This window comes from Streptomyces sp. NPDC007907, assembly GCF_042959365.1.
GTDB classification, from domain to species: domain Bacteria; phylum Actinomycetota; class Actinomycetes; order Streptomycetales; family Streptomycetaceae; genus Streptomyces; species Streptomyces indiaensis.
This window is the reverse complement of record NZ_JBIBKR010000008.1, coordinates 389,396-447,066: the sequence shown is the minus strand read 5'-3', so window position 1 is coordinate 447,066 and position 57,671 is coordinate 389,396. Positions and strand designations below refer to the sequence as shown.

The window sequence follows — 57,671 nt, the reverse complement described above, 5'->3', positions numbered from 1 at the left end:
CGCACTCGACGGCATCGAGTTCCACGAGCCGGCCATCAGCCTGATCTCCAACGTGACCGGGCGGCTCGCCCGGTACCGCGACATCGCCACCCCCGACTACTGGGTGCGGCACATCGGCGAACCCGTGCGTTTCCTGGACGGCATCCGCGCGGTGGTCCGGCGCGGCCGGCACGCCATGATCGAGATAGGCCCGCAGGCCGCGCTGACCGCGCTCGCCCGGCGCGGCGTCGCCGCCGACGACCACCTGTGGCTGGCCAGCCTGCGCCGCCGCGACCGGACGGCCACCACCACCCTGACGGCACTCGCCGAGTACTACGCCGCCGGACTCACCGTCTCCTGGCCCGGCTACCACGCCGGGCACGCCGTACCGGCCAAGGCGGACCTGCCCACCTACGCCTTCCAGCGCAAGCGCTACTGGCTGCCGGCCGCCGGACCCCGCCGCGCCGCCGCGGGCGGCACCGCCCGCCACCCGCTGCTCGGCACCGAGGAGCGCTTCGCCTCGGGGGTACGGGAATTCACCGCTGAGTTCACCGCCGAGGACCTCGGCCCGCTCGCCGACCTGGCCGACGGCGGACGCACCACCCTGCCCGCCGGCGCCTACGTCGACCTGCTGTTCGCGGTCCAGGACGCGGTCCGGGGCCACGCCCGGTCCGCCGTGCGCGACCTCCGGCTGCTCGCGCCGCTCGACGTTCCCGCCGAGACCAGGACCGCCCTGACCACCCGCTGGCGGCCGCTGCCGGGCGGGGGCGCCGAGGTGGCGGTGTTCACGGTCGTCGGCGGGGAGGAGGACGTGCACGCCACCGCGGTGATCGCCGCCGACCCCGAACCGGTGGTCCCCGTCTCCGAACTGGCCGAACTGGACGCGGGCCTCGCCCCCGCCGGAACGCAGATCGACGACGAGGACATCTACACCGACCTCGCCTCCGTCGGCCGCCCGCACGGCCCCCGGATGCGGCTGCTGCTGCGCGCCGCCCGGCACGCCGACGGCCTGGTCACCGGAGAGCTGACCGGCCGGAACGCCTCCGCCGTCGAACACGTGCCGGCGGAGCTCGTGGAGGCCGCCGTCCAGGCGTGCGTCGTCCTCGACCCCGAGGGCCCGGTGTTCGTGCCCCGCGGCGTCGCCTCGGTCCGCCACTTCCGCAAGCCTCGCGGGGAGGAGCTGCGCGTCCTCGCCCGGGTGCACGGCGACCAGGACCGCCGCACCGCCGACGTGCTGCTCCTGGAGAACGGCGACCCGGTCGCCGAACTGCTCGGCGTCCGGCTGGCCCGCCCCGAGGGCAGCACCGGCCGCCGCCGGTTCCTGCACCGCCCCGAATGGGTGCGCCGCGCCCTGCCCGCACCGCAGACCACCGCCCCCGCCCGGCACGTCGTGCTGCTCGACCCGTCGCCCGCCCGCGCCGCCGACCTCGCCGGACGGCCCGGCCTGAAGGTCACCCGGGGCGCCGGCCTCACCGAACTCAAGGCAGCCCTGGAGGACCCCACCGTCACCGACGTCTGCCGCGTCTGGCGGCAGCTCCCGCAGGCCATGTCCGCCGACCGGCTGCGCGCCGAGTGCGAGGAGAACTACCGCGAACTGCTCGCCCTGGTCACCGCGCTGGACGCTACGGGCACCCCCCGGCCGCCCCGCCTGTGGCTGGTGACCGAGGGGGCACAGTGGCTGCCCGGCGACCCGGCCGGCGACGGCGGGCACCTGGCCGCCGCCACGCTCTGGGGCTTCGGCCGGGTGCTGCTCACCGAGTACCCCCAGTACCGGGCCACCCTGGTCGACGTCGCCCCCGGCAGCGGCCTGACCCCGCTGCTGGAGGAGTGGCACGCCGAACCGCCCGGCGAGTACCAGGTCGCCCACCGTCCGGGCCGCCGCTACGTCCGCCGGCTCCTCTCCGGCGACGCCCCGCTCACCTGGTCCGGCGGCTTCGAACTGCGCGCCCCCGACTCGGGCGACCTGTCCGACCTCGCGCTGGTCGCCGCCACGGACGTGCCCCCGGGGGCCGACGAGGTCCAGATCCGCGTCCGGTCGGTCGGCCTGACCGCCGGCGACGCCCGCACCGCCCTGGACACCGGCCGCGCGGAGCGCGAGGAACTGCTCGGCGCGGAGGAGGAACCCCCGCCGCTGCTCGGCACCGCGGCCACCGGCACGGTCCTCGCCGCAGCCGAGGGGACCGGGTTCGCGCCGGGCGACGACGTCCTCGTACGCCACGACGGCACGTTCCGCTCCACGCTCACCGTCCCCGCGGCGGCCGTGGTGCACGCCCCGTCCGCCGAAGAGGACGACGGCTCCCGGCACTTCCGCCTCGACGAGACCGGCGAGGCGCTGCGGACGGCCCTGTCGGACCCGTCGGGACAGTCCTGGGTGACCCTCCCGGACGCCCCCGAGACGGAGCCCGCCGCACCCGGCGAGGAGGTCCCGGCCGCCCTGCGCGAGGACCGCACCTACCTCGTCACCGGCGGTCTGGGCGGCCTCGGCCTGGTCACCGCCCGGAAGCTGATCGCCCTCGGCGCCCGCCACCTGACGCTGGTCAGCCGCAGCGGACGGCCCACCGAGGAGGCCGCCCCCGTCCTCGCCGACCTCGCCGAGCACGCCGAACTCGACCTGGTCCGGGCCGACATCGGCCGCGCCGAGGACGTGCGGCGGCTGGTGCGGCACCTCGCGGCCGGTCCGCACCCGGTGGGCGGGATCGTGCACGCCGCAGGCGCCTACGACAAGAAGCTCATCGCCGAGCTGACCTGGGAGGCCATCGACGCCCAGCTGGAGGCCAAGGCGTACGGCGGCTGGCTGCTGCACGAGGCCGCCCGGTCCTCCTTCCCGGAGCTGGACTTCTTCGTCACCTACTCCTCGATCGCCTCGGTCCTCGGCGGCGCCACTCAGGGCCACTACGCCGCGGCCAGCGCCGCCCTCGACGCCCTCGCCGAGTGGCGCGGCCGGCAGGGCGTGCCCGGCCTGTCGGTGAACTGGGGCGCCTGGGCACGGGTCGGCATGTCGGCCCGCCTGGAGGAGCACCTCAGCCAGGAGATCGAACGCAGCGGCGTGCGCTTCTTCTCCCCGACCCGCGCCCTGGACACCCTGGCCAGGCTCTGGGGACGCCCCCGCACCCAGCGGGTGGTAGGCGAGTTCGACTGGGACCGCTACGTCGCGGGCAGCGTCACCGGCGACCTGTTCTACGACCGGCTCGCCCGCAACGCCTCCGACGACGACACCGGCCTCGACCTCACCGCGCTCGCCGCCCTCCCACCGGCCGAGCGGAGCGCCGCCGTGACCGGGGTCGTCCGCGAGAAGGTCGCCGCCGTCCTGCACCTGGAGGAGGGCGACGAACTGAACCCGAACACCGAGTTCGTCTCCCTGGGTCTGGACTCGCTGATGGCCCAGCAGGTCAAGGCCGCCCTGGAGCAGGCGTTCCGGCTGCCCCTGCCGGCCTCGCTCACCCACGACCACCCGACCGTGCGGCAGCTGGCCCAGTTCCTGAGCGGGCAGCTCGAGCCGGTGCCGGCCGCCTGACGCACACAAGGACGGATCATGACTGACACACCCAGCGGCACACCGAGGGAGCGCTGGACGCTCACCCACTCCTCACGGGCCCACGCCGGCAGCCGGCCGGACCACCCGGCCATCATCTGCGAGGGCCGCGTCACCACCTACGACAAGCTGCACCGCGACAGCAGCCGTGCCGCGCACGCCCTGCGCGCCGGCGGTGTGCGGCGCGGCGACCGGGTCGCCTACCTGGGGCGCGAGTCGGAGAACTACTACGTGGTGATGCTCGCCTGCGCCAAGGCGGGCGCGGTCCTGGTGCCGGTCAACTGGCGGCTCACCCCGACCGAGGTGGACCACATCCTGCGCGACTCCGGTGCCGCCCTGATCTTCGTCGACGACGAGTTCTGGGACACCGTCGCCGCGGTGCGCCACCAACTGCCCGGTCTGCGGCGGGTGGTCCGGGTCGACGGCACCGACGCCGACGGCGAACCCGCCCGCGGCGCGGGCCTGCCCGCCTGGGCCGCCGACCAGCCCGACTCCGAGCCGGTGCCGGGCACCGGCCCCGACGACGCCGTGGTGCAGATCTACACCAGCGGTACCACCGGACTGCCCAAGGGTGCCGTCCTCGCCCACCGCAGCTTCTTCACCCTGCCGCACGCGATGCGCGAGCACGGCGTCGCCTGGATCGACTGGCTGCCCGACGACGTCAGCCTCATATCGCTGCCGGGTTTCGGCGTCGCGGGCATCGGCTGGTTCCTGCACACCTTCAACGCGGGCGGCACCAACGTGATCATGCCGCAGTTCGACCCGCAGGAAGCGGTCCGGCTGATCCGCACCCACAAGGTGACCACCACCTTCGCGGCCCCCGCCATGCTCCAGATGATGGCCGCCGAACGCGGCGCGGGGCCGGAGGCGTTCACCTCCCTGCGCAAGATCGCCTACGGTGCGGCGCCCATGTCCGAGACCCTGCTCAAGCAGTGCCTGGAGACCTTCGGCTGCGAGTTCGCGCAGATCTACGCCAGTACCGAGACCGGCAGTGTGGCGGTGTGCCTGCCGCCCGACGCGCACCACCCGGGCAGCCCGGTGCTGGACTCGGTCGGCAGGCCGTGCCCCGGCAACGAGGTCAAGGTGATCGGCCCCGACGGCGACCCCCTCCCGCCCGGGGAGATCGGCCAGATCTGCGTGCGCGCCCCGTCCCGGATGCTCGGCTACTGGAACCTGCCCGAGGCCACCGCGCGCACCCTGGTGGGGGAGTGGCTGCACATGGGGGACGCCGGCTACCTCGACGAGGACGGCTACCTCCACCTGTGCGACCGCATCAACGACACGATCATCGTCGCCGGGCAGAACATCTACCCGGCCGAGGTCGAGAAGGCGATCGCCGCGCACCCGGCCGTGGCGGACGCCGCCGTCGTCGGACTGCCCGACGAGCACTGGGGCGAGAGCGTGCACGCGGTCGTCGTCCTGCGCCCCGGTGCCGAGGCGCACCCGCGCGAACTGCTGCTCTCCCTGCGCGGCCGCCTCGCCGACTACAAGATCCCCACCGCCTACCACTTCACCGACTCCCTGCCCCGCAACCCCTCCGGCAAGATCCTGCGCCGCGCGGTGCGGGAGCGGCTGACGGCACCGGCCCGGGACCCGCTGGCCGGCACGGTCGCATGACACCGCGTCAGCCACCACGGACAGAAAGGTCGTCGCCCATGAACGGGCCCCTGCACGTCGGCATCCTGCTGCCCACCCGGGAACAGGCCATCAACGGCACCTACGCGGCGGCCCCGCTGCTGGACTTCGCCCGGCAGGCCGAGGCACTGGGATTCGACTCCCTCTGGGCGGGCGACTCGCTCACCGCCCGCCCCCGCCTGGACCCGCTCGTCGTCCTGGCCGCCGCTGCCGCCGCCACCGAGCGGATCACCGTCGGCACCGCCGCCCTGACCCCGGCCCTGCGCCACCCGCTGATCGGCGCCAACATGGTCGCGAGCCTCAGCCACGTGGCCGCGGGCCGGCTGGTCCTCGGGCTCGGCTCCGGCTTCCCCATGCCCGAGACGGAGGAGGAGTTCGCCTCGGTCGGCGCCAGCTTCCACGGCCGCGTCGGACGCCTCGACGAGATCACCGCCCTGTGGCGCACGGCCTGGCGCGCCGGACAGGAGGGCGAACCGGCCGACTTCCAGGGCAGGTACTGGCAGGCCGACCACCTCGACCGGCTGCCCTCCCCGGCCACCGTCGGCGGCCCGCCGCTGTGGCTGGCCGGCAGCGACACCCCCAAGGTGCTCGCCCGCGCCGCCACCCGCTACGACGGCTGGCTGCCGTTCCTGCCCGACCCCGGCGCCTACGGCCGGGCCCGCCGCCGGATCGCCGAGCTCGCCGAGGAGGCCGGCCGCCCCGCCGGCGCCGTCACCCCCGCCCTGTACGCGACGATCACGGTGAACCGCGACGAACGGGCGGCCGAGGCCGAACTGGAGCACTACATCAGCCACTACTACGGCCGTTCCCTCGACCAGATGCGCACCATCCAGGCCTACGCCTGGGGCAGCGCCGAGAAGTGCGCCGAATGGCTCGGCGGCTACGTCCGGGCCGGCGCCCGCCACCTGGTCCTGAGGATCGGATCGCTCGACCCGGAACCGCAGTTGAAGGAGATCGCCGAGGTGCTGCTGCCCGCGGTACGCGCCCTCGGCCCGACCACCACCGTGGGGAGTACACAGTCGTGACCAGTACCACCGACGCAACGGACACCGGCGCCACCGTCACCGCCGGCAGCCGGATGTCCCGCGCGGGCCAGTGGTTCCACCCGGTGGAGCCCTCGCCCGACGCCTCGATCCGGTTGTTCCTGCTCCCGCACGCAGGCAGCGGCGCCATCATCTACCGGGACTGGGAGAGCCTGCTGCCGCCCGACATCGCCCCGCAGGCCGTGACCCTGCCGGGCCGTCACAACCGCCGGGAGGAGCCGACCTACGAGGAGTTCTGGCCGCTGCTCGAAGCGCTGCACGAGGCCGTGCTCGACGACCTGGACGACCGGCCGTTCGCGTTCTTCGGGCACTGCCTCGGGGCCCAGCTGGCGTTCCGGCTGGCCATCCGCATGGAGGAGGAGGGCGGCCCGGCGCCCGTCATGGTCGGCATGTCCGGTTGGTCGCCCGTGGGCTTCTTCCAGCCCACCGAGGAGCAGAGCCGGATGCCCGAGTCCGAGCTCGTCGAGTGGATCAAGAAGCTGGGCTCCTTCCCGGCCGAGATCTACGACAACCCCGAGATGCTCGCCCTCGTGGTCCCCGCGCTCCGCGCCGACCTCAGGGTCGCCGCCCAGTACGTCGACGACGGCGCCGGGGTCGCCTGCCCGCTCGCCTCCTACGGCGGGCGCTCCGACCCCCTGCAGGAGGAGCCGGACGCCATGACCCACTGGGCCGGACGCACCCCGTCCTACCTCGGCCACAACGAGTACTCCGGCGGCCACTTCTACATCGACACGCACGCCCAGGCCGTCACCGCCCATTTCGCGCACCGCCTGCAGCGGATCGCCGCCCACCACGCGCGCTAGCGCCGCGACCGGAGAGGCCGACCGGCCGGCCTTCCCGGCCCCGGCACCAGCGCGGCACCGGGAAGGCGCCCCGCTCCGGCGCCTTCCCGGTCTGCATCACACCCAGCACCGCCCCCACACGAGTTCCTCCGGGTTCCACAGCCGGCCGGCCGCCGTGTCAGCGCCGTGTCAGCGGACTGCGCGACAGTGGCGCACGACCGTCCGCGGCGTTGGACGGGACACCACCCATGTCCCCACCGCCCGGCGGCGTCAGCGCGTCCGAGTCCGACCACGGAGGAGAGCCGGTGCCCGGGATCCATCTGCCTGCCCCCTCACCCCTGGAGGCCGACGTGTCGCTCGCGGACCACACCGATGTCCTGGACTGGCCCTTCGCCCGCACCGAGGACGGAGACCCGCCGCCCATCCTGGCGGAACTGCGCAACGCGCCCCCCTGTGTGGTGCGCCTCCCGGCGGGAGCCGCCGAGTCCCGCCTGGCCTGGCTGGTGACCCGGTACGCCGACGTACGGCAGGCGCTGGGCGACCCCCGCCTCAGCGCCGACGAACGGCTGCCCGGCGCACCGGTGCGCATCCAGGTCCCGCCCGGCGGGAACCCGAGTTCCTTCCTGCGCCTGGACGACCCCGAGCACGCCCGGCTCCGCCGCATGATCCAGACCGAGTTCACCGCGCGCCGGGTGAAGCGGCTGCGCGAACCGGTCCAGCGGCTGGTGGACGAGCTGCTGGACGAACTGGAGGCACTGCCCCGGCCGGCCGACCTGCACGCGGTGTTCTCCCGTGCGCTGCCGACCCTCGTCATCGCACGGCTGCTGGGCGTTCCGGAGCAGGACTCCGCGTTCTTCATCGAGAAGACCCGCGTCACCATCTCCCAGGAGGACCCGGCGGTCTCCCTGGCCGCCTTCGAGGAGATGTCGGAGTACCTGGCCAAACTGGCGCTCCTCAAGCTGGAGAGCCCTGGCGACGACCTGATCAGCCGCCTCGCCGTCAACCACCACGCGAAGGGCGCCATCACCCTGGACGAGCTGGTCGGCATCGCCCGGCTGGTCCTGGTGGCCGGACACGAGACCACCACCAACCAGATCGCCCTGAACATCCTGGCGCTGCTGCGCGACGACGACCTGCGGGCGCAGGTGGCCGCCGACGACGGCGCGCTCATCCCGAACTTCATCGAGGAGTCGATGCGCTACTGGTCGATCTCCCAGGACGCGATGGTCCGGCTGGCGGTGGAGGACCTCGAACTCGGCGGTGTGGCCGTCTCCAAGGGCGATGCCGTCGTCATCTCCGTGCCCGCCGGCAACCACGACGAGTCGGTCTTCGCCTGCCCGCACCGGATCGACCCGCACCGCGACACCAGCGGACACCTGCAGTGGGGCTTCGGGCCGCACTACTGCCAGGGGGCCCCGCTGGCGCGGCTGGAGATGGAGCTGTCGCTGCGCTCCCTGCTGCGGCGCTTCCCGAACCTGCGGCTGGCGGCCGACCCGCGCACGGTCTTCCGCCGCGGCACCGTCTTCCACGGGGTGACACACCTTCCCGTGACCTGGTGACCGGCCACGGTACCGGCACCACCGGCCAACCACCCGAAATGATCGAGAAACGGAGTCGTCATGACTTCTGAGACAAGCACGGAAGTCGTCGTCGAGGGGCGTGCGCCGACGCCCCCCGGCGGCGCACCGGCCGCCGCCCCCTCGGCCGGTGCCCTCCTGGTGGTGCTCGTGGGCACGTTCATCACGGTGCTGGACTTCTTCATCGCCAACGTGGCCGTCCCCGCCATCAAGGCCGACCTGGGCGCCAGTGCCGCCCAGGCCCAGATGTTCGTCGTGGGCTACGGCGTCGCCTTCACCGCGGGACTGATCACCGGCGGCAGGCTCGGCGACCTCTTCGGCCGCCGGCGGCTGTTCACGCTCGGCATGGTGCTGTTCATGCTGGCCTCGGCCGCGTGCAGCCTGGCACCCACGGCGACCGTCCTGGTCGTCGCCCGTATCGCCCAGGGTGCCGCCGCCGCGCTGATGGTGCCGCAGGTGCTCGGCATCATCGGCACGGTCTACACCGGCGCCGCCCGCGACCGCGCCTTCAACGCCTACGGCCTGGTCATCGGAGTCGCCGGCGTCTTCGGCCAGTTCATCGGCGGTGCCCTGATCACGGTCGACGTCGCGGGACTGAGCTGGCGGACCATCTTCCTGATCAACGTCCCGCTGTGCCTGGTCTCCCTGGCCTTCGTCGGCCGCACGATCCCCGAGTCGCGCGGTGAGGGCGGCACCCGGCTGGACCTCGTGGGAGCCCTGCTGGTCACGGCGTCCCTGGGCATCATCGTCTTCGCGCTGCTGGAGGGCCAGGAGAGCGGCTGGCCGCTGTGGGTGTGGGAGGCGATGGCCGGCGCGGCCGTCCTGCTGGCGGTCACCGTCTGGCACCTGCGCCGGCGGGCGGCGGCCGACCGGGGCCCGCTGATCGAACCCGCCCTGTTCAAGGGCCGGGTGTTCTCGGTGGGGCTGACCGCGACGGTGGTCTACTTCCTCGCGATGGGCTCCTTCTTCTTCGTGCTGGCCCTCTACCTGCAACTGGGCCGGGGCCTGTCGCCCCTGGAGTCCGGGTCCGTCTTCCTGGCCCTGGGCGCGGGCTACTTCGGCGCCTCGGTGGTGTCCTCGCGCAAGGCCGCCTCGGTCACCGCCCGCAGGGTGGCCGTCGGCCCGCTGACCCTCGCGATCGGCTACACGGCGGTCGCCCTGACCGCCGACCGCCTCGACACGACGGGACACGTGCTGTGGCTGCTGCCCGCCCTCCTCGTCGCCGGGCTCGGCATGGGCCTGACGACCGGCCCGCTGACCAACCTGGTGCTGGGCGCGGCCGTGCCCGAGCACGCGGCCTCCGCGTCCGGACTGCTGAACACCGCCCAGGAGGGCGGCGCGGCCGTCGGCGTGGCGATCGCCGGCGCGGTCTTCTTCCCCACCCTGGCCGACGCCGGCGGCTCGGCGAGCGCCTACCCCCACGCGTTCGCCGTCACGCTCGTCCCGCTCATCGCCCTGGGACTCCTGGCCTCCGTCCTGGTCCTGGCGGCGCCTGGCCGCACCGCACGGCGCTGAGGGTCCCCACCAAGGAAGGCAGGCGTCATGCCGTACGTCACCACCCGGGACGGGACCCGGCTTCACTGCACCGACTGGGGCGAAGGACGTCCCGTGGTGCTGCTCAACGCCGCCATGGCGGACTCGCGGATGTGGGAGTTCCAGGCGCCGTTCCTCGCTGGTCAGGGGCTGCGCTGCGTCACCTACGACCGGCGTGGCACCGGGCGCTCGAACGTCCCCTGGAGCGGCTACGACTACGACACCCTCGCCTCGGACCTCGCCGACCTGCTCGACCACCTCGACCTGCGGGACGTCCTGCTGGTCGGCTACGCGGTGGGCGGCGGTGAGGCCGTGCGCTACCTCTCCCGGTACGGCGCCGCACGGGTGGGGAAGCTGGCGCTGGTCGCCTCGACCACGCCGTTCCTGCTGCGCGCCCCGGACAACCCGGACGGCCTGGAGATGGCGCTGCTCGAGGAGATCGAGAAGGCCGTCCGGACCGACCGGGCCGCCTGGCTGAGATCACTGACCTGGCCGTTCTTCGCCGGCCCCGAGGCGGATCCGGCGAGCACGCCGCTCTCGCCCCGACTGGCCGAGTGGCTGATGGACCTCGCGATGGACACCTCGCCGCGGGCCGCCACGGAGATCTACCGCACGCTGTTCACCACCGACCAGCGAGCGGAGACGGCGGCCGTGCGGGTGCCCACCCTGGTCATCCACGGCACCGCCGACCTCGGGGCGCCGTATCCGCTGTGCGGTCCCCGCACCGCGGAGCTCGTCCCCGGCAGCACCCTGCTGACCTACGAGGGCGCGGCCCACGGCCTGTTCGCCACCCACGCCGACCGGCTGAACGCGGATCTGCTGGATTTCGCCAAGCAGTGACCGCGAGGGCGGCGCCTCCCGCGTGGCCGCCGCCCGGCCGGGGGCCGGGCGGGGGCCGGGCATACCGCCCGGCCCGCGCCCTGCCCTCACCTCGCTCCCGAGCCACTTCGCCGCACACGTGTCTGACACGCGCGTGCCCGGGCGCGGGGCACGACTCCGGGCGCGGCGCCCGGTGCCCCGCCCAGGGGTGCCCGCGGGCGCCCGGCCCAGTGCACCGCGGGCGTCCGCGGCGGGCCGGTCATACCCTCGGCCCCGCGTCCCCGCGCCTGGCGTGTCCTGCCCCGCGTCCCCGCGCCTGGCGTGTCCCTGCCCTGCCTCCCCGCGCCTGGCGTGTCCTGCCCTGCCTCCCCGCGCCTGGCGTGTCCTGCCCTGCCTCCCCGCGCCTGGCGTGTCCCTGCCCTGCCTCCCCGTGCCCGTGCGCCTCGTCGGCGTCAGCCGCACGTCAGCGCCGTGACAGCGGTCGGCGGCAGAGTCGACCTCGTGGGCCCGCGGCCGCAGGCGCGGCCCCGGACCCGCCGGCACCGTCCGACGAAGGAGTACGCCCGCATGGCAGATACCGCAGCCCCGGTCCCGACCCGGGCACTGGTCCTGGCCAACCCGGCCTCCGGCAGCCACAGCCCGGAACTGGTGGAACAGGTGCGCCAGTTGTGCGACTCGTACCTGGAGCGCACCGAGGTGCACCCGACCACCGGACCGGGTGACGCCACCGTCGCGGTGCGCAGGGCCCTCGAACGGCACACCGGCGCCCCCGACCTGGTCGTCGTCATCGGCGGCGACGGCACCGTCCGGGAGGCCGTCCAGGGCCTGGTGCCCGCCTCCGGGCGCGCCACGCTCGCGGTGGTGCCCGGCGGCACCGGCAACTCCGGCTACAAGATGCTGTGGGGCGACCGCCCCTGGACGGAGTCCCTCAAGGCGATCCTCACCGACTCCGGCATCGGCGGCAGCGCCCGCCCGCGCCGCCTGGACCTGGCCCGTCTCGCGGAGACCCGTCAGTACGTCTACCTCGGCGCCTGCTCCGGTGTGATCGCCGACGCGCTGATCACCGCCCGCGACCTGCCGCTGACCGGCCGCGAGCGGTACGCTCGCGCCTTCGCCGACACCGCCGCGGGCTACGCGCCGTACCCGGGCCGGGTCACCGTCGACGGGCGGGTCGTGCACGAGGGCCCGACCGTCCTCGCGAACGTCGGCGGCGGCCCCTACCGCGGCGGCCGGTTCAACGTCCTGCCCGACTCGCTGCTCGACGACGGCCTGCTCGACGTCTGCGTCATCGGCGACGGCATCGCCGCGGCCAACGTGCCGCGGCTGACCCTGACCGCCGCCCACATCGGCCACCCCGCCACGTGGTACGCGCGCGGCCGGACCATCACCGTGGAGCGCACCGACGGCCGCCGGCTGCCGCTGGAGCACGACGGCGAGTACCAGCACGGCATCGGCTCCACGGCCACCTTCGAGGTCCTCCCGGGCGCCCTCCCTGTGTGGGCCCCGGCCCCGGACCGCCCCGAGACCCCCTGAGACATCCAGAACTCCCGTCGTACCGCACGCCTGGCGACGGCACGTCGGGTCAGCCGCACCAACGGAAACGAGGAGAACACACATGAGCGACCTGACCACCACCGTCGACCGCTACCTGGCCATCTGGAACGAGGCGGACGCCGACAAGCGCGCGGCGGCCATCGCCGAGCTGTTCACGGCCGACGCCCCGTACATCGACCCGCTCGCCGCCGTCGAGGGCCACGAGGGCTTCGGCGCGGTGGTGGCGGGCGCCCGCGAGCAGTTCAAGGGCCTGACCTTCGAACTGCACGGCTCGGTCGACGCCCACCACAACCAGGCCCGGTTCCAGTGGGGCCTGGTCACCGAGCCCGGCGCCGAGCCCGTCGCGATCGGTTTCGACGTCCTGGTCGCCGACGAGGCGGGCCGCATCAAGGCCGTCTACGGCTTCCTGGACAAGGTGCCGGCCGCCTGAACCCCGCCCGCGGGGGGGGGGGGGGCGGCCCCCCCCCCCCCCCCCCGGGGGGGGGGCCCCCCGGCGCGGGGGGCCCCCCCCCCCCGCTTCCACCCGCCCGGAGCGACCAGCCGCCGGCCACGGCACGCCCCGGCCGGCGTACGGCAAGAGAGGTGCCTCGCGCCATGACGGCAGTACTCGGTGAGAGCGTGGCCAGGGCGCTGTGCGACGACTGGGGGAGCACGGCGCCCAGGCGTCCTCGCCGGCCCACCGACACCCCGCTGCGTGAACTGTCCCAGTGGGCGGCGACGCTGCGCCCCGAGCACATCCCGTGCCGGGTGCTGAAGCTCGCCGCCAGTCAGGTGCTCTCGCAGGCCGCATCCATCAGGGCCGGACTCCGGCACCCGCTGGGACGGCGGCTGGTGGCGGCCTTCGGTCACCCCATGCAGCGCGACCCGCGCACCGCCGCGGGCGTCTTCGCCGCCCTCGGGTCCTGGCTCAACCTCGACGACACCGCCTACGCCGGACACCTGTCGAACTCCACCGTCGCGGTACCGCTCGCCTTCGCCTACGCCCGCCGGCTCGACGGGCTGTCCCTGCTGACCGCCGTCGTCGCGGCCAACGAGTGCGCGGCCCGCATCACCGCCTCGGCCACCCTCGGCCCGCTGCGCGGCCAGAGCGCCGTGCACACGCACCTGGCGGGCGCGGTGGCCGGCCGGCTGCACTGCGACCGGGCCCCGGCCGCGCTCTTCGAGAACGCCTTCGGGCTGGCCTTCGCCATGCCCAACTGGCCCCTGATGCGCGCCTTCCTGGCCAGCGACGCCCGCCTGTTCAACACCTTCACCCCGGTGCGCACCGCCATGGACGCCTGCGACGCGGCGTACGCGGGGCTGCGCGGCGCTCCCGACATCGTCGAGCACGAGGACGGCTTCCTCGCCCGGTTCGCCACCGTGCCGCTGCCGCAGGCGGTGGCCAAGGGACTGGGCCGGCGCTGGCACACCGACACGCTTTCCTTCAAGATGCACCCCGGCGGGCCGGGCATCGACGCGGCCGTGGACTGCGCCGCCGAGATCCACCGGGAACTGGGCGGCCTGCGGCCCGAGGACGTGGCCGAGGTGGTCGTCGAGGCGTCCCTGTACACCCTCTTCGCCGGTGAGCGCGCCGCCCGGTACGTCAACGGTCCGGGCTCCCCGCTCGGTGCCCTGGTCCTCGACGTGCCCTACCCCGTCGCGACGACCCTGCTCACCGGCGAGTTCACCGTGGACGACTTCTCCTCCCCGCACCTGGACGACCCGGCCCGCTGGGCGCTGGCCCGGCGGGTGCGCCTGGAGCACGACACCGAGATGACGCGCGAACTGTTCCTGTCCGACGCCCCGTTCGGCGAGGCGGTACGGGAGGCGGGGGAGCGTGCCGTGCCGTGGCTGCGCGGCTTCGGCGGGGACGAGCTGGTCGACCTGCTGGGCCCGCTGAGCGCCGACGACCGGGACTTCTCCCGCGCCGCGAAGGCCACCGGTGCCCGGGTCACCGTCCGGCTGACCGACGGCCGTACGGTGTCGCGCACCCGGCTGATTCCGGTCGGTGCGGCCGGCCCGGAGACCCGGGTCCGCCACGCGGACCTGGTGCGGGAGAAGTTCCTGTCGGTCGGCGGCCCGCACGAGGTGTCCGACAGCGTGGACCGGCTGCACCGCATGCGTCCGGGCGCCCTGCGCCGCTGGATAGAGGCCGCCTTCCTGGACTGAACCGCTCCGGTCGCCGCACTCGCCGCCGGACGGTGTGGCGGGTGCGGCGACCGGAGCGGTTCACCGGCTCCCACCGCGCCTTCCCGGCCACACGGTCCTACCGCGCCGGCACCGACAGCAGGGCGAAGGCGTCGAGGATCTCCTCGACCCGCTCCACGATGTCGGCCCGGTCGTTCTGCACCCAGGAGATGTGCTGGGCGCCGAACAGGGCGGAGACCAGGACCCTGGCGAGGGCCTCGGGCACCGCGCTCTCCGGCAGGCGGCCCGCGGCCCGGCACTCCTGGAGGAGTTCGACGATCAGTGACGTGAAACCGACGTACGGGACCGGCATCTCCGCCTTGATGTAGGGACGTTCGATCTGCAGACGCGCTCCCGCCTTGACGTAGACGTCGTCGCGGAACCCCCGTGCGGTGCGCAGCAGCACGTCCACCACCGTCGAGGGCGAGGAGTGGTCGCCCTCGAGCGCGGGGGAGACGATCTCGTTGAGCCTGCGGTAGAACTCCTCCGTCACGGCGACCGCCAGGGCCTCCTTGTTGGAGAAGTGGAAGTACACCGCGCCCTTGGTCATCTCCGCGCCGTCGGCGATGTCCTTGATGGTGACGTTCGGGTAGCCGTGCCGGGCGAAGACCTCCGCGGCCGCGTCGAGGATGGTGCGCCGGGTGCGGATGGCGCGCTCCTGCTTGAGGTGCGAGGTGTCGTCGACCGAGGTGCCGCCGGAGATGCGCGAGGTCTGTGTCGCGTCGCTGTGTTCGCTCATGACGTCCATTCGTGCCGTGCCGTCCGCTGCTCTCGGTGGCCGGTTCGTGGGGGGACTGGACCGGGGCAGGTGCGGACGCTTCGCGGGTTTCGCCCCTCTGACCAGCAGAGATGACCGTTCATTTGCCGTACCTTGCCCGAGCCTTGCAAGATACCTTCCCGAAGGTATATTAATTTCGTGCCGAAGGGCGCCGCACGTCTGTTAGTTCGCATGGTCCTGGTTCTTCCAGTACGGGGGAGGCGAATCCCAGATGTCAGTCGTGCTCAATCATCCCAGCATCCCTCAGGCGTCAGCAATGGCCCACGCCTGTGATTCGTTGAGCTTTGCACGTCCCGTGACGCGTGAGCTGGTGCACCGCAGCTCCGTCGCGGAGGTCTTCGTCACCGACGGCGCCCGTGTCGGTGACCGCGAGTTCGTCGTCGCCGCCCAGTGGCCGCGCGACCACGCGCTCTACCACCCGGACGAGAACGGTCTGAGTGACCCCCTGTTGTTCGCGGAGACCCTGCGTCAGGGGATGGTCTACGTCGCCCACCGGCACTGCGGTGTGCCGCTCGGCCGGCGCTTCATCGGCCGCGACATCGACTTCGAGATCACCGACCCCGCCGCCCTGCGCGTCGAGGGTGTACCGCTCTCGGTGTTCCTGGTGGGCGAGTGGACCTGGGACGGCGACGACGCGCGGGGCAGGAGCGGGGCCCGGATGGACTTCCGGCTCGTCGTCGGCGGCCGCGCGTGCGGCTGGGGCACCATCAGCATGCTGATGGTGGACGAACGGCGCTACCGCCTGCTGCGCCGGCTCGGCGGCGGTGCCGCGGACGCGCCGGCCACCGTACCGGCGCCGACGGCCGCCTCCGGGGCGCCGCGCACGCCCCCGCACCGGGTGGGGCGGCTGCGCTGGCGGGACTGCGTCCTGGAAGAGGCCGCGAGGCCCGACGAGTGGCGGTTGCGCGTGGACCGCGACCACGCGGTGCTCTTCGACCACCCCACCGATCACATCCCGATGATGGTGATGCTGGAGGGCTTCCGCCAGCTCGGCCACCTCAAGGTGCACGAGGCGTGCGACGGCCCGTTCGCCGACCTGTCCTTCGCGCTGGCCCGGACCACGGTGCAGTGCCTGGCATTCGGCGAGTTCGACCGGCCCACCCGGCTGGTGGTCGAGGAGTGCGCGTCGGGCGCCCGTCCGCAGGAAACGTTTCAGCTGTCCGTCTCGGCGGTCCAGGGTGACACCGTACTGGCCCGCGCACGGACCGCGTGGGCCTGTGTGGGCACCCGCCCGGCGGCGGCCGTCCCGGCCTCCTGGTAGCGGCGGCCCACCGGGCCGGGCTCCGGGCCGCACGGTCGTCGGGGCTCAGGCGGATGCGCGTGTCCCCACCACGCGCGTCAGCACGCCCCACATCGCGGCGACGCTGGGCCCGGGCCGGTCCGGGCCCGCGCAGGCGCCGGTCCACAGCGCGGTGCAGAACGCCGCGACGATGAGACCGGCCAGGGCGTCGGCCGACGGTTCCTCGTCCCAGTGCCGCCCCTGCTGCACCTCGCCCACGAGTTCGAGCGCGATGCCATGGGTGTCGCTCAGGAGAGGAGCCACCGTGTCGGCCGCCCGAGCCGCCTCCACCTCCAGCCGCAGGGCCGCCTGCGCCCTGGGGTCGGTCTCGAAGAGCCGGCCGAGTCCGAGCACCAGGGCCTCCAGCCGGCTCGTGGCCGGCTCGGGCGAGGTCTTGGCCTCGTGCAGCAGTGTCCGCACGCTCCCGGACAGATGTTCCGTCAGCGCGGCGGCCAGCTTCTCCTTGCTGGAGAAGTGCCCGTACAGGGCGCCCTTGGTCAACCCGATCCGGTCGGCGATGCGCTGCAGGTTCGCGTTCACGTAGCCGTAGCGTGCGAACTCGTACGCCGCGGCGTCGAGGACGCGATCGTGCGTCCGAAGGGCACGCGCCTGCTTGACCACGCTGATCACCTCCTTCACCCCGGCCCGGTGGTGAAGGACCGGCCGAGAAAGATTCGTTCCCGAACGAATTCTAGTCGTGGAGCAAAGGAGAGCGATAGGTGAACCGGAGTCAAATCTGCACAGGCCAGGGGGCACAGGGTGGCACGCCGCGGGCGCGCGTACAGCTGGCGGGCGCCGTGGCCTCCGCCGCGGCACACGCGTCGTCGGCGGACGCCACCGGCCGGCTGTCCGCGGAGACCGTCGCGCTGCTGACCCGCGCCGGCTTCGCCCGTCACTTCGTGCCCGGGGCCTGGCAGGGTACCGAGGGAACCTTCAGCGACCTCCTCGCCGAGGTGGCGGCCGTCGGCGAGGGGTGTGCGTCCGCCGCGTGGTGCGCCGCCCTGTGGGCGACCCACGGCAGATACGCCGCCCACCTGCCCCTCGAAGGGCAGCTCGACCTGTGGGGCCGATCGCCCGATGTGCGGATCGCCGCCGGACTGCGGCCCTCCGGCTCGGCCGCCCGCTGCTCCGGAGGCTGGCTGCTCAGCGGCACCTGGGAGTGCGTCAGCGGGATCGCGGACGCGGACTGGCTGCTGCTCGCGGCCCCGGAACCGGACGAACCGCCGTTACCCGGCGGCCGGTGCCGGCTCTTCGCCGTCCCCGCCGCCGAGATCCACGTACGGGAGACGTGGCGCAGCACCGGAATGCGCGGCACCGGCAGCCACACCGCGGTCCTCGACGGCCCGGTGGTGGTCCCCGACCACCGCACCTGCTCGCTGTCGGACGTGCTGGCGGGCTCTCCCGGGCCCGGACGGTCCCGCTGCCACACCGCCCCGGCGTACCTGGGGACGGGACTGCTGCTGTGCGCGCCCGCCCTCGGGGCGGCCCGCAACGCCCTGCGGGAGTGGACCGCGTGGGCCGCGCGCAGGGGACCCGGCCGGCCCTCGGAGCGCGCCACGCTCCAGCTGACACTGGCGCAGTCGGCTGACGACATCGAGGCCGCCGAACTGCTGCTCGTGGACGCGGCGCTGCGGGCCGACTCGGGCACCCGCGCCGAGCGGGACGTGGCCCGCAACCGCCGGGTCGCGGCGGCCGCCGCACAGTACCTGGTCACCGCCGTCGAGCGGCTGTTCCGCGCGGCCGGAACCCACGCATGCGGCGGCCCCGGGCCGCTGGAGCGCACCTGGCGTGACGTCCACGTGCTGGCCGCGCACCAGGCCGTGCGCCGGGAGACCGCGGCGGCCCTGTACGCCGACTCGGTGTTCGCCGACTTCGAAGACCGTCCCGAGCAGGCGGCCGGGCCGGCGGCCGCGCCCCGGTTCATCGCGCACTCCGCGCCGCCGGAGGTGGTCGCCGGTGTCCACTGACACCCGCAGCGGGCGGAACCCGTCCCCGCGACCCGCGACGCCGCCACCCCGTCCCACACCCGCCCGGCCCGCTGCGCGGGCACGCTCCGAGGGCCCCCGCCGGCTGGTGTTCTTCGACGTGGACGAGACGCTGATCCGCTGCAAGAGCGGCCCGGACTTCCTGCGCGACCACTTCGCGCGGATGCACGGCGCGGACGGAGTGCGCCGGGCCGGCGAACTGCTCGGCGCACTGGCCGGTCTGCCCCGCGCCGAAGCCAACCGCCGTTTCCACCGGGCCTTCCGGGGCTGCCCGGCCGCGGAGGCCGAGGCCGCGGCCCGCCGGTGGTACCGGGAGCACAGCCGGGCCGACGGCTTCTACCTCCCCACCACACTGGCCGCGCTGCGCCGGCACCGGGCCGAGGGTGCGTCCGTCGCCCTGGTCTCCGGCACCTTCCCGCCGCTGCTGGCCGCCATCGCCGAGGCGGTGGGGGCGCAGTTCGCCCTCGGCGCGAGACTCGAACGCTGCGGACCGCTGCTCACCGGCGAACTGATCGGCCCCCCGGCCATCGGCGAGGGCAAGCGCACCCTGGTGCGCCGGCTCCTCGCCCGCCACCCTGACATCGACCCGGCCGACTGCTGGGCCTACGGCGACCATCCCTCCGACCTGCCCATGCTGCACAGCGTGGGGCACGCGGTGATGGTCGCCCCGGACGGGACCCACACCACCGTGCCCCCGTACGCCGCCGGGACCGACGGAGGCGGGTGACCGCGGCGGACCGTCGGCTCCGGCCGGACCGGTGCGGTTGCCGATGCGGATCACCGTGCCCTGCCCCCACGACGGTCACGCGCATGGGTGCGGCTCACGAAGGCCGCCGGACGATCACTGACCGCTTGGAGAACGCTCACGGAAACCCGGGCTGCACCCCGGCGTCCGGGGTGCAGCCCGGGTGCTTCCACAGCCCGGAGAAAAGGCTCGGCAGGGGATGAGGATCCGGTCCGGAGGTCTACGCGGCTTGTTCAGATCGACATCTTGGTTTCCTGGTTGTTCCACAGCGCGGCCGATGAGTTCGTGGCGCTCGCTCGGTCCAAGCTCGTGACAGCCCAGGAAAGGACACCGCCATGTCGGAGCTTCTCGTCGACTTCATCACCTCCCTCGACGGCTGCGCATCGGGAGAGGGATGGCCCGGCTTCTGGGGCCTCGAGGGCCCGGAGTACCTCGCGTGGCTCGGCGAGCAGCCCGAGGTCACCTACCTGATGGGAGCGAACACCTACCGCCTGATGTCGGGGTTCGCCGCAGGCGAGGTCCCGAGTGGCCAGGACGAGTTCAGGCCCGAGGAGGAGGCGTCCGTCGACGAGCTCACGCGAGCGTCCAAGGTGGTGTTCTCCTCCTCACTCCAGGAGCCGCTGACGTGGGCCAACTGCACGCTCGTCCGCGGCGACGCCGTCGAGGCGGTCCGCGCCATGAAGTCGAAGGGCCCGGGGCTCCTCAGCACGATCGGCAGCCTCAGCCTGTGCCGGTCCCTGCTCCGAGCCGGACTCGTCGACCGCTTCCGGGTCGTGATGTTCCCGGTGATCACAGGGGCCACGGGCACGGAGCGCATCTACGACGGCTATCCGGACGTCGCCCTCGAGATGATCGGGCACCGCACCTTCGACGGCCGCATCCAGCTGCTCGAGTACAAGCCCCGCGTGCTCGAGCACCCGCCGCTCGGCGCCCCTGCGTGACATCGCCCCCGTCCGCCGGTCCGGACGCGGCCGCCCGCTGCTGCGCCCAATCGCCGACCCGCACGTGGCACGCCGCCCTCACGACCGGGGGGCGGCTCCCTCTCCCCGCAGGGCGGCGGCGTGCCCGTGGTCCCACAGACAGACCAGACTGCGATCGCCCCCGTCGTCACGGATGTCGGCGTTGACGTCGGAGAGGAAGGACGTCAGGAACGGCTGACGGCCGTGCCAGCGGCGGGCGTACCAGTCCGCCACCTCCTCCTGGTCCAACAGCCGGGCCATGGCCCCGGACGCCAGGAGCAGGACGTCACCGGACCGCGTGACGACCCGCTGCCAGACCAGGTCCGATCCGTCCTCCGCGACGGCGGGCAGCGAGCGGCCGGCCAGGGCGGCATCGGGCGTCAGGAGCGGCGTCCAGCGCGGCGCGCCCTCCGCTCCGTCCCCCGCGCGCAGCCGCAGCAGCCGGGCGTCGCCCACCCCGAAGACGAGGTGCTGCCGTTCCCGGTGGTCGCCCAGCTGGGACAGCAACCCGTAGAGGGAGGTCGCCACCTGGGCGTCCTCGCTGGCGTGCACCACTCCCGCGGTGTTCGCCCGGCCCACCAGGCGCACGGAGTTGGCCACCCCTGCCAGGACGGTCCGAAGGGCGGATGTCACCGACGCGTCGTCACCCTCACCGAAGGGGCCGTCGCGGAACGGCGAGGTGCCGGACGACAGCTGGGTGACCAGGGCCCGGCAGGCCGCGGTGGCGGCGGACTGGGACAGCGGAGCGTGGGGCGCTCCGGGCGCGACGGCGCTCAGCAGAACCGGGGAGCCGGAGCCGTCCACCAGCCGTAACTGCACTGCGTCCCGGCGGTGTTCACGGTCCTCGCGGTGACGTCGGCCGCGTACCGAGGCGGCCCGGACGACCACGGGCCCGAGGTCGGCCCCGTCGACGACGCTGTCCGCGGCCGCGTCCCGGCCGAGCGGCAGTTCACGCGGAACCGCCGGGGACGCCGCCCGCGCGGTCGGCGGCACGGCGTCGTCCGTCTCCCGCAGCCGCGCCTCCAGGAGCCGCACCTTTGCCTCGGCGTCGGCCCGAGCCGCCCGCACCGCCGCCAGCTCCTTCTGCGTGTCGGCTTGTTCCGCCACCGCCTGTTCGGCCCTGGCCTCGGCCGACCGCTGCGCGGCCCGCGCCAGTTCCAGGCTGTTCCCGCTCTCGCCGACGGTGCCCACCAGCCCGGCCCGCTCGGTCTGCCACTGCTCCCGCTGCCTCGCAAGCTCGGCGTCGAACGCGGCCTGCTGTGCGGCGCGCTCGGCCTGGGCGGCACGCCGCAGCACGCGTTCCCGGGCCCGCAGCCGCAGCGCCAGCAGCGCGAGGCTCAGCACGCTGACCGACAGGAGGACCCCGAGCACCAGCGTCGTCATGAGACTTCTCCGTCTCTCACGTCCGGCCCGGCCGCATCGGCCGTGTCCTGTCCCGCGCCGGGCGGGGAACTGATGCCGGGGAGTGTGTTCGTGTCGGGCAAGGCACCACCGTCCGGCGAGGAACCGGCAGTCACAGGGCCGGCCGGCCATCCGTCGAGCAGCCGTGACAGCCGCCGGGCGGGCCGGCCGCCGGCCCGCGCCTGCAACCGCAGCCAGCTGTCGGCGGCGGTCACCGCGACCGGCTCGGCGGCGGTCACGTCCCGGGCCGTCGCGTCCAGGAGCCGCAGCGCCCGCGCCAACCGGGTCCGCGTCACGGCGGCCGTCAGGGCGTGGCGTCCGTCAAGCGCCGGGACCAGTTCCTCGCGCAGCAGCACGTCGAGCCCGGCCCGCTGCGGCCGGGTGAGGGCCCAGCGGGGGACGACGGCCCGGACCGCGACGGTGTGCCAGGGCCGCGGCCACGACCAGAGGCGGTCGGCGTTCCATCCCGCCACGGAGTCCAGGCCGAGCCCGTCCCAGTCGTCCTCGGCGACCACGACCACCGACGCCCTCGGAGCGCCCGGGCGCACCAAGACCTCGGACAGGTGGGCATCCGGGACGTCCGAGTCGCCTCCGCCCGCTCCGGCGACGGACGGTGTCCGCTCGTCGCGGACCACGTGCAGCAGCAGGTGACCGTCCACCGGCCGCGCGTCCAGCCGTACGACGTCGGGCGGGAGGCCGCGGTGCAGCGCCGCCGCCAGCGGGCGGATCGCCGGCTCCGGCCCGCTGAGCGCGACCCGCAGCCGCGGGGCATGTCCCGCCGCCAGCACCGTCAGGTCCTCGGCGAGGGCCGGGCTCAGCCCGCACGCCCGCGCCAGCGGCAGCTCGGCGAGCGCGGACACCGCATTCAGCAGCCGACCGGACCGGTCGGCGCCCGAACGGCTAGCCACGTCCGACCCCGCGGACGATCCGGCCCTTGCGCAGACACCGGGGGGTGCCCTCCTCGTCCGCGGCCATCAGGGGCGGTGCGACCAGCCACTGGACCGGCGGGGAGACACGGTCGCAGACGTCCGGCTGCTCGAAGCAGTCCTTGCTGCGGGGACCGGTGAACAGCCGGGTCAGCTCGTCCGGGTCGACCACGGCCCGGCGGCCCGCCCAACCGGCGGGGTGCACCAGCTCCGCGGCCAGTGCGAGGCGCCAGCTCCACCACCAGCTTCCCCGCAGGGCCGGGGCGTGGTGGTGGAAGCCCAGCACCGCGTCCAGGGAGTGCAGCCAGGCCACGGCGGTCTGGGCGTCCTCCGGCCCGGCCCACGTCCAGCCCGGCACGGGTTCCGGGTACACGCTGGCCAGCAGCGCGAGCTGATGGACCGCTTGCTTGCGGAAGTCCTCGCGCACCCAGGGGACCCAGCGCCGCTTCCGGGCGTCCGGCCAGCGGCCCAGCCCGGCGTCGAGCGCGAGTAGCCCGTCCGCCTGCCAGATCCGGAGCAGCGCCGTCAGCAGCAGGTCGTCGTCCTGGGGGGAGGAGAGCAACACCGCGAGCCGGTCCTGGGACCCGCCCTCCGCCTCGGCCCGGGCCGACGCCAACAGCGCCGTGACCTCTGCCCGTTCGTCCACCGTGAGGTCGGCCCAGCGCGGGACGTCCGTGCGCAGCCGCAGCTCCTCGACCCCGTACTCGGGCAGCGCCGGGACCGCGACCACGGTCTGGCCGGGACCGGCCGGCTGCCCGGGCCCCGGCTCTCCGGGCGCGATGTCGCCCGGATCGAGACCGCACCGCCGCGCCAGCGCGGCCAGCGCCTCGGCCTCCCCGAGCCGGTCCGGCTCGGTCAGCCGCAAAAGCGCGATATGGACGCGGGACCACAGGGCACCGGCGTCCGCGTCGGCGGGCGGCTCCTCGGTGCCGAAGGCGAAGGCGGGGTCGCGGTACCGGTCCCAGATCAGGTCCGCCGAGAGCCGCAGCCCGGCGTGGAAGCGGGCCCGCCGGGCCTCCTGCCGTGCGCTCTCCGCCCGGACCGCCTCGGCCTCGGCCTCCTTCCGGTACCGCTCCTCGAGCTCGGCCTCCGCCCGTGCCTGCCGCACGCGTTCCTCCGCGGCGGCACGCGCCTCGCGTTGTTCCGCCGCTGTGCGCCCGGCCGCCTCGGCCTCGGCCTGCGCGGTCTTCGCCGCCCGCCCGACCTCTGCGGCCTCCCGACGGGCCTCGGCCTCCCGCTGCCGGGCCTCCTCGGCCCGCGCCCGGGCCCCGTCCGTCTCCCGCCGGTGTGTCTCGGCTTCGTCCTGCGCCTGCCGGGCCTCCTCCTGGGCGGTCCGTGCCTGCCCGTCCGCCTGTCGGGCTTCCTGCTGTGCGCTGCGCCTGGCTTCCTGGGCGGCCAGGGCCTTTTCGCGTGCGGTGCGGGTGCGCTCCCGGGCGGCCTGGGCCTCCTCCAGGGCGGTCCGCGTCTCCTCCTGGGCGGCCCGTGCCCGCTCCTCCTCCTGGCGGGCGTCCTCCCGGGCGTTCCGGGCGTCCTCCTGTGCCGTGCGGGTCAGCTCGTGTGCTTCCTCGGCCGCCTGTTCGGCGGTGTCGACGTCCTGCTCGGCGGCCCGCGTCGCGGCCTCCGCGGCCGCCTTCTTCTCCCAGGCCCGGTGGGCAGCGAGCCGCGCCCTGGCTGTGGCGTGCGCGGCCTCCTGTGCGGCCTCCGCGGCCTCCTGTGCGTACCGGACCGCCGCCGACGCGTCGTCGACGCCCGAAGGCGCCCACGGGGCCGGTGCCGTCCGGCCCCGCGCCCCCGTGGCCACGGCGGCGGTGCGCACGGCACGGTCCAGGTCCCGCAGCAGGTCCTGCACCACCGGGGCCGCGTCGTCGTCCACCCGGGTCAGCTCGGTCCCCAGCCGCTGGACCAGCAGGGTCAGTCCGTCGAGCAGCGGACCGGCGGCGGAGGAACGGGTCCGGAGGACCTCGTCGGCCGTACCGGCGAAATCGGCCAGACTGTGGCGAGCCTCGTCGAGGCACGCCTCCGGGCCGTCGGCGGGGGCGTCGGCGGGGGCGTCGGCGGAGTCGGTGCCGGACCGGTGCTGTTCGTTCGCCATCAGTGCTCCCCGCTGTCGGGGTCCCAGCCGGACTGGTACTCACGGGCGGTGATCTCCATGGGCACGCAGTACACCCAGCCCGGCCGCTGCTCGGCCTCCACGAAGCTCTCCGCCTCCGGCATCCGCAGGGCACCGCGGTGCAGCCGGAGCTCCCCCCGGGCGTCCAGCGTGACGCGCACCGGGCTCGACTGCGCGTGCGGGTTCGCCGCCGGCACCGGGAGTTTGTCGAGGAACACAGGATCACCGCCGCCGGGATCACGGACGTAGAAGTAGAGGAACTCCGTCGCGTGGGCCTGCTCGCTGAGGTGCAGTTCGGCGATCCGGCCAGGCGTGGGCTCGACCAGCGGGTCGGGGCGCGCGCCCAGGTGGAACAGGTCCGGGAAGTACGTCAGCAGCGGCGCTCCCGCTTCGCCCTCCTCGGCCGGGAAGACGTCGCGCAGCACACAACCGGGGCTGCCCCACGCTTCCGACGCCGCGCAGATGTCCCCCGGCACCCGGACCATCGGCTGGTGCGCGGCGAAGCGCAGTCCGGCGCGGTTGTTGAGCGCGAGCGCGCCGCGCCCGTCCGTCGTGGGGTCGTCGGGGAGCCAGTAGTGCTGGCGGGGGCCGTGCCGGAACTCGGCCGTCAGATTGAGCCGTTCGTCCACTCGGATGCGGAACCGCATCTCGGCGCCGTGGTCGAAGTCCCATGCGGGAGAGGACAGGTCGCATCCGGCCCGGCGGGCCCGGTTCTCCACCTCCAGGATCCCCCACGGGATGGGACTGCTCCCCGCCCGGGGGCGGATCACGCTGGGCGTGCGCACCACCGGACGCCAAGGGCTCGCGAGGCCCAGGGAGCCGTCCGGGCCCAGCTGCTCGAACGGCGTCCCGGAGCTGAACAGCTCGACGCCCATGGCGGCCAGGCCTTGCAGCACGAAGTCGCACGGCAGGCAGCTGAAAAGACCCTGCGTGACGATCGACAGCTCCGAGTGGATCAGACCGCCGGAGCCCGTGCCGAACGCCCCGACCCGGCCGCGCACCCGGTGCAGCCAGGCCGCCCCCAGGGACGTCGCCTGTTTGGCGAGGAACCCGGTCTCGACTTCCAGCCGTTCGGGATTCCACTCCACCTTGCGGGTGACCTTGCCGTGCAGGTGGTCGGCCCGCCGCAGGGCGTGGTTCACCGCCCGGCGCACCGCCGCCATGGTGCTGCTGCGCCCCGCGAGGACCACCTGGTCGAGGTACGGTGCCGCGTCGGTGGCACCGCTCCCGCCGGCCCGCCCGGCGCGGTCGCCGGCGTGGGCACTCATCCGCCGGAAGGCGTCCGAGACCAGTCCCGCCGCCATCTCGGCCGCCTGCCGAACGAACGGTTCGATCAGGTCGCGGAACTCGTCCTGGGAGAAGACGACGGGGCCGGCGAGGCCTTTCAGCGGCTCGAAGCGCTGGCGCAGATCGGCCAGTTCGTCCTCGGTGAGGCCGGTGTCCCCGTTCTCCTCGCCGAGCGCCCGCTTGACCCGCTCGGCCAGCCGCCACAACGTGCTGAAGCCGGCCTCCCGCTGCTGTGCCTCCTCCGCGTCCTCGAGATCGCGCCCCAGCTCGCGCCAGTGAGTCGGAAGCTCACGGCGCAGCAGCTCGCGGACCTCGCTGCTCACCAGGTGTTCGCGGTGCCCGCCGGCCTGTCGCGCGACCCGGGCGGACAGCGGCTCGCCGGTGTGGTCCGGGTCGCCCCGGCCCACCTTGTCGAGCAGCGTGGCCTTCACCCAGTACAGGACGAGCAGGGTCAGCAGGTCGCCGCCGAGCTGGCCGTGCCCGATCGTGCCGAGGATGCGCGGCTCCAGCATGTAGGCGCGGCCCGAGGTGAACCGGTCCGCCGGATCGAGGGCGGGGGTGAGGTCGCGCAGGACCAGGTCCAGCAGCGCGATGTCGGTGGTGCCGCCGCCGATGTCCACGACCAGCATGATGCTGCGCCAGGTATCGGGCTCGCCGGGCACGGGCCGGGAAGCGGCGCGCAGGGCCTCCAGGCCCACGTCCAGGTTCGCGGTGAGGTCCCGCATCACGAAGTAGAGGCCGGCCGCCAGGCCCTCGTCGATGAGGAGTTCGACGTGCGGCACCGACAGCCCGCGCTGCACCAGTTCCACCAACTGGGTCCGGGCCGCGGGGGTGGCCGAGGTGGGGAAGGTCAGCAGGACAGCGCTCAGGTGCCCGGGGGTGCCCGTGTCCTCCCCGTGGGCGACCCGCTCGGCCCGGTCTGCCAGAAGGTGGTAGACGTGCTGGGCCAGGTGCACCGGGGTCGGACCCTGCTCCGACGCCCGGCCGCCGGGCGTGGTGAGCAGCTTCCGCTTGATGCCGGTGATGCCCTCGGTCTCCTCCGGGGTCAGCTCGAAGGCGAGGCCCCGGGCCCGGGACACCCCCGGACGGTCCTGATTGCCGTGCACCTCACGCAGCGAGGTGGCGGGCGCCCGGGTGGGGGTGGTGCCCTGGCCGTAACCGAACTCGACCGCCGCGAGCTGGTGCAGGTCGAGCGCGGGCGTGCGCACGGTCGCGGTCACCACCCGGTGGAGCTGCTCGACCAGCCAGTCCCGCAGTTCCTGCTCCTCCGCCGTCGCGCGGACCTCCTCCACCCACAGCAGCACCCTGGTGGCCACCGCCAGGTTGTCCAACTGCGTCAGCGCCTCGGAGCCGCCCAGCGTGCGGCCCGACGGACCGCCGATCTCCAGCTGCCCTGCACGCAGGGCCTCCAGAGCGCTTCTCCAGGCCCGCGGGGCGTCGTCCGGCGGGGCCGTCAGCGCGGACAGCTGCCGGGCGAGGGCGGCGGCCTGATGCGCGTCCACCTGTCCGCCGGTGTGCGCCCGGCCCAGCAGGGTGACCGTGGACGCGGTGGTGCCGAAGTCGACGGCCGCAGCCAGCCCCTCGACCCAGCGTTCGGGCTTGCGCAGCACCAGGTACTCGGCCGAGTGCGGTCGGGGCGCGGGAGCGGGCAGCCCGGGCGGCCACAGCCGCAGCACGGCGGAGGCATGGGCGGTGCCCTGTGTGGTGGGCCCGGTGTACTGCACACGCCAGCTCACGGTGACCGACAGGGGCCGCGTGTCCCGGCCGGACGCCGTGGCCGAGCCGTGGGGATGCACCGCGAACAGCGGCAGCCGCGCCCCGTGCGAGATCCGCCGCGGCCCGTCCACCGGGAACGTGCCGTGCCCGCCGGCCGACCACGACCGGGCGAGCGCGTTGGTGAGCAGCCCCGGCAGCCGTTCGCCCTCCGGCTGCTGGACCTCCACCTGAGCCGGCAGATGTGCCGTCAGATGGGCGGGTGGACCGACAAGTTCCAGCAGGACGTCGGGCAGGAGGTAGCCGTCGGCGTCCGGGACCAGGATGAAGGCGGCGGCACCGTCGGGTACGACCTGCGCGGCCGCGGGCGGTGTCGCCGGAGGCGACGGGGGCGCGGGCGGTGACTGCGACGCCGTGTGCGGGTGGGGGGCGACGGGGGCGCGGCCCCGGGGGTCGCCGTGGTGGCCGGAGCCGGGCGCCGTCCCGTTCCGTGCCGGCCCGTTCTGCGCCGGACCGGGGCCGCCGGGACTGTGGTCCTGGACCGGGCCGGGGCCGGTGGGGGTGCGGTCCAGGGGCTGGCCCGGCTGCAGCGGGACGCGCGGGGCCGGGCCGACGGACGGCCCTTGGTGCGCTCCGGAAGCCGGACCCTGTGGGGTGTCGGACGGCCGCCGGGGCGAGGCGGGTGCTTCGGGCCACCCCGGCGCCTGCCGCTGCCCGGTTTCCTGCCGTGGCCGCCCCGCATCCTGCCGTCCCCGCTCCTGCTGCCCCCCGGCCGTCGCCGGGTTCCGCCGCTCGGCGGCCTGCTGCCATGCCGAGGCGAGGGCCTCGCGGCTCTCCTCGGACAGCGCGCCCGGGTCGGGCAGCCGCCCCTCGTCGGGCAGGGCGAACGTGATGCGCAGTGTGCTGTCGCTCATTTCTCTCCCCCGCTTCCCCGCTCACCGTTGAGCCACGTGCGGATCAGGTCGTCGATGGTGGGCCCCCGGCCGGCGTCGTCCTCGGCCTGGGGTGCGCGCCCGCTCTCGGCCCTGTCCGGTGCCTTCCGGCTCACCGGGGGCCGGAAGGCGTCGTGGTCGAGGAGCGACTCACGGGCCCCGTCGAAGGTGTCCCGGAAGACCTGCAGCACTCGGCGCAGCAACCCCTGCAACTGGGTCGAGACCTGGCCCGCGGCAGCGTCCGCGACCGCCGCGCGCATCTGCAGCACGGCGAGCGGATGGCGGCTGCGTTCGTCGGCCTCGGTGTCGCCGTTGTCGCTCTCGGCGTGCCAGGGCAGCGCATGACCGGGCTGCATCGGGAAGGCGTGGGCCGGTTCGGCGGCCGTCGACTCCAGGAACGCCGGCGCGTTCTCGGTGACGTACTCCACCAGGGCGTCCACGTCCAGGTCCTCGATCAGGTCGTCGAGGATCTGCGGGTTGTGCAGTCGCCGTGTGTACAGCTCGGGCAGGAGCAACGCCGACTCCTCGTCGGAGTCCAGCCACTCGCGCAGCGGGCCGATCTCGGCGGACCAGTAGCCGCGCCATTCCTCGAGCCACCGGTCCAGCTCGTGGAGGTCGAGGGCACGCTGGTCGGCGAGGACCCGTTCGAAGAGCTGCTGGAAGACGGTGGTGTCGTCGGCGGTCGGCCGGGGCCGGGGGCGACGTTTGCGCGGGGAGAGCGGATCGGTCTCGGCGGGCCGGCCGTGTGGCACCAGGTGGTCGGGGCTGCGCAGGGCCCGCTGCACGAGCTGTTCCCACCAGTGGGCCCCGTAGACCGCGGCGCGCACGGTGGCCCTGGAGGTCTCGACGTCCGGAGGGACGGGGGACTCGGGCCGCTTCGACAGGCCTGTGTCGTCGAGGAGTTCGATGTCGTCGAGGATGCGCCCGATCAGCTTGCCCAGCTCGCGGAAACGGGCCGCCGCCTCCCGGTAGGCGGCGGCCTCGGGGGGCTCGTCGCGCGGTGCGGCGCGCCGGTAGGCCCGCAGTGCGAGGTCCAGGTCGCGCTGGGCGGAGTGCGCCCGCTCCAGCCGGTGGGCGTCCCCGTGCCGGGCCAGGTGCCGCTCGACACCGCGGCGGATCGCATCGAGGCCGCCGGCCTCCTCGTAGGCGCGCAGCCGCTGGGGCCAGCGGCTGTCCGGCCGGTCCTGCTCCAGGTGGGCGGCGAACTCGTGCCACGTGGGCCGGTGGATGTCCGCCAGCCGCTCGGCGGCGTCACGGATCACGTCCCGGGTCTGCTCCGAGGCCCGTTCCCAGGGCTGCTGTTCGAGCAGCAGGCCGTTGACGGCCGAGGCGAGGAAGATCTGCTCACGGTTGTCGCCCTGCCCGGTGATCTTGGGGGCGAAGGCCTCCAGGCTGTTGAGGGAGTCCACCCGGCCGAGCCCGGCGCCACCCGGCTGTCCGGCGTCCAGCGCAGGTACCACGATCCGGTCGAACTGGTTGGCCACCAGCAGCGCTGCCGTGCCGAGGGCCTCCTGACTGCGTCCGTCGGCGGCCAGCATCTGCCAGAAGTCGAGCGCGATGTCCGACGGCAGATGGTGTGCCGGCAGCACCAGCAGGATCGAGTGGATGTCCTGCAGTGCCTGCCGGCTGAGATTGCGGTCCCGCCCGAAGGAGCCGACCGCGCCGACGCCCGGGAAGTCCAGGAACTGCACGTCCCGCCCGCTCAGCAGATCGCCCAGAGGCCAGAACGCCGGATCCACCTCGACGACCTGCTCGACCCGCTCCACCAGCGGGAAGCAGTCGGACAGCGCCGCCCCGCCGGCCGTGACGCCCTCGCGGGTGATCGTGAGCTTGCGCGGAGCCGGAGCGGTGTCCGGCGTGGCCGAGGCGACGGGGAGCTCCAGCACCCTGCGCACGGCATCGGTGCCGAGTTCCACCGGCTCGGATCCCAGCAGGCCCTGCTGGCCCTGCTCCGCGTCGCGGATACGCAGCAGCTCAAGGGCGGCGTCGCGGAAGCGCGAGGAGATCAGGTCGGCTTCGACGCGCTGCAGCCGGGGTATCTGCTCCCCCCACAGACACCGGTACCAGGCGAGGAACGGCTGCCATCCCTGCGGACCGCCGATCAGGTCGACGCCGCCGAGCACCTCGCCTGCCTTCAGCTGCGGCAGCTGCTCGTCGAGCAGGCGTGCCAACTCCCGGGTGATCTCCCGGACGCACGAGGCGAGCCGGTCCCGGGTCATGAAGTGGATCTTCGATGTGTCCTCGAGGCGGGTGCCCGTCCCCGCCGTGCCCTCGCGCAGCCGCAGCACGGTGATGTTGCCGGTGGCGGGACGCTCCTCCACGGGAAGCAGGTCGGGGCGGCCCAGCAGCGCGCCCAGCAGCAAAGACTTGCCGACGGTGAATTCCCCGACGACGGCGAGCGATATGGGTGCCGCTACCCGCGCCGCGAGTTTCGCGGCGGCCCGTGCCAGAGTCTCCCGGGCGGCCTCCTCCTCCGGCGTCTGCGGCGGGCCGAGCGCTTCGAGAAACGCCACGACGTCCCGGACATACTCCTCGAGTTCACTGAGCGACAGACGACGTGCCAATGGATCCCCCCTGGTGATCGTGAACAGCCGGATACTGGCCGGCGGTGCGCCGGACTCGGCCTAGGCGCGGACGAAGAAGAGTTCGAGACGGACGGTGTTCCGGGTGCCGCCGCCATCGTGGTAGGGACGGATCAGCTTGGGATCGTCCTCGGGGAAGAACGCCGGGTCGTAGGAGCGCACCCGCGGGGCGATCTCGTCGGCCAGCCGCTGGCTGTGGGAGAGGTCGATGCCGCGGCAGGACGGGCAGGATGCCGCGACTCCCCACACCAGTACCAGTGCGGCGTGCCGTCCCTCGAACCTGGCCGTCTGCCGCCGGACTTCACGCTCGACGTGCGCGAGGGCCCGCGGCTCGTGAGCCAGCACGCCGACGACGTCCACGTTCCGCACGGTGATCGACTCGCTGTGCGGGTCCAGGCCCGGCGCAGCGGCGGATGCCGGGGGAGTGGTGGTGGCGGACGGCGAGGACGAGGCCGATGAGGTGGAGGAAGGAGCGGCGGACGGCGAGGGGCAGCCCGGGCACGGCGGTGTGCCGCCGTCCTTCGAGGACTGGCCGCCCAGCACGACGATGACGAGCATCAGCAGCAGATCGGCGAAGAGCCAGCCGGAAGCCTGGGCGAGCGACAGCCCGCGCGGCCTTTTCACGCCGCTCCCGTCGGGCGCGGACCTGGCACGGGCGCGGCCTGACCTCCCGGCGGCGGTTGCCCGGCCGATGGTTCCGCCGTGGCCTGGGGCGGGGAGGCCGCTGCGGCGGGGCGAGGCGCCGCTGGGGACTGCGCCGCCGGAGCCGGAGCCGGAGCCGGAGCCGGAGCCGGGGCTGGAGCCGGAGCCGGGGCTGGAGCCGGAGCCGGGGCTGGAGCCGGAGCCGGGGCTGGAGCCGGAGCCGGGGCTGGAGCCGGGGCTGGAGCCGGAGCCGGGGCTGGAGCCGGAGCCGGGGCTGGAGCCGGAGCCGGAGCCGGAACTGATGGAGTCGGAGTCTGAGCTGGAGCCGGAGGCGCAGCTGGAGTCGGTGGGCCGGCCTGTGCGTGGCGGTCCGCCCATGCGTCCAGGAGCCGCTCGTGGCGCTCGCGCACCTGGTCGAGCAGGGCCAGTTCCTCACGCAGGGCGTCGGTGCGCAGCCGGTGGTTCTCCCGGTCGCGTGCGCGCACGCTCTCCTCGTGCCGCTCCCGCTCCGTCAGCCGTTCCGCGTGCTCCTCGACGTGCCGCAGCAGGGTGACGAGTACGGTGCGGGACTCCGCCGCCGAGGCCAGCAGCCGTTGCTCGGAGGCGAGATGCCGTTCCTGTGCGGCCCGGTTCGCCACCTCCTGGCGGGCCAGCGCCTGCGCCGTCGCCGCGGCGAGCGCCTCGCCCGCCTGGCGCACCTCCGCGTGGAGGGAGGCCGCGAGCGCCGTGACCGCGGTCTCGTAGGCGAGGCCGACGTGGTCGGCACCCGCGCCCGCCGCCGCCTCCAGCGACCCCGGCAGCACCGCCACGCTCCGCGTCAGCCCGGACGCGGACTCCCGCAACTCCAGGGCCGCACCCGCCAGCGCGTCGCGCCCCTGCGCGAGAACCGTCCGTACCTCGTCCGTCTGCCGCCCGGCCTGCGCCTCGAGCCCCGCAACGGCCTGCGCCATCACCTCCGCGTACCGGTCGGACGCGGCTGTCGTCGCCTCGGTGAGATGTCCGGACGCCGTTGTCACCGCCTCGACGATCCGCCGCGCGGCCTCCTCCGCGGCGGCCACCATGCCGGTGGTGAGCGTGGCCGTCGAGGCCTGGACCGCCTCCCCGAAGCCGTCCGCGCCGCGGCTCAGGTGTCCGGCGGCCGCGGCCGCCTCCCGGCAGGCGGCCGCGACCAAGGTCACCGCCTCGCGCAGCGCGATCGCCGACGCGTCCATGGTCCGGGTCGCCGTGGCCGCCTCCGCGGATGCGGCCACGGCCTGGCCCAGCAGCTTCTGCGAGAGTTCCCCCGCGCGGTCCGACAGCCCCAGCAGCGCCCGTAACTCCGCGGCCGCCCCCTGCAACTCGTCGGTGAACCGGCGGGGCTCGGTGTGGGCCGCCGCCACCGCCGCCGCCTCGACCCGGGCCAGTGCGTGGGCCAGCCGCAGCAGCAGTGCCCGGTCCTGCTCGTCGGCTCGGTGCTGCGTGCTCCGCGAGGCCAGCGTCACGGCCACCACCAGCACCAGCAGGGTGATGGTGTACCAGACCAGGGCGTCGAACCGGAGAAGGCCGGGGAGGTGGCCGTCGAAACCCTGCTGCCACATCTCCAGGAAGGTGCCCCGCAGCCGCGCCGACGGGTCCTGTCGCGCCTCGTGGTAGGCGTACATGGCCAGACCGAGGCCGGACCAGGTCAGGACCAGCGGCGCGTACACCAGCACGGCGGTGGCGGAGCCCAGCCGCCGCGCCCATGCGGCCGCGCCCGCCGTCCGCGGGGCCAGGGCGCCCTCGCCCGCGTAGGCGGCGACCAGCCCGCCGCCGGACCAGGCGGCAAGGCCCTCCCCGTGCTCGACGGCCACGGCGAGTCGTTCCAGCGTGGCCCGCTGGAAGGCGAGTTGTGGTTCGTCGGCCAGCAGTCGTAACTCGATGTGAAGGTCGGGCTGCCCGACCGCGTCCTCCTCGCCGGGCAGGGCCCCCGTCGCACCGCGCTGCTCCGCTTCCACAGACATCGACATCCCCCCTCACGTCTGAGGGCCGCGGAGGCAGCCCGAACAGACGTGCACCTGCCGAGACGGCCGGCGACTCGGCGTGCAGCGGGAACACTGTACGGAAGTCGGCCTGCCAACTGTGTCGTTTTCGTGAAGCATTCCACGAAACGAACAGGGCTTCCATACCCCGCTTTCTCACCCCTTTATCCGCCAAGTGCACTGTTGTGCCGTGAAGTTACGATCCGTCATGCAGTGCCCATAGCTCGCGACAGTCCTCGCTGCGGTCTTGAGTCCGGGGTGGCCCCGCTCCCGGATGCCGTTGCGCCTGTTGTGCGTGCGGGCAGGGGCGTAAGAGGCGCGTCAAAGGTTCGGGGGTCGCCGTAAGGGACTCGTCAACGGGCGACGGGGTGCGCGGTCAGGAGCGAGGTTCTCTCTGCCTGTCCGATGCTTTCCGAACCTCTTCCAGGGGGCCGCGAGGGCCGATCCGGCCTTCCTCGTCACCATCGTCGCGGGATTCGCGCTGATGGCCTCGTCGCCAAGGGAGTGACGAAGCTGTGACCGCCGAGAACGTCGTCGGTCTGGTCGTGGCCGTCGCCTGTGCCTGGGGCTGAGCGCACTCGGCTACGTCTGGTCCGGGTCGCTGTTCGCCCGCGACCCGAAGTAGCCCCCTCGGGGGCGCACTCCGGATCCTCGTTCAGCGCAGTTGCTCGGCCAGGCCGACGATGACGCCCTCCGGGCCGCGGACGTAGCAGAGCAGGTAGCTGTCCTCGAACCGGGCGATCCCGCCGAGGAGTTCGGCGCCGTGCGGGCGCAGGCGGGCAACGGTGTCCTCGATGTCGTCGACGGCGAACATGACACGGTGCGTGCCCAGGACGTTGTGCGGCCGGTTGCGTGGCCCCGCGGTGATCACCGCGGGGCTGCGGTACTTCGCCAGCTCGAGCCGGCTGTGACCGTCCGGCGTCCGGAGCATCGCGATGTCGCAGCGGACACCGTCGAGTCCGGTGCACCGGTCGGCGAAGGGGCCTTCGATCTCCGCCCTGCCCTCCAGCTCCATACCGAGTTCCACGAAGAACGCGACGGCGGCATCCAGGTCCTCGACGACGATTCCGACGTTGTCCATCCGCTGGATCGCCATGGTGGTCTCTCCTTCTTCCTCGTCCGGCCGGTGGTGGCCGGTGATGTGGGCCCTGCTCGAAGGGGCATGCCGGCGGGCGGCGCAGCAGGGGGCTGGATCTCGACGTGGGAGCCCATGATGACCGTGCGGTCGCGGGGGAGGCCGAAGTACTCGGCTGCGTCCACCGTGATGCAGGAGGTGGCGATGAACAGGCCTTTGCGCCAAGGGGCGATGGTCGGGGCGGGGCCACGGCGGAGGTCGATCTTCGACAGGAAGTAGGACACCTGGGCGATCGGCGTCCGGCTCGCCCGCCGAGACCGACTCGTCCGGAGCCGGGCTGCTACCGGCCCGGGCGGCGGATGCGGAGGGGGCCGCGGGCCTCGGTCCGAGTGACGGGCCGGCCGGCCCGGGTCACTTCGACCTGGCCTGCTTCCACCAGGCGCCACGCGGCCCGGCGGGTCGGTTCCAGCAGGGCGCGCCAGCCGTCGTCGTCGCCTTCGTAGGCCTCGCGTGCGGCGTCGGACGGACAGATCGAGGCAGTGGCCGCACGCCGGTCCAGCAGGTCCATGATGACCCGCTCCAGCCGCTGAGTGAGCTGCCGCTCGGTCTCCGCCACACCGTCCAGTGTCGCACCGTCGGTGTGGGGGCCGTGGTCGCTGCGGTCGGCCGCCCGGGGCACGTCAGCTCGGAGGTGACAGCAGACGGGCCGGCGCGACGCGGCGGAGGTAGAAGAAGACGTCGTGGGATGCCGCGGGGGCGATCCGGTGCGGGCGCTCCGGGTAGGACGTGCCGATGCTGCGGGTGGGCCGGGGCGTGTCCAGCCAGGTGCGCGCCGGGGCGGGGGAGGAGCGCAGGTCCAGGAAGTAGTCGCCGGGGCGCACCCGGTTCAGGAAGCGCTCGGTGCTGTTCGGCGACGGGGCACCCAGGGTGTGGACACGCGTCGTGCCGTCGGGGTCCGTCGCGTTGAAGGACCCCTCGCCGAACGTCGTGACGACGCTGACGTAGTCCGCGCCCAGCCGGTCCCGCAGGAACGCGCCCTGCATGCGGGGGTAGCGCGGGTCGGAGGTGCGGTAGGCGACGTGGCTGTTGTGCGCGGACAGCAGCACCTTGTCGCCCGTCCGGGCCGCCCACCAGGCGACGTTGTCCGCCATCAAGCCGTCCCGGTAACGCATGGACTGCCTCAGCTGCCCGGGATCGTCGAAGTCGAACGCGTAGCCGCGGGCGGTCCGGGCCAGTGCCCGTGCGTGCTGCACCGCCCAGGCGTGAGCGTCGTCCGTGCTCGACGCGGGAACCGGCCGTCGCGCGCGGAGGATCTTGCCGCTGTCGGGCCTGTCCAGGCCGGCCGCGCAGTTGAGCAGCGTCGTCTTGCCGGAGCCGGACGGCCCCATCACCGCGGTCAGCGCCCGCTGCGAGAAGCCCAGACTGACCTCACGCAGCACCGGGACAGGGCCCGTGGCGCCCGGGTAGCTCTTGGAGACGGCGGCCAGCTGGACGGCCGGCAGTTGGATGTCGGTGAGCAGAGACATGCTTCCAGTCCAGCAGCGCGCGCCGCCCGGGTCAGTGGAGCTGCAAGGAGTCCCGGGGGGTGGGTTTTCCCTACCATCCGCCGAGGCCACGGGCCCACTAGAGTGACCGGTGGACCCGCACGCGCACGGCCCCGGAGGGATACGCACGATGACCGTCGCCGTCTGGGAGGCCCTGCGGACCCGCCCCCTGCGTTTCGCTCTCACCCTCTGGCCGCTGCGGTGCTGGGCGTTCCTGCTGAGCGGCACCGTCGTGGGCTTCTTCGCCCTGCTCCTGCTGACGGTTCTGCTGTTCGTGGGAGTGGGACTGTCCGTGCTGGGCGTCGGGCTGCTCGTCCTCATGGGGGTCGCCGTGCTGGGCATCCCCGTCGCCACGCTGGAGCGGCGCCGGTTACGCCTCGTCGAACCGGAACCGCTCCTCGATCCCCACGGTTCGCTGCCCGGCACGGGCGCCTGGCCCTGGCTGCGCACCCGGCTGCGTGAGCGGGCCACCTGGCGGGAACTGGGCTACACCCTCGCCCTCGCTGTCGTCTTCACCGCCACGGGCATCGGCTTCGCCGCCCTGCTCGGCCTGTCGGTGCTGCTCACCGCGACACCGGTCATCGTGTGGGCGATCGCACCCGACACGGTGATGCTGGTGCCCGGCCGGCCGATCTCCGACCCCGTCGCGGCCCTGCCCGGCAGCGCCGCGGGCCTGTTCGGACTGCTTGTCTCCGCCTACGTGGGCGGACTCCTCACCGGGGCGCAGGTGTGGGTGGCCCAGTCCCTGCTGTCGGCGCGCGACGAGGACTTGAGCACCCGGGTCATCGAACTGACCCGCTCCCGTGCCCGGTTGGTCGACGCGTTCGAAGCGGAACGACTACGGATCGAACGCGATCTGCACGACGGCGCCCAGCAGCAACTCGTCGCGCTCAGCATGACGTTGGGACTGGCCGAACTGGAGCTGCGCGGCCAGGACTCACCGGCCACCGCGCTCATCGCCCGCGCCCGCGGCGAGGCCCGCCAGGCCCTGGACCAGCTGCGCTCCCTGGTGCGCGGCATCCACCCCCAGGTCCTCACCGACCACGGACTGCCGGCCGCCGTCGCCGAACTCGCCCTGCGCAACCCGATCCCGGTGACCGTCGACATACAGCTGCCGGACCGGTTGCCGACGGCGGTCGAGACGACGGCGTACTTCACGGTCACCGAGGCGCTGACGAACGCCTCCAAGCACAGCGGCGCCGACCAGGTCAGCGTCGTCGGCCACCTGCGCGACGACAAACTGGTCCTGCTCATCACCGACAACGGCCACGGCGGCGCGGACCCCGCGGCCGGAGCGGGTCTGCAAGGATTGGCGGACCGAGTGGCCATTCTGAAAGGGAGACTCGTCGTGACCAGTCCCGTCGGCGGACCCACACAACTGCGGGTGGAGGTGCCGTGCTCCGCGTAGTGCTCGCCGAGGACGCCGTCCTGCTGCGCGCCGGCCTGGTGGAGCTGCTGTCCCGCGTCGGACACGTGGTGACCGCCGCCGTCGGGGACGCCGTGGAACTGGCGCGCGCCGTGGACGCCGACCGGCCGGACGTGGTCATCACCGACGTGCGGATGCCGCCCGGTTTCCGCGACGAAGGGCTCAAGGCGGCGCTGGAGCTGCGCAGCCGGCACCCGGGACTGCCGGTCGTGGTGCTGTCGCAGTACGTCGCCACGGCCTACGCGACCCAGTTGTTCAGCGGCGGTTCGTCGGCCGAGGGAGGGCTCGGGTACCTGCTGAAGGACCGGGTCGGGGAGGTCACCGACTTCCTCGACGCGCTGGACCGCGTCGCCGGCGGGCAGACCGTGATCGACCCGGAGGTGGTGCGTGTGCTGCTGCAGCAGCGGACCGCCGACGAACCGCTGCAGCGGCTCACGCCCCGCGAGCGGGAGGTGCTGGCCCTCATGGCGGAGGGGCTCAACAACCAGGCGATCGCGCAGCGGCTCACCATCACGGAGGCGTCGGTGGTCAAGCACTCGAGCAACATCTTCATGAAGCTGGACCTCGACCCGGCCGAGGGCAACCGCCGCGTCCTCGCAGTCCTCGCCCACCTCCGCCGGGAAACCCCACAGTTCTGACGGGCACACCGAGGGACCGCCGCCCGGGGGAGCGCCGCATGTCTGAGGGGGTGCCGGGGGCCGCCGCCCGGGGAGTGCCGCATGTCTGAGGGGGTGCCGAGGGGTGCCGTCCGGGGGAGAGCCGGAGATCTGACGGGGCACCTTGGGGTGCCGACTGTCCGGAGGAGGCCCCCGCAGATCTGACCGGGGCATCGAGCGCCGCCGCCCGGGGAGAGCCGGGGCCGCGTCAGTCCTTCTTGTCGTCGCGGACCGACACCGCCGTCTCCAGGTCCGCGCCGGGGGAGAGCAGGCGGGTCAGGCGCTCCGCCGACGCTTCCCAGGACCACTGCGACGTCACCCACGCCCGGCCCGACTCGCTCATCGCCACGGCCCTCTCCGGGGCGCGCAGGATCCCGGTCACGGCGCGCGCCATGGCCGCCACGTCCGAGCCGTCCACGACCGTGGCCGTCACCCCGTCGACGACCGCGTCCGGCGCACCCCCCGAGTCCCCGGCGACCACGGGCAGCCCGCTGGCGGCCGCCTCCAGGAACACGATGCCCAGCCCCTCCGCCTCCAGCCCCGCCTTCCGCGTCCGGCAGGGCATGGCGAACACGTCCGCCGCCGCGTAGTACGGAGCCGTCGCCGCGTGGTCCAGCCCGCCGACGAACACCACGTGTCCGTCGGCGTGCCGGCGGGCGAGCCCGCGCAGCCGCTCCTCGTCCGGGCCGCTGCCCACGACGACCAGCACCGCCTCCGGCACGGCCCTCCGTATCGCGGGCAGCGCCCGTATCAGCATGTCCTGGCCCTTGCGCCGGACCAGCCGCGAGACGCACAGGACGACCTTGCGGCCCTCGATGCCGTGCCGCTGCCGGATCTGCCGGGCCCGACCGGGGACGGGCAGGAACTCCGCCGCGTCCACGCCCGGGACCAGCCGCACCAGCGCGGCCCGCGGCCCCAGCGCCGGCGCGATACGGCGCCGGGTGTACTCGCCGAGGTAGGTGACGGCGTCCACGTGGTCGCCGATGCGCCGCATGACCTGCCGGGCGCCCGGGGTGCGCGCCCACCAGATCTCGTGGCCGTGGGTCGTGGCGACCATGCGCCGTATCCCGCCGCGCCGCAGTGCCGGCGCCATCGCCGCGAGCGGGGCGGCGGCCCCGAACCAGGCCCGGTCGCAGCCGTGCCGCCGGGCGATCTCCAGTGTGTGGCGGGTCACCCGAGGGGTGGGCAGCAGCGTCCGGCTGCGGTCCCGGACGACCGGGAACGGCAGCGTCGCGTCGTACGCGGCGGCACCCGGCTCGTCGGACGTGTAGACGACCACGTCATGGCCGGGGACGCGGGTCGCCATGGCATGGACGAAGGTCTCGATGCCGCCCTGGCGGGGCGGGAAGTCGTTGGTGACGATCAGCGTGGTGCCCATGGATGGTCGCTGCCTTCGGAGAGGGGGTGGTCAGGCGGTGAAGAGGTAGTTGCGGCAGTCGTCGGTGACGTGCGTGACGGGGACCCGGCCCTCGCGCAGCGGGCGGTGAGGCTGGTATCCGAAGTCGCGCAGACGGCCCAGGACTTCGCCGGGCTCGACGCCGTACTTCGCCAGGTGCCGGCGTTCGATACCGGTCGCCCAGAGGGGCACGGCGCACGGTCACGTTGCTGGCGCCCAGCAGCCGCCCGGTGACGCGCAGCCGGCGGCAGGGGCCGGGCAGCGGCTCGACGCTGTGCACCCGGCCGGACGGCCCGGCCAGGGCGGCCGGCACCCAGGTGTACAGCCCGTACTCGGCTCCCGCGTCCACGCACACCGACCCCGCCGGCACGAACGCCCGCAGCACCGCCACCCCGTCCTCGACGAACGGGAACCGGTGCGCGCTCCACCGCAGGGCGGCCCCCACCGCCGCGGTACGCCGGGCCCTCACCGGGCACCCCGCGCGACGGGAAGCGGCACCGGGCGGGCGGGCCGGGAGGCGCGTACGACGAGGCCGTGGGCGGGCTCCTCGCGGCGGGCGCCGCCCACCAGCCGGGCGAGCACGCAGAGAGTGACCGGCAGGGCGAGGTACCCGTAGCGACCGGCCGGTGCGAGGAGGAACGCCACGCACAGACCGACGGCGAGCCGGTCGGCGGCCGACACGAGGTCGTGGGGCGGCCAAACCAGGAGGGACACGAAGACGGCCAGCCCGCCGGTCAGCAGGAGAGCGACCGCCGCGTACCAGCCGGCCGGACCGAGGTCGGCGAGCAACCGGCCCGGCAGCGGACTGGCCGCCGGCGTCTCGAACGGCCCGCGGCCGGTCGGGAAGGCGAACACCTGCTGCACCAGCGGCCCGGGTGACAGCAGCATGCTCGGCAGAACCAGCAGGACCGTACCGCCCACCGCCACGGCCGCCCCGCGCACGGCCTCCCGGAGCCCCTCGTGGTGCGCGAGCAGCGCCACGGCGACCGCGACGGCGGGCCACGCCGTCCACTTGAGGGAACAGGCGAAGGCGAGCGCCAGCCCGGCGGCCACCGGCCGCCGCCGCGCCGCGTACACCAGCGCCAGGAACAGCAGGCCGGTCAGCGGCAGGTCCACGCCGCTGACGCAGAGCGCGAGCGCCACGGCCGGCGAGGCGACGAACGCCCCGAGGGCGTAGCCGTTCGCCGCGCCGCCGACGACAGGCGAGGGACCGTCCGCCCGGCGCCGGATCGCACGCCGGGCCGCCCGCAGACAGCAGAGGAACGCCACGGCGCACCACAGCCGGGCGTCGCCCAGCAGCCCGGTCAGGGGACCACCCCCGCCCAGCACCGCGCTCGGCAACCCGAACACGGCCATGCCGGGCAGGTACGGGGTGACCTCGCCCACCGTGCCGGGATCCGCCAGATAGGGCGTGGCCTGACGCAGCGTCAGCAGACCGGAGCGCTCGACCACTGCGACCTCGCTCTGTGCCGTGCCGGTCAGCACCAGGAGCGCGAAGGGCACGACGACGGCACCGACGAGGGCCGGCCACACCGAGACGGCGGGACCGCGCCGGCGCGAGAACAGGGCGGCGACCGCCGCGCAGAGGTAGCCCAGGCAGGCGCACATGCCCCACACCCGGTGCGGCTCGGGCGCCGTGGTGACCGGGAAGACGACGGCCCACCCGGCTGCCACCAGCCAGCCGCCGCACCACAAAGCCCGGTTGTCCCAGCGAAGTTGAGCCCGTCGAATCAGCACCCGTCCATTGCATCGTCGGCGTCGGGGCAGGTCATGACGGTCAGGTCGAGACCTTGAGGTCGGGTTTCCCCCACCATCGCGCGACCGGCGGCACGGGTCACGGGGCCGGGGGCGTCGGCCTGCGTCGGCTGCCGCCGGGCGAGTTCCGCGGTGACCTCGTCGGCCGTCGGATGGTCGAGCTTGCCGGCCACACGGCCGGCGACGAGAAAGACGGTCCGGTCCGCGCGGGCCGCCGCCTGCGGATCGCTTGTGCCCATGACGACGGTACGCCCGGCCCGCTCCACCAGGGCGCGCAGCACGTCCATGACCCGGCGCGCACCGGCGGGGTCGAGCGAGTCCGTCGGTTCGTCGATGAACAGGATCCGGGGGCTCGCCACCAGGGTCGCGGCGACGGCGACCCGCTTCCGCCGTTCGGCGGAGAGCCCGTCCACGCTCCGCCCGGCCGCCTCCTCCAGACCGACCTGGCACAGCGCGTCCATGGCGGCCGCCCGCCGGGACCTGCGGCCGGTGGCTCGTGCCGTCCGCGCCACGGTCCGGTACACGGTGAGTCCCGGAAGCAACTCGGGCCGCCTCGGGACGAACAGACCCCGAAGCTCCGTGAGCTCCCGGTCGTCCATGGCGTCCAGCTCCCGGAATCCCCTGAACACCTTGCCCCCGTCGGGCCGTTCCAGACCCGAGGCACACCGCAGGAGCGTGCTCTTGCCCGCACCGGAGGGACCCACGACCGCGGTCAGGGTGCGCTCCGGGAAGCCGACACTGGCCTCGTGGAGGGCCGGACCACCGCCGGCGGCGGCGCGGTGGCCGACGGAGACCCTGACCAACTGGACCACGGGTAGACGGACATCGGTGATCAGCGACATGTCGGCAGCCCCCGTCGAGGTCGGGATCGGAAGCTCTCAGTGCAGCAGGGGCGCGGGGGACGGGGCAGTGGACCTGACAGGAGAGTCGGAGGGTGGGTTTCCCCCACCCCCCTCATGTCTCAAAGTCATCAGCGCTGAATCAGCGGGTCCTAGGCTCGGACACGTCATTGATCGCGAAGGAGCCGAAACAGACTATGACTGACAAGCGAGTTGTTGTCGTGACCGGCGGTGGTTCGGGCATCGGGGAGGCCACGGCCCGGCTGTTGTGCGAAGCCGGTCACCAGGTGGTCGTCTCGGGCCGGCGGACCGAGCCGCTGCGACGTCTCGAGCGGGAGACCGGGGCGCTCGCGCACCCCTGCGACGTACGGGACCCCGAGGCCGCGGACAGCCTGGTCCAGGCGGCCCTGACCGCCTACGGACGACTCGACGGACTCGTGCTCAACGCGGGCATCGGGCGCGGCGGGGCCGTGGGCGACCTGTCGCTGGAGGACTGGGACGAGGTGATGCGCACCAACGTCACCGGTCCGCTGCTGCTCCTGCGCGCGGCGATCCCGCACCTGCTGGAGGCGAGAGGGGCGGTGGTGGCCGTCGCCTCGGTGTCCGCCCTGCGCAACGGTACGAGCAACGCCCCCTACGCCACGTCCAAGGCGGCCCTGCTCCAGCTGTGCCGTTCCGTCGCCGTCGACTACGGGCGCCGGGGAGTGCGGGCCAACATCGTGTGCCCGAGCTGGGTGCGGAGCGAGATGGCCGACCGCCGCATGGCGCGCTTCGCCGAGGAGGCGGACCTGCGGGGGGAGGGCGTGGACGGCGCCTACGCGGAGGTGACCGGACTCCTTCCCCTGGGTCGCCCGGGGGAGCCGCGTGAGGTCGCGGAGACCATCAGCTGGCTGCTGTCCCCGGCGGCGTCCTATGTGAACGGTGCCGTGCTCACCGTCGACGGCGGGGCGACGGCCCTGGACCCCGGGACGCTGGCGTTCGACTTCCATGTCGCGCCCCGCCACGACGAGGTGCCCGGCGCTCCTCGCTGAGGAGCGCCGGGCCCGTGACCGACCGCCCCTGCCCCTGTCGTGCTACTCGCGGTGGGCCGGGGCCGCCGCGTCGACGGGCCGGTCGTCGCAGGGCAGCGCATCCGTCATGGACGGCCACATCCGGGCGATCCCCAGCAGCGTCGCGGAGCTGCCGTGCACCACTCCGGGCAGGGGATGGGGGACGGACGGGGGCGCACCGACGAGTTTGGCCCGGCGGGCCTGCCCGAGGGTCCCGGCGAGCGCGGCGGCGGCCAGACGCCGGTCCGGCACCCCGGCTCGCCGGGCATGCCGGTGCGCCTCTTCGTAGGCACCGGGGCGGACGTACTGCTGCAGGTCGAGGAACGCGTCGTAGGTCTCGATCGTCTGCCGGTGGGCCTGCAGGGCGAGTGGCGAACGCGGTCGCAGTACCTCCCTCAGCCTGGTCCGCTGGGGGCTGGCGAGCGCCACCTGCGGCACCGCCAGCACGAGATCGCGCCACAGTGGCCACAGGCGCCAGGTGACCCGCAGGGCGGTCCACGACCGGACCAGGGCGGTCACGGTCGGGACCAGCAGCGATGCCGCCCTGATGCAGCCGTGCACGCCGATGACCAGGGACAGGTAGGGGAGCATCGCGGAGGTGCCGCCGTACAGGTGCCAGAGATAGCCGCACCAGAAGACGAGCGCGAGGACGCTTCCCACCGCGAACAGCCGCAGCGACCACACGAGATCGCGGTCCTCGGTACGCAGGCTGTACCGCCAGCACACCACCAGGGCGACGGCGTCACCGACCAGGTGGGCGACGATGAGGAGCAGCCAGTAGGAGAACGCCGGGTCGGCCGGCCCCTGCACGGACGTGACGCTCTCGCCCGGGTGCTGCGTTTGCAGCAGGTCCAGGACGACCAGTGTGCCCATGACCGCCAGCAGTCCCGCCGTCACGGTGACGCACAGGCGCCGGGCCCGGGTCGGATCGACCATGAACAGAAGGACCAGTCCGGCGCTGAGGACGCCGATCAGGTTCCGGGTGAGGGCGACGGTGTGGAGGTTCACGAAGCCGTCCGTGAGCCGGCCGACGATCCGGGGCTGGAAGAGGGTGATGGCGACGGCCGCGGCCAGGACCGCGAGCCACAGCCCGCGTTGGCGCGGCTGGCGCAGCGCCGGCCGCGCACGGACGACGAGGGCGAACCACATGGTGACGATGCTGCAGAGCCCGACCTGACCCGCCAGCTCAGGTACCGACATCGTCCGTCACTCCCAGGAACGCGCCGAGCCGGCCGAGGGAGCCGGACACCCGGCCGGTCGTCCCGGCGCTCTGTATCAGGCTGGCGATCATTTCCGCTTCTTGTTCCTCGGCCGTCGTGTAACTGGTCCGGGCCATCAGCCGCTTGACGAGACGAGGCTCCAGACCGCTGAGGAGCCCGTCCGTCAGCTCGTCGCCGCGCAGGGTGATGCCCCGGTGGTGATCGCACAGGACGTGGCCGATCTCGTGCAGGATGATGTGTTCCCGGTGGAGCGGCGCGGTCCTGGCCTCGTAGAAGACGTAGTCGGCGTCGTCCGTCCCCAGCCAGAGGCCGCAGGCTCCGGCGACCGCCGCCTGCTCGGGCAGTTCCTTCAGAACGAGCGGGCGGCCTCTGAGCTCCTCCACCCGCTCCCGGATCGCGTCCAGGGACAGTGACCGCTGCACCCCGAGATCACGCAGGATCGCCGCACACTTCCGCTGTAATTTCGCATACTCGCCCGTTCTTCTCACCTGCTGTCACCCCCGTCCCCGGACGGCAGGAACGCGAAAGGCGGCTGAGCGCGTGCATGAGCGGGCTTGGTCCGTCCGGCTCTCACGGGTCGTCGCTGCCCCGACCTTCCGCATGGTTCCTATCGGCCGGGACGCTGTTGTCTTCCTGTGGAATCGGACTCGTCGGACATCGCGTTCACGAGCGCGAGCAGGGCGTCGAGTCCTGCCTCGGACAGACCGTCGGCCCGGAAGGCCAGTGTCCGGACCTTGCTGTTCCCCAGGGCGACGGCGAACTCCATCTGGCGCCGCACCCTCTCGGACACCTCCTCGTCGGTGAAGTAGTCCGGTGTGACGCCGAAATGCTCCGCCAGTACGCGAAGGTGGTCGCGGGTCACGTTCCGCTTCCGTCCCGTCGCCAGCTCCCAGAGGTAGGTGGCCGAGAACGTCCGCCCGGTGCTCTGCCGGATCTCCTCCGCGATCTTGCTGTAGGGAGGACGGTTGCCCCGGTAGTAGGCGTTGACGATGTCTTCGAGCCGCCGGGCCAGGGAGGACGGGCCTGTCATGTCGGTGTCGCCGCTGCTGCTGGTGGCCAAGTCTCCCACTCCCGGGCGCGATATCACGTCTGAGTCCAGCGGACAGGATAGGACACACAACTTACGCAGCGGACCGCCGCCTTGCACGCCCCCTCCGGTCGCCCGGCCGCCTTTGGCTCAAAACTGCCCTGCGTCGGGGGCGGGGGAGGGGCGGTCCGAAGGGCGGACGGAGAGCCGTAGGGCACGGCCCAGCGGATCAGTTGACACCCTCTCATCCGCTGAGTACGGTCCCCGAGTGCTTGCGTCGGCCGTGGCGTACGGGTGTCCGATCGGGTCCTCCCTGACTCCGCCGACGGTGTCGGGCCAGGACAGCACCAGGGGGAAGCACGGGGATGACATCCGTACCGGAGGCGGCGGAATCCGATCCAGATCCGGAACCGTCACACAGCGGAGCCGGCGCCGCACCGGCACTTGGCCGACCGGGCGGATCCGGCGGACCTGACGCGGCCGCTCCGCCACCTCGCCACACGCCCGGAAGTCCCGGGGCGCTCCGCCGTGCCCGGCCACCGGCAGCGCTCGGTCACCCGCGGACCCGCATGACGCACGACAGCACCAGCCGAGTTGAGGAGACAGCGCAGTGGTCTGCATGCATCTCACGGTGGAAGACCTTTCCCGCATCCGCTTCGTCGGCTCCCTCGGACTGGATCTCGAAGCCCGGTTCGCCGAACTCAGATACGCGGACGCGCGACCGGACGCGTTCGCCGACTGGCGCATGAAGGTGCGCAGACGGCTGCGCCACGCGAGCACGCCGGGCCCGCCCGGCACGGGCGTCCCGCGGCGCGCGCCGGGAGCGGCGCCCCACGCCGACACCCGCCGGTTCGGCTCGGTGGCCGTGCTGCCTTTCTGGGGTCGCATTCGGACCTACCTGGAAGAGGAACGTGAGGCGCGCGGCCGCGCCGTTCTCTCCGGCGGTGTGGAAAGCATCCTCAACGAACTGCACCCCTCCATCAGCTGGCACTCGCCCCTGCTGCGCGTCGACAACGAGCAGGAGGGCCAGAGGGCGGATCCGCTGGGAGAGGGCCTGGTCATCGCCCCGTCGCTGTTCGCCCCCGGGCCGACGGTCCTCGACGCGGAGACGGGCGGGCAGGGTGCGCCCGTCCTCGTCTACAACGTCACGCCCAGCTCCGACACCGCCGCCGGACTCTGGCAGCAGCAGGAGGAGGACCGGTCCGCCGCTCTCAGCGACCTCCTCGGGCACACCCGCGCGAACGTCCTCGAGTCCTTACGGTCCCCGGTGTCCATCAGCGAGATATCCCGCCGTCTCGACCTCTCCCACCCCTCGGTCAGCAGACATCTGGGTGTCCTGCGCCGGTCCGGGATGGTCGCGGCCGAGCGCCGGGACAATCTGACCCTGCACCGCCTGACCCATCTCGGCGAGGCGGTCCTCGGCCGGAAGGACTGACCGGCCCGGCCGTGAACCGAGCCGCCCCCCGCGGGGCCGGGAGGGGCAACCCCCCGAGAGGCCCGGCTCACGGCGTTTGCGTGTGCATCTCCGCCGCGGCTTCCGTCTCATGGGCGCGTCGGGTGCCGGCGGTGAACTCGTCCCGGTACCTCTCCTCGTCCAGCGTGGCGCGCAGGCCGGCCGCGATGCGCTCCACGTCGCCCCGTTCCGCCGGGGGGTGCGGGGCGCCCGCCCGTTCCCGGGCCGCCGCGGCCGTTCCGAGGAGGCGGGCCGCCCGTTCCGGGGCGCCGGCCAGACCGTACGCACCGGCCAGGCCTTCGAGTGCGAGGGCGACCGAGCGGGGGTCGCCGGTCGTCGCGGCGGCCGCCAGGCCGTCCCGGTGGTGGGCCAGGGCCCGCTCCGCGTCGCCGCGTTGCTCGGCGACGAAGCCCAGCTCGGCCAGGACCAGCGCGAGGCCGGGACCGTCGCCGCGGCGGCGGTTCCAGGCGAGCCAGGGACGCAGCCACTCCTCGGCGTCCTCGAGACGACCCCGACGGCGGGCGCCCAGGGCCAGGCCCAGCGCGGCGAACTGCTCGGCCGGCCGGTTGCCCTGCTCCACCGCGATCCGCAGGGCGCGTGTGTGCAGGTCGTCGGCCTCGTCGTAGTGCCGGGTGAGCAGGGCGATTCTGCCGAGACCGGAGAGCTTCGCGGACATCTCCGGCCATGTCTCCAGCGCCTGGGTGATCCGCAGGCTCTCCCGGTGCAGCCCGGCCGCCCGGTCGTAGTCGCCGTTGATCTCGGCGAGTCGGCCGAGCAGGTCGGCCGTCCTCAACCGGCCCCACGGGTCGCCCAGTTCAGTGAAGCGGGCCTCAGCCTCCTCGGCGTTCTCGCGCAGCGACTCCAGGTCTCCGCGGGCCAGCGCGAAGCAGGCGCGCGTGGTCAGCGCGGCAGCCGTGCCCCAGGCGTCCCGCAGAGCGCGGAAGCTGAGCAGGACACCTTCCACCCGCTGCTCGCCCTCCGCCAGCGCCCCCACCGTCCACTGCGCGTGCGCCAGGAACCACTCGGCCCTGACCGGCTCCGGGGTGACATCGGCCGGGTGGTCCTGAGGGGTGTCTCGCGCCGGGGCGTGCTCACCGAGCAGCAGACGGATGCCCGCGTACCAGAACGCCGCCGCCGCGCGTTCCCCGGGCGCCGCCTCACCGGGTGTGTCGAGGGCCGTCGCCAGCGCCCTGCGGGCCTCGCCCAGCCGGCCACGCACGTACCAGTACCAGGCCAGCGAGTCGACCAGGCGCAGTGCCTCCCGCGCCGCTCCCGAGCGGGCGGCTTCGGCCAGCGCGCGCCGCACGTTCGCCGCCTCCGCGTCCAGGATCCGCCACCAGCCGGACTGCTCCCGCCCGTGCAGATGCGGACGGGCCCGCTCGGCGAGGGCCACGCAGTGGCGCAGGTGGCGGGCTGCCGTCCCGGCGCGCTCACCTGACTCGTCGAGCCTCACACGTGCGTACACCGCGACGGACTCGGGCAGCCGGTAGCGCGGCCCCTGGGGCCCCTCGACGCGCACCACCAGGGAGCGTTCCACGAGCAGGCTCAGCGCGTCGACGACGTCGGCCGAGGCCAGACCGCCGCCCGAGCACACCTCCTCGGCGGCCCGCAGGCCGCACCCCTCGCCGAACACCGACAGCCTGCGCAGCACGGCCCGCTCACGCTCGTCGAGCAGGCTCCAGCTCCAGTCGAGGGTGGCCTGCAGCGTCCGGTGACGTGCGGGGGCGTCCCGGTAACCGCTGGTGAGCACCTGGAACCGGTCGTCGAGCCGGTCGTGCAGTTCCCCGATCCCGAGCGACCGCACCCGGGTCGCGGCCAGTTCCAGGGCGAGCGGGATGCCGTCGAGGCGCCGGCACACGGCGGCGACCAGAGGGGCGGTTGCGGTGTCGAGCACGAACCCCGGGTCCGCCGCCCGGGTCCTGTCCATGAACAGCCTCACGGCGCCCGCGCTCGTCACCGCGTCGAGGTCCGGCCGGCCCTCCGGGGGCAACGACAGGGGCGCCACCGGGTACACCGTCTCGTCCCGGACACGCAGGGGCTCCTGACTGGTCGTCAGGATGCGCAGCCGAGGGGCCCGCCCCAGCAGCGGTCCGGCCAGCCGTGCGACGGCGTCCACGACATGCTCGCAGTTGTCCAGCACCAGCAGCAGCCGACGGCCGGCCAGCGCGTGCGCCAGCCGGTCCGCCGGTCCCTCGGCACCGTCGTCCGCGGCGTTCTCCCGGATGCCCAGTGCCGCCATCAGCCGCTCGGCCAGCGCCTCCGGCCCGGCGAACCGCTCCAGACCTCCGGCGTCGGCCAGCTCCACCACGCGGACGCCGTCGCCTAGGTCGTCCGCCGGACGCGCCGCTGCGGCCCGGGCGAGGCGGGTCTTGCCGACGCCTCCCGGACCGGTGAGCGTCACCAGGCGGTGCCGTGCGAGCAGGGCCCGGACCGCCCGGACGTCCTGCTCACGGCCTACCAGGGGCGTCGCCGAACCGGCCGGATCCGGCTCCGCCCGCCGTCCTGCCGTCCCGGACGGCGCCGGCTGCCCGGGCCGGGCCAGGGCCGGGTCGTGGCGCAGGATGGCCTGGTGCAGGGCCGCCAGCGACGGCCCGGGGACCAGGCCCAGCTCCTCGTCGAGCCGGCGCCGCAGGTCGGTGAAGCAGTCCAGCGCGTCGGAGGTACGCCCCGTCCGGTACAGCGCCCGCATCAGCGCGCCCCGCAGCCCCTCGCGCAGGGGATGCCGCTCCACCAGCGCCGTCAACTCGCCCACGAGCAGGTTGTGTTCGCCCAACTCCAGGCGCAGGCCGGCGTGTTCCTCCAGCGCCGTCAGGCGCTCCTCCTCCAGCCCCGCCGCCGTCGGCCGCACCGACTGCCGGTCCGCGAACTCGGCGAAGGCCGGGCCGCGCCACAGCGCCAGCGCCTCGCCGTACAGCGCCACCCGTTCCGCCGGGGCCCCGGCGGAACGGGCCCGTGCGACCAGTGCGCGGAAGCGCCCGGCGTCGAGAGCGCGGGCCGGGACCTCCAGGACGTATCCGGGTGCCCGGTGCGCGACCAGGGCGCGGCCACCCGCCTCCGCGTCCTCCAAGGCGCGCCGCAACTGGGACACTTTGGCCTGGAGCGACGCCGTCGGCCGTGCCGTGAACGCCGAGCCGCCCCACAGGTCCTCGACGAGCCGTGCCGCCGGGACGACCTGTCCGTGGCGGGCGAGCAGAGCGGCGAGGAGCAGGCGCACCTTGGCTTCGGGAACCCGTACGCCACGACCGCCGTCCGTACGCACCTCCAGCGGCCCCAGCACCCCGAATTCCATGATCTCAGCGTAACCGGGTGACGACCGGCGCCACCGGCGGCGAAGCGGGCCCGGCAACCGGCCGCCAACGCCCTTCCGCGGACCTGCCCGAGGCGAGCCCGAAGCGTTTCCGAAGCGGTCCGAAGCGGGTCCGAAGGGGCCTTTGCCAGGGTTCCCCGAGGGATGCGCGAACCGCCTTTCCCCGCCCGGCGCGTGTTCCCGCGTGCCGGTGCTCGTACAGCACGGAACTGCGTACTGGAGGAACAGATCCATGGGTGACAACCACACCTCGGTGTCGGTGCTCGGCCTCGGCCTCATGGGGCAGGCCCTGGCCGCCGCCTTCCTGAGAGCGGGTCATGCCACCACCGTGTGGAACCGCTCGGCGGGCAAGGCCGACGCACTCGTCGCGGACGGCGCGGTCCTCGCCGCGAACCCCGCCGACGCCGTGGCCGCGAGCGGCCTCGTGGTCGTGTGTGTGTCGACGTACGACGTGGTGCACGACGTTCTCGGCCCGCTGGGCGACGCCCTGCGCGGCAAGACCGTCGTCAACCTGACCACGGGGTCCTCCGAGCAGGCCCGGCAGGCCGCGGCGTGGGCCGAGAAGAACGGCGCGCGGTACCTCGACGGCGCCATCATGATCACGCCGCCCGGCATCGGCGCCCCGGCCTCCGTCCTCTTCTACGCCGGTGAGCAGGCCGTCTTCGACACCCATGAGCCCGTGCTCAGGCTCCTCGGCGGCGGCACCACCTACCTCGGCACCGACCACGGCAAGCCCGCCCTGTTCGACGTGTCGCTGCTCGGCCTGATGTGGGGAGCCCTGAACAGCTTCCTGCACGGCGTCGCCATCGTGGAGACCGGCGGCGTCAAGGCCCAGGAGTTCCTGCCCTGGGCGCACATGTGGCTCGACGCCATCAAGATGTTCACGGCCGACTACGCCGCGCAGATCGACGCCGGCGACGAGAGGTTCCCGGCCAACGACGCCACCCTGGCGACGCACCTGGGCGCGCTCGAACACCTCGTCGAGGAAAGCGAGGCGCTCGGCGTCGACAGCCAACTGCCCAGGTATTCCAAGGCGTTGATGGAGGGTGTGATCGCGCAGGGGCACGCCGAGAACAGCTACGCCAGTGTCGTGAAGGCATACCGCCGGCCTATGGCGTCGTAATCGCGCCGATTTTGCCCACGTGGTGCACGGCGAGGTGAGCGACGGGGCGAGCGGCGCGAGAATGGTGAGGGACCTGACAGCGGAACCGCGAGATCGGGCGAACCCACACGACGCGGCACGCCCCAGCTCAGGCACGCTCCGAGAATCAGCAGGCTCCGAGAATCGGCATGCTCCGAGATCAGGCACGCTCCGAGATCAAGCACACCCCCCACATGTGATCGGACCGTCTTCAGACCGGCGTGGACGCGCCGGAACGGAGGACTGACTCATGGCCACCCCACTCACCGCCGACCGGCTCGTCGCCGCGTTGCAGGCCGAGGGCTGCTCCGTCCGCGAAGTCTCCGGCTGGCGCACCAACAACCGTAACCACAAAGGCCCGTGGGGCCCGGTGCACGGCGTGGTCATCCACCACACCGTCACCGGCCCCGACACGGACGTCGTCGAGCTGATCTTCCACGGCCACAGCGCCCTGCCCGGCCCGCTCGCCACGGGGTGCATCACCAAGGACGGCGTCGTCCACCTCACCGGGAACGGCCGGGCCAACCACGCCGGCGGCGGCGACGGCGACGTGCTCGACGCCGTCATCGGCGAGTCCTACGGCACATATCCGCCCCCGACGCACGAACACGACGGCTCCGCCCGCGCGATCGACGGCAACGCCCGCTTCTACGGCTGGGAGTGCGAGAACAAGGGCGACGGCAGGGACCCGTGGCCGCCCGCCCAGTACCTCGCGATGGTCAGGGCCACCGCCGCGGTCTGCCGCGCGCACGGCTGGGGCCACAAGAGCGCCATCGGCCACCTGGAATGGAGCGACTGGAAGATCGACCCGCGCGGATTCGACATGGCCGGCTTCCGCCGTGACGTCGCCGACGCCCTGGCCCTCCCGGCGGGCCGGTGGGAAGGAGAGGACCCCATGCCCCAGTACGTCAACCTCGGTGTCGACGCGCAGTACCAACTCACGCCCGGCGCCTGGAACTCGGTGGAGTTCACCGAGGAGTGGACCGACGAGACCGGCGACCACGCCGTCGGCGGAAGTGTCTTCGCCCGCGGCCCGGCCCGCTTCAGCGGAACCCTCAGCCTCCACTTCGAAGGGCTGCCGGCCGGCGGGACCCTCCAGGCGCGCATGTCGGAGTACGAGGGCGACCAGCACCAGGTGGACCACCCCATCCACGAGATCGTCGGCACCGGCGGCGGCACCTTCGCGGTCCTGCCCCTCGCCAAACGCCTCGCGTCCGGCCGGAGCATGCGGGTACGGCTGCTGAACCAGGCCGCCGTGCCGGTCACCGTCGCGGGCGCGGTCCTGACCGTGCTGGTGTGGCCGGAGACCTGAGCCACGGGCGGGAGGCGGTGGGGGCCGCTGATGACGGCGGCCCTCTTCGGCGTGCATGCCGTCCGTACGGCGGGTCTTCCACTGTGTGACGCAGCCCCGGATGTCGTGGGCCTGCGACGACGACGCCGCCAGCCGGGCCGGTACCCGCCGAGCTGCGCCCTGACCACCCGGGCCGCACGCTGGAGGGACATCACACGTCTCGGCGAGGGAGCACCGGCATGGCGAAGGGCCGCAGCGAGGGCGGGAAGCCGAAGAAGGGCGACAAGGTCACCTGGAGCAGTCACGGCAGCCGGACCGAGGGCGAGGTGGAGCGGAAGATCACCGAACGGACCGAGGCGTCCGGCCGTACGGTCGACGCCTCGCCGGACGACCCCCAGTACGAGGTGCGCAGCGACAAGTCCGGCAGGACCGCGGTGCACAAGCCGTCCGCGCTCAAGAAGAAGAAGTGAGGCGGCGTGGACGACGGGGAGCGCGAAGAGACCTGGAACGACTTCCGTGAGCTGGTGAACATGAGACCGGCGGAGCTGGAGAAGTGGCTGGAGTCCGACGACTCGCAGAACGCCGGGCAGCACCAGCTGGGGCGAGTCCACCGGACACGCCTCCGGCCGTCGGATCGTGACGATCCTGCGGGCCAGGAAGGACGATCTCTCGGACGACGACTACCGGCACATGCGCAAGGTCGTCGGATACGTCCGCCGCCACCTGGCCCAGCGGCCCTACGGGGACGTTCGGGACACCTGGTGGCGGTACTCACTGATGAACTGGGGCCACGACCCGCTCGGCGGGTGACGGCCCGGCGTGGGCGGCGCCCGCAAGGATCCCGGGCGGCTCGACGCCCCCGGCGTCACTGCGCCGCGGTCTCCTGCGGGGCCGCGGCGACGCCGTTCAGCGCCTGGGTCATCTGGTGCTGGGTCTCCTCGGCCACCGCACGGGCCTCCTCCACGACGTCACCGCGTTCGCGTATGAGGCTCTCGTAGATCGGCAGCTCTCCGGTCGAGATCGAGTCGGTCTTCACAGGGGTGTTCCTTAGGTTTGCAGGCGGAATCTGAGGGGTCCGAGTAAGTCTGCGTCACGCCCTTTCACCGTGTTACCCACCCCCGTGGTGTCCAGATTTCCGTCACGTGTTTTGCAAATTCCTCACGTTTGCCCGTGCGGCGGGCGGTGTGCGGGTCCGTCTCTCCGGCGGCATGCGGAAGGGCCCCGGGAATCGCTTCCCGGGGCCCTGTCGCGCGCGGTGTGTCAGAGCGACGTGGTGTGCAGGCCCGCGTTCCCGCCCGCGGCCGCGCCCTCCGGCGAGACGGCCGCCTGCAGGGCTCCGCAGGCCTCGCCGGCCAGGGGGCCGACCAGGCCGGCGGAGAGACCGCCGACGAGGCCCGCGGAGACATCGACGCCGCCCGCGTTGCCGCCGGCGACGGCGTCCAGGTCGGCGTCGGTGAGCTCGGCGGTGTCGACCCGAGGAGTGAGGTTCATGGGGGTGTTTCCCTTCGCGTGAATGTCTCGCAGTGGCGGTGAGCAGGGGTGATCGCAGGAATCCGGGACCGGGATCTCCCCGGTCGCTCCCGCCGTGCGCAGGATCAAAGCACCCCGCGCAGGGAAGATCCAACCGTCGGCCGGCCCGGTGCGCCTCCTCGTGGCCACCGTCTTCACCGCTGTGACCGCGGGGTCACGCGATACGCCCACTCCTTCACACAGCCCGTCGCCCGTCCGGGCACGGGAGTATTGCGCTCCGTTTGACGAAGCGGGCACTTCACCGCCAACTTCTCAGGTCGCCACGGGCACGTGGCAGCGGCCCCGCCGCCCCGCCGCATCCCGGCACGCGGTGTGCAGATGTGCGGGATGTTCGGCCCCCGGCCTCACCTCACCCGCTCCGTCCCTCAGCCCGTGGTCGTCGGCTGGAGCAGTCGGGCCAGTAGGTCGTCCAGGGTGACCAGGCCGGACAGCCGGCCGGAGGCGTCGTGGACCACGGCCAGGGACGACCGGCGGCGGCGCAGCACCTCGATCGCCTCGGCGACCGTGGTGGTCTCCGTCAGCTCGGGCACCGGCCGGGCGAGATCCCGCGCGGTCGTGGCCCGACTGCCGCGGGCCCGGGCCACAAGGGCGTCCCGGGCGTGCACCGAGCCGAGGACCGTGCCGTGCTCCCGGACCAGCAGCCGGGTGCGGTCGTGCTCGGCGGCGCTACGCAGCAGCGTGTCGAGGTCCGCCCCGCCCTCGACCCAGCTGATCTCGGCGGCCGGAATGCGCAGCGCCCCGACCGGCGTCTCCGGCTCGGTCAGCGAACGGGTCAGCAGCTCCGAGTCGGTCGCGCTGATCAGGCCCAGCCGCTCCGACTCCTCTACCAGGTGGGTGAGCTGCTCCCGGTTGTGCACCGAGGCCAGCTCGTCGCGCGGAGCCACCCGGCACAGCCGTACCAGCGCGTTGCTCACCCGGTTGAGCAGCCGGATCAGCGGACGCACGGCCCGCACCACCGCCCGGAACGGCGGCGACAGCAGCATCGCCGACCGCTCGGGATGGGCGATCGCCCACGACTTGGGCGCCATCTCGCCGACCACCATGTGCAGGAACACCACCACGACCATCGCCACGGCGAAGGCCACGCCGTAGCTCACGGCGCTGGGCAGGCCCACGGCGTGCAGCAGCGGGTCGAGTTCGTGCGAGATCGTCGGCTTGGACACCGAACCCAGGCCCAGCGTGCACACGGTGATGCCCAGCTGCGCACCGGCCAGCATGAGCGACAGCTCGCGCATTCCGGCCAGGGCAGCCCCGGCGCCGCGCCGGCCCTCGGCCGCCGCCTTCTCCATCCGGTGCCGCTTGGCGGCGACCAGAGCGAACTCGGCCGCCACGAAGAAGCCGCTGCCGACCAGCAGCAGCACGGTCACGAAGACCGCCATCGGGAAACTCACGCCATCTCCTCGGCTTCCTCGGCCTCCACCAGCGGGCTGATCCGCACCCGGTCGGCCACGTGCCGGTCCAGCGTCAGGACGTCGATCACGGCCCGGCCGCCCCCGGGCGGCTCGACCGTGACCCGGTCACCGACCGTCGGGAAGCGGCCGAGCCGGTCCACGACCAGGCCGGCCACGGTGTCGTAGTCGTCGTCCTCCGGCAGCCGGATACCGGTCGCCTCGGCCACCTCGTCCAGCCGGCGGCCGGCATCCACCAGCCAGCCGTCGCCGTCCGCGACGGCGAGGACGGTGACCTTGTCCGACTCGTCGGCGATGTCACCGACCAGCTCCTCGGCGATGTCCTCGTACGTGACGATGCCCGCCACGCCGCCGTGCTCGTCCAGGACGACCGCGAACTCGTCGTCGTGCTCCCGCATCCGCGCCACCGCGTCGGGCAGCGCGAGCGTGTCCGGCAGCAGCAGCGGCCGCCGGGCCACCTCACCGGCACGCACCCCGGCCGGCCGGGCGGCGGGCAGCGCCATCAGCTCGCGCACGCCCAGCACGCCCACGATGTCGTCCGGGTGGTCGCCGAGCACGGGGTAGTTGGAGTGGCCGTGCCGGGCGATCAGCCCGACCGCATCCTCGGCGTCGGCATCCTTGCGGACGAACACGGCGTCGGCGCGCGGCACCATCACCTCGTGCAGGGTGCGCTCGGAGAACTCCAGCGCGTGGTCCAGCAGCGCGGCGGTCTCCCCGGGCAGTTCACCCTGCTCGTGGGACTCGCCGATCAGATGGCCGAGCTCCTCCAGCGTGGCGCCGTGGTGCAGCTCCTCGACGGGCTCGATCCCGGCCTTGCGCAGCAGCCGGCCGGCCGCGCCGTCGAAGATCCGCACGAGGGGCCCGACGAGCTTCAGATACGCCAGGGTGGACGGAGCCAGTGCCTTCGCCAGCCGCTCGGGCACGGCGATCGCGAGGTTCTTCGGGGCGAGTTCGCCGAGGACCATCTGCACGACCGTGGCCAGCACGAAGGCGAGCGCCACGGCGACCGTGCTGACGGCCGGGTCGGGCAGGCCGAGGCCCGACAGGGCGGGCCTGAGCAGCGCGGACACCGACGGCTCGGCGATGAAGCCGACCACCAGGCCGGTGACGGTGATGCCGAGCTGCGCGCCGGACAGCATGAACGACAGCCGCTCCAGCACGTTGAGGGCACGGGCGGCCCTGCGGTCCCCGGCCTCGGCCTCCCGCGCGAGGGTCAGCCGGTCGGCGGAGACGTAAGCGAACTCCTGGGCGACGAAGTAGCCGGTGCCGGCGGTCAGCACGAACACGGCGAGCAGGCCCAGCAGCGCTTGTGCGGCACTCATCCGACACCACCCCGCCGTGTGCCGCGATCACTGGTGCCTTGGCGGGATGGTCGAGGACTGTGCCCCGGAGGGTCCGTCGGTCTGGCGGACAAGAACGTGCTCCTTGGACGGATGGTGTGTCTCCGGTACAACGCTCGTCGTCGAGCCGGTGTTCCCGGATTCCACGACCGTGTAGATGAAGCCGCCCTGGGGCGCGGTGCCCGGTCACCCCTAGCCGGAGCCGAAGCCGGGGTCGGGGCCGGAGTCCCCCGCGAGATCCGGCACGAGCCCCCGCA

General features: G+C 73.8%; 45 protein-coding genes and 2 pseudogenes (1 of these 47 cut by a window edge). 22 read left to right on the top strand and 25 right to left on the bottom strand.

From position 1 onward, the window contains the following. The 10 genes from ACFZDI_RS31470 to ACFZDI_RS31425 all read left to right on the top strand — a co-directional run. Positions 1 to 3,493, top strand: the 3' portion of a protein-coding gene (locus ACFZDI_RS31470) for an SDR family NAD(P)-dependent oxidoreductase (protein WP_391255196.1). Its footprint begins 2,216 nt before the window's first position; 3,493 of the gene's 5,709 nt are visible here — the last part of the coding sequence; its start codon lies beyond the left edge, outside the window; its stop codon occupies positions 3,491 to 3,493. Positions 3,494 to 3,511: 18 nt separating this feature from the next. After that, positions 3,512 to 5,128, top strand: a complete 1,617-nt coding sequence (locus ACFZDI_RS31465) for a fatty acid--CoA ligase (RefSeq protein WP_361118471.1) — start codon at positions 3,512 to 3,514, stop codon at positions 5,126 to 5,128. A 38-nt stretch (positions 5,129 to 5,166) separates the two neighbouring features. After that, positions 5,167 to 6,171, top strand: a complete 1,005-nt coding sequence (locus ACFZDI_RS31460) for an LLM class flavin-dependent oxidoreductase (protein ID WP_391255193.1) — start codon at positions 5,167 to 5,169, stop codon at positions 6,169 to 6,171. Positions 6,172 to 6,224: 53 nt separating this feature from the next. Next, complete coding sequence (locus ACFZDI_RS31455) at positions 6,225 to 6,992, top strand: thioesterase II family protein (protein ID WP_150485589.1); 768 nt, start codon at positions 6,225 to 6,227, stop codon at positions 6,990 to 6,992. A gap of 227 nt (positions 6,993 to 7,219) precedes the next feature. Beyond that, complete coding sequence (locus ACFZDI_RS31450) at positions 7,220 to 8,530, top strand: cytochrome P450 (protein WP_361118465.1); 1,311 nt, start codon at positions 7,220 to 7,222, stop codon at positions 8,528 to 8,530. A gap of 60 nt (positions 8,531 to 8,590) precedes the next feature. Next, on the top strand, positions 8,591 to 10,063 hold the full coding sequence (locus tag ACFZDI_RS31445) for an MFS transporter (RefSeq protein ID WP_234849121.1): 1,473 nt from the start codon (positions 8,591 to 8,593) through the stop codon (positions 10,061 to 10,063). Positions 10,064 to 10,090: 27 nt separating this feature from the next. After that, positions 10,091 to 10,921, top strand: coding sequence for an alpha/beta fold hydrolase (locus ACFZDI_RS31440; RefSeq protein ID WP_391255189.1), 831 nt, complete (start codon positions 10,091 to 10,093; stop codon positions 10,919 to 10,921). 546 nt (positions 10,922 to 11,467) lie between these two features. Beyond that, positions 11,468 to 12,433, top strand: a complete 966-nt coding sequence (locus ACFZDI_RS31435; protein ID WP_391255186.1) for a diacylglycerol kinase family protein — start codon at positions 11,468 to 11,470, stop codon at positions 12,431 to 12,433. 82 nt (positions 12,434 to 12,515) lie between these two features. Further along, complete coding sequence (locus ACFZDI_RS31430; RefSeq protein ID WP_234849119.1) at positions 12,516 to 12,884, top strand: nuclear transport factor 2 family protein; 369 nt, start codon at positions 12,516 to 12,518, stop codon at positions 12,882 to 12,884. A 164-nt stretch (positions 12,885 to 13,048) separates the two neighbouring features. Next, complete coding sequence (locus tag ACFZDI_RS31425; protein WP_234849118.1) at positions 13,049 to 14,602, top strand: MmgE/PrpD family protein; 1,554 nt, start codon at positions 13,049 to 13,051, stop codon at positions 14,600 to 14,602. Positions 14,603 to 14,699: 97 nt separating this feature from the next. On the opposite strand, the gene ACFZDI_RS31420 is transcribed toward ACFZDI_RS31425, so the two are convergent. Continuing rightward, positions 14,700 to 15,359 (bottom strand): ScbR family autoregulator-binding transcription factor, encoded by a 660-nt coding sequence (locus ACFZDI_RS31420; protein ID WP_234849117.1) that lies wholly within the window; start codon positions 15,357 to 15,359, stop codon positions 14,700 to 14,702. A 334-nt stretch (positions 15,360 to 15,693) separates the two neighbouring features. Between ACFZDI_RS31420 and ACFZDI_RS31415 the strand changes: the two genes are divergently transcribed. Beyond that, positions 15,694 to 16,659 (top strand): ScbA/BarX family gamma-butyrolactone biosynthesis protein, encoded by a 966-nt coding sequence (locus tag ACFZDI_RS31415; protein WP_391255182.1) that lies wholly within the window; start codon positions 15,694 to 15,696, stop codon positions 16,657 to 16,659. Positions 16,660 to 16,704: 45 nt separating this feature from the next. Here ACFZDI_RS31415 and ACFZDI_RS31410 read toward each other — a convergent pair whose 3' ends face one another. Beyond that, positions 16,705 to 17,298 (bottom strand): TetR family transcriptional regulator, encoded by a 594-nt coding sequence (locus ACFZDI_RS31410; protein WP_391255179.1) that lies wholly within the window; start codon positions 17,296 to 17,298, stop codon positions 16,705 to 16,707. 98 nt (positions 17,299 to 17,396) lie between these two features. On the opposite strand from ACFZDI_RS31410, the gene ACFZDI_RS31405 reads away from it, so the two are divergent. From ACFZDI_RS31405 to ACFZDI_RS31395, 3 genes are all read left to right on the top strand, one after another. Further along, positions 17,397 to 18,644, top strand: coding sequence for an acyl-CoA dehydrogenase family protein (locus ACFZDI_RS31405; protein ID WP_391255175.1), 1,248 nt, complete (start codon positions 17,397 to 17,399; stop codon positions 18,642 to 18,644). After that, a complete protein-coding gene (locus ACFZDI_RS31400; protein WP_391255172.1) occupies positions 18,634 to 19,389 on the top strand; it encodes an HAD-IB family hydrolase in 756 nt (251 codons plus the stop codon). The genes ACFZDI_RS31405 and ACFZDI_RS31400 overlap by 11 nt, the downstream gene beginning before the upstream one ends. A 353-nt stretch (positions 19,390 to 19,742) precedes the next feature. Continuing rightward, on the top strand, positions 19,743 to 20,348 hold the full coding sequence (locus tag ACFZDI_RS31395) for a dihydrofolate reductase family protein (RefSeq protein WP_391255169.1): 606 nt from the start codon (positions 19,743 to 19,745) through the stop codon (positions 20,346 to 20,348). 78 nt (positions 20,349 to 20,426) lie between these two features. Here ACFZDI_RS31395 and ACFZDI_RS31390 read toward each other — a convergent pair whose 3' ends face one another. From ACFZDI_RS31390 to ACFZDI_RS31340, 11 genes and pseudogenes are all read right to left on the bottom strand, one after another. Continuing rightward, positions 20,427 to 21,749 (bottom strand): protein phosphatase 2C domain-containing protein, encoded by a 1,323-nt coding sequence (locus tag ACFZDI_RS31390; protein WP_391255167.1) that lies wholly within the window; start codon positions 21,747 to 21,749, stop codon positions 20,427 to 20,429. Further along, entirely contained in the window at positions 21,746 to 22,675 is a 930-nt protein-coding gene (locus ACFZDI_RS31385; RefSeq protein ID WP_391255165.1) for a hypothetical protein, read from the bottom strand. The genes ACFZDI_RS31390 and ACFZDI_RS31385 overlap by 4 nt, the downstream gene beginning before the upstream one ends. Beyond that, entirely contained in the window at positions 22,668 to 24,785 is a 2,118-nt protein-coding gene (locus ACFZDI_RS31380) for a hypothetical protein (protein WP_391255162.1), read from the bottom strand. The genes ACFZDI_RS31385 and ACFZDI_RS31380 overlap by 8 nt, the downstream gene beginning before the upstream one ends. Then, complete coding sequence (locus ACFZDI_RS31375) at positions 24,785 to 28,717, bottom strand: hypothetical protein (protein ID WP_391255159.1); 3,933 nt, start codon at positions 28,715 to 28,717, stop codon at positions 24,785 to 24,787. The genes ACFZDI_RS31380 and ACFZDI_RS31375 overlap by 1 nt, the downstream gene beginning before the upstream one ends. After that, positions 28,714 to 31,299 carry a dynamin family protein gene (locus ACFZDI_RS31370; RefSeq protein WP_391255157.1) on the bottom strand — a complete coding sequence of 862 codons (2,586 nt, stop codon included), beginning with the start codon at positions 31,297 to 31,299 and terminating at the stop codon, positions 28,714 to 28,716. Before ACFZDI_RS31370 ends, ACFZDI_RS31375 begins: the two co-directional genes overlap by 4 nt. Before the next feature lie 60 nt (positions 31,300 to 31,359). Next, positions 31,360 to 31,941, bottom strand: coding sequence for a hypothetical protein (locus tag ACFZDI_RS31365; RefSeq protein WP_391255154.1), 582 nt, complete (start codon positions 31,939 to 31,941; stop codon positions 31,360 to 31,362). Then, entirely contained in the window at positions 31,938 to 33,938 is a 2,001-nt protein-coding gene (locus ACFZDI_RS31360; protein ID WP_391255152.1) for a hypothetical protein, read from the bottom strand. The genes ACFZDI_RS31365 and ACFZDI_RS31360 overlap by 4 nt, the downstream gene beginning before the upstream one ends. A 673-nt stretch (positions 33,939 to 34,611) precedes the next feature. After that, a complete protein-coding gene (locus tag ACFZDI_RS31355; RefSeq protein ID WP_234850378.1) occupies positions 34,612 to 35,052 on the bottom strand; it encodes a VOC family protein in 441 nt (146 codons plus the stop codon). Between the two features lie 107 nt (positions 35,053 to 35,159). Further along, positions 35,160 to 35,315, bottom strand: a pseudogene (locus ACFZDI_RS31350) (hypothetical protein); the annotation flags it as partial. Positions 35,316 to 35,371: 56 nt separating this feature from the next. Further along, positions 35,372 to 35,599, bottom strand: a complete 228-nt coding sequence (locus ACFZDI_RS31345) for a DUF3253 domain-containing protein (RefSeq protein WP_391255270.1) — start codon at positions 35,597 to 35,599, stop codon at positions 35,372 to 35,374. A gap of 112 nt (positions 35,600 to 35,711) precedes the next feature. Next, positions 35,712 to 36,557, bottom strand: coding sequence for an erythromycin esterase family protein (locus ACFZDI_RS31340; protein WP_391255148.1), 846 nt, complete (start codon positions 36,555 to 36,557; stop codon positions 35,712 to 35,714). Between the two features lie 148 nt (positions 36,558 to 36,705). On the opposite strand from ACFZDI_RS31340, the gene ACFZDI_RS31335 reads away from it, so the two are divergent. Continuing rightward, positions 36,706 to 37,983 (top strand): sensor domain-containing protein, encoded by a 1,278-nt coding sequence (locus ACFZDI_RS31335; protein WP_391255145.1) that lies wholly within the window; start codon positions 36,706 to 36,708, stop codon positions 37,981 to 37,983. Next, positions 37,971 to 38,639 (top strand): response regulator transcription factor, encoded by a 669-nt coding sequence (locus tag ACFZDI_RS31330; RefSeq protein WP_234850384.1) that lies wholly within the window; start codon positions 37,971 to 37,973, stop codon positions 38,637 to 38,639. Before ACFZDI_RS31335 ends, ACFZDI_RS31330 begins: the two co-directional genes overlap by 13 nt. A 226-nt stretch (positions 38,640 to 38,865) precedes the next feature. On the opposite strand, the gene ACFZDI_RS31325 is transcribed toward ACFZDI_RS31330, so the two are convergent. The 4 genes from ACFZDI_RS31325 to ACFZDI_RS31310 form a co-directional block, all read right to left on the bottom strand. Then, positions 38,866 to 40,035, bottom strand: a complete 1,170-nt coding sequence (locus ACFZDI_RS31325; RefSeq protein WP_391255143.1) for a glycosyltransferase — start codon at positions 40,033 to 40,035, stop codon at positions 38,866 to 38,868. Between the two features lie 30 nt (positions 40,036 to 40,065). Then, entirely contained in the window at positions 40,066 to 40,245 is a 180-nt protein-coding gene (locus tag ACFZDI_RS31320; RefSeq protein ID WP_391255140.1) for a hypothetical protein, read from the bottom strand. Between the two features lie 273 nt (positions 40,246 to 40,518). After that, on the bottom strand, positions 40,519 to 41,727 hold the full coding sequence (locus ACFZDI_RS31315; RefSeq protein ID WP_391255138.1) for a glycosyltransferase 87 family protein: 1,209 nt from the start codon (positions 41,725 to 41,727) through the stop codon (positions 40,519 to 40,521). 56 nt (positions 41,728 to 41,783) lie between these two features. Beyond that, entirely contained in the window at positions 41,784 to 42,650 is an 867-nt protein-coding gene (locus ACFZDI_RS31310) for an ATP-binding cassette domain-containing protein (protein WP_391255135.1), read from the bottom strand. Between the two features lie 194 nt (positions 42,651 to 42,844). Between ACFZDI_RS31310 and ACFZDI_RS31305 the strand changes: the two genes are divergently transcribed. Then, positions 42,845 to 43,678, top strand: a complete 834-nt coding sequence (locus ACFZDI_RS31305) for an SDR family NAD(P)-dependent oxidoreductase (protein WP_234849591.1) — start codon at positions 42,845 to 42,847, stop codon at positions 43,676 to 43,678. 42 nt (positions 43,679 to 43,720) lie between these two features. On the opposite strand, the gene ACFZDI_RS31300 is transcribed toward ACFZDI_RS31305, so the two are convergent. From ACFZDI_RS31300 to ACFZDI_RS31290, 3 genes are all read right to left on the bottom strand, one after another. After that, complete coding sequence (locus ACFZDI_RS31300; protein ID WP_391255131.1) at positions 43,721 to 44,896, bottom strand: MAB_1171c family putative transporter; 1,176 nt, start codon at positions 44,894 to 44,896, stop codon at positions 43,721 to 43,723. Then, positions 44,883 to 45,338: a regulator component gene (locus tag ACFZDI_RS31295; protein ID WP_234849589.1), complete on the bottom strand. Its 456-nt coding sequence runs from the start codon at positions 45,336 to 45,338 to the stop codon at positions 44,883 to 44,885. The genes ACFZDI_RS31300 and ACFZDI_RS31295 overlap by 14 nt, the downstream gene beginning before the upstream one ends. A 185-nt stretch (positions 45,339 to 45,523) precedes the next feature. Next, positions 45,524 to 45,976 (bottom strand): hypothetical protein, encoded by a 453-nt coding sequence (locus ACFZDI_RS31290; RefSeq protein ID WP_234849588.1) that lies wholly within the window; start codon positions 45,974 to 45,976, stop codon positions 45,524 to 45,526. Positions 45,977 to 46,562: 586 nt separating this feature from the next. Here ACFZDI_RS31290 and ACFZDI_RS31285 point away from each other — a divergent pair. Then, the gene (locus ACFZDI_RS31285) at positions 46,563 to 47,378 is read left to right on the top strand and encodes a helix-turn-helix domain-containing protein (protein ID WP_391255126.1); all 816 of its coding nucleotides are present in this window, start codon (positions 46,563 to 46,565) and stop codon (positions 47,376 to 47,378) included. Positions 47,379 to 47,445: 67 nt separating this feature from the next. On the opposite strand, the gene ACFZDI_RS31280 is transcribed toward ACFZDI_RS31285, so the two are convergent. Continuing rightward, positions 47,446 to 50,685, bottom strand: coding sequence for a BTAD domain-containing putative transcriptional regulator (locus ACFZDI_RS31280; RefSeq protein WP_391255123.1), 3,240 nt, complete (start codon positions 50,683 to 50,685; stop codon positions 47,446 to 47,448). A 250-nt stretch (positions 50,686 to 50,935) separates the two neighbouring features. Between ACFZDI_RS31280 and ACFZDI_RS31275 the strand changes: the two genes are divergently transcribed. From ACFZDI_RS31275 to ACFZDI_RS31260, 4 genes and pseudogenes are all read left to right on the top strand, one after another. Continuing rightward, the gene (locus tag ACFZDI_RS31275; RefSeq protein WP_391255120.1) at positions 50,936 to 51,826 is read left to right on the top strand and encodes an NAD(P)-binding domain-containing protein; all 891 of its coding nucleotides are present in this window, start codon (positions 50,936 to 50,938) and stop codon (positions 51,824 to 51,826) included. A 268-nt stretch (positions 51,827 to 52,094) separates the two neighbouring features. Further along, positions 52,095 to 53,156, top strand: coding sequence for an N-acetylmuramoyl-L-alanine amidase (locus ACFZDI_RS31270; RefSeq protein ID WP_391255117.1), 1,062 nt, complete (start codon positions 52,095 to 52,097; stop codon positions 53,154 to 53,156). Between the two features lie 218 nt (positions 53,157 to 53,374). Then, on the top strand, positions 53,375 to 53,605 hold the full coding sequence (locus ACFZDI_RS31265) for a DUF2945 domain-containing protein (RefSeq protein ID WP_234849584.1): 231 nt from the start codon (positions 53,375 to 53,377) through the stop codon (positions 53,603 to 53,605). A 6-nt stretch (positions 53,606 to 53,611) separates the two neighbouring features. Continuing rightward, positions 53,612 to 53,945, top strand: a pseudogene (locus ACFZDI_RS31260) (DUF3140 domain-containing protein). Positions 53,946 to 54,000: 55 nt separating this feature from the next. Here the strand turns inward: ACFZDI_RS31260 and ACFZDI_RS31255 are convergent. From ACFZDI_RS31255 to ACFZDI_RS31240, 4 genes are all read right to left on the bottom strand, one after another. Next, positions 54,001 to 54,171 carry a hypothetical protein gene (locus ACFZDI_RS31255; RefSeq protein WP_234849582.1) on the bottom strand — a complete coding sequence of 57 codons (171 nt, stop codon included), beginning with the start codon at positions 54,169 to 54,171 and terminating at the stop codon, positions 54,001 to 54,003. A 224-nt stretch (positions 54,172 to 54,395) separates the two neighbouring features. Next, a complete protein-coding gene (locus tag ACFZDI_RS31250; RefSeq protein ID WP_234849581.1) occupies positions 54,396 to 54,626 on the bottom strand; it encodes a hypothetical protein in 231 nt (76 codons plus the stop codon). 404 nt (positions 54,627 to 55,030) lie between these two features. Then, positions 55,031 to 56,056: a CNNM domain-containing protein gene (locus ACFZDI_RS31245; RefSeq protein WP_391255112.1), complete on the bottom strand. Its 1,026-nt coding sequence runs from the start codon at positions 56,054 to 56,056 to the stop codon at positions 55,031 to 55,033. Further along, positions 56,053 to 57,396, bottom strand: a complete 1,344-nt coding sequence (locus tag ACFZDI_RS31240; RefSeq protein ID WP_391255109.1) for a CNNM domain-containing protein — start codon at positions 57,394 to 57,396, stop codon at positions 56,053 to 56,055. The genes ACFZDI_RS31245 and ACFZDI_RS31240 overlap by 4 nt, the downstream gene beginning before the upstream one ends. Positions 57,397 to 57,671 lie beyond the last annotated feature (275 nt).

Excerpts from the sequence above, each read along its gene's own strand:
- ACFZDI_RS31430 (WP_234849119.1), top strand. The coding sequence starts at position 12,516 with ATGAGCGACCTGACCACCACCGTCGACCGCTACCTGGCCATCTGGAAC.
- ACFZDI_RS31310 (WP_391255135.1), bottom strand. The coding sequence starts at position 42,650 with ATGTCGCTGATCACCGATGTCCGTCTACCCGTGGTCCAGTTGGTCAGG.
- ACFZDI_RS31460 (WP_391255193.1), top strand. The coding sequence starts at position 5,167 with ATGAACGGGCCCCTGCACGTCGGCATCCTGCTGCCCACCCGGGAACAG.
- ACFZDI_RS31465 (WP_361118471.1), top strand. The coding sequence starts at position 3,512 with ATGACTGACACACCCAGCGGCACACCGAGGGAGCGCTGGACGCTCACC.
- ACFZDI_RS31375 (WP_391255159.1), bottom strand. The coding sequence starts at position 28,717 with ATGAGCGACAGCACACTGCGCATCACGTTCGCCCTGCCCGACGAGGGG.
- ACFZDI_RS31390 (WP_391255167.1), bottom strand. The coding sequence starts at position 21,749 with ATGACGACGCTGGTGCTCGGGGTCCTCCTGTCGGTCAGCGTGCTGAGC.
- ACFZDI_RS31305 (WP_234849591.1), top strand. The coding sequence starts at position 42,845 with ATGACTGACAAGCGAGTTGTTGTCGTGACCGGCGGTGGTTCGGGCATC.
- ACFZDI_RS31280 (WP_391255123.1), bottom strand. The coding sequence starts at position 50,685 with ATGGAATTCGGGGTGCTGGGGCCGCTGGAGGTGCGTACGGACGGCGGT.
- ACFZDI_RS31450 (WP_361118465.1), top strand. The coding sequence starts at position 7,220 with ATGTCCCCACCGCCCGGCGGCGTCAGCGCGTCCGAGTCCGACCACGGA.
- ACFZDI_RS31300 (WP_391255131.1), bottom strand. The coding sequence starts at position 44,896 with ATGTCGGTACCTGAGCTGGCGGGTCAGGTCGGGCTCTGCAGCATCGTC.
- ACFZDI_RS31445 (WP_234849121.1), top strand. The coding sequence starts at position 8,591 with ATGACTTCTGAGACAAGCACGGAAGTCGTCGTCGAGGGGCGTGCGCCG.
- ACFZDI_RS31340 (WP_391255148.1), bottom strand. The coding sequence starts at position 36,557 with ATGTCTCTGCTCACCGACATCCAACTGCCGGCCGTCCAGCTGGCCGCC.
- ACFZDI_RS31285 (WP_391255126.1), top strand. The coding sequence starts at position 46,563 with ATGCATCTCACGGTGGAAGACCTTTCCCGCATCCGCTTCGTCGGCTCC.
- ACFZDI_RS31250 (WP_234849581.1), bottom strand. The coding sequence starts at position 54,626 with ATGAACCTCACTCCTCGGGTCGACACCGCCGAGCTCACCGACGCCGAC.
- ACFZDI_RS31455 (WP_150485589.1), top strand. The coding sequence starts at position 6,225 with ATGTCCCGCGCGGGCCAGTGGTTCCACCCGGTGGAGCCCTCGCCCGAC.
- ACFZDI_RS31325 (WP_391255143.1), bottom strand. The coding sequence starts at position 40,035 with ATGGGCACCACGCTGATCGTCACCAACGACTTCCCGCCCCGCCAGGGC.
- ACFZDI_RS31275 (WP_391255120.1), top strand. The coding sequence starts at position 50,936 with ATGGGTGACAACCACACCTCGGTGTCGGTGCTCGGCCTCGGCCTCATG.
- ACFZDI_RS31335 (WP_391255145.1), top strand. The coding sequence starts at position 36,706 with ATGACCGTCGCCGTCTGGGAGGCCCTGCGGACCCGCCCCCTGCGTTTC.
- ACFZDI_RS31420 (WP_234849117.1), bottom strand. The coding sequence starts at position 15,359 with ATGAGCGAACACAGCGACGCGACACAGACCTCGCGCATCTCCGGCGGC.
- ACFZDI_RS31355 (WP_234850378.1), bottom strand. The coding sequence starts at position 35,052 with ATGGCGATCCAGCGGATGGACAACGTCGGAATCGTCGTCGAGGACCTG.
- ACFZDI_RS31360 (WP_391255152.1), bottom strand. The coding sequence starts at position 33,938 with ATGTCTGTGGAAGCGGAGCAGCGCGGTGCGACGGGGGCCCTGCCCGGC.
- ACFZDI_RS31435 (WP_391255186.1), top strand. The coding sequence starts at position 11,468 with ATGGCAGATACCGCAGCCCCGGTCCCGACCCGGGCACTGGTCCTGGCC.
- ACFZDI_RS31265 (WP_234849584.1), top strand. The coding sequence starts at position 53,375 with ATGGCGAAGGGCCGCAGCGAGGGCGGGAAGCCGAAGAAGGGCGACAAG.
- ACFZDI_RS31380 (WP_391255162.1), bottom strand. The coding sequence starts at position 24,785 with ATGGCGAACGAACAGCACCGGTCCGGCACCGACTCCGCCGACGCCCCC.
- ACFZDI_RS31395 (WP_391255169.1), top strand. The coding sequence starts at position 19,743 with ATGTCGGAGCTTCTCGTCGACTTCATCACCTCCCTCGACGGCTGCGCA.
- ACFZDI_RS31240 (WP_391255109.1), bottom strand. The coding sequence starts at position 57,396 with ATGAGTGCCGCACAAGCGCTGCTGGGCCTGCTCGCCGTGTTCGTGCTG.
- ACFZDI_RS31440 (WP_391255189.1), top strand. The coding sequence starts at position 10,091 with ATGCCGTACGTCACCACCCGGGACGGGACCCGGCTTCACTGCACCGAC.
- ACFZDI_RS31345 (WP_391255270.1), bottom strand. The coding sequence starts at position 35,599 with ATGGACCTGCTGGACCGGCGTGCGGCCACTGCCTCGATCTGTCCGTCC.
- ACFZDI_RS31270 (WP_391255117.1), top strand. The coding sequence starts at position 52,095 with ATGGCCACCCCACTCACCGCCGACCGGCTCGTCGCCGCGTTGCAGGCC.
- ACFZDI_RS31425 (WP_234849118.1), top strand. The coding sequence starts at position 13,049 with ATGACGGCAGTACTCGGTGAGAGCGTGGCCAGGGCGCTGTGCGACGAC.